The organism is Facklamia sp. P13055, assembly GCF_050409445.1.
Lineage (GTDB): Bacteria > Bacillota > Bacilli > Lactobacillales > Aerococcaceae > Facklamia.
Map to the genome: position 1 here is coordinate 57,672 of NZ_JBNUPL010000006.1, position 42,671 is coordinate 100,342.

43 protein-coding genes, 4 pseudogenes and 1 riboswitch (1 of these 48 only partly in view) are annotated in these 42,671 nt (G+C 35.5%); of the genes and pseudogenes, 43 read left to right on the forward strand and 4 right to left on the reverse strand.

The features are described 5' to 3' along the window. The 15 genes and pseudogenes from ACQV2O_RS03740 to ACQV2O_RS03810 form a co-directional block, all read left to right on the forward strand. Positions 1 to 405 carry the final stretch of a L,D-transpeptidase family protein gene (locus tag ACQV2O_RS03740; protein ID WP_428875025.1) on the forward strand. The gene continues 981 nt to the left of window position 1, outside the view, so the window shows 405 of its 1,386 coding nt (coding positions 982-1,386); its start codon lies off the left edge, out of view; the stop codon is at positions 403 to 405. A gap of 154 nt (positions 406 to 559) precedes the next feature. Further along, positions 560 to 1,752: pseudogene (locus ACQV2O_RS03745) on the forward strand (peptidoglycan bridge formation glycyltransferase FemA/FemB family protein). A gap of 133 nt (positions 1,753 to 1,885) precedes the next feature. Continuing rightward, positions 1,886 to 2,791 (forward strand): LysR family transcriptional regulator, encoded by a 906-nt coding sequence (locus ACQV2O_RS03750; protein ID WP_428873517.1) that lies wholly within the window; start codon positions 1,886 to 1,888, stop codon positions 2,789 to 2,791. A gap of 504 nt (positions 2,792 to 3,295) precedes the next feature. Continuing rightward, positions 3,296 to 4,078: an enoyl-CoA hydratase/isomerase family protein gene (locus ACQV2O_RS03755; RefSeq protein ID WP_428873518.1), complete on the forward strand. Its 783-nt coding sequence runs from the start codon at positions 3,296 to 3,298 to the stop codon at positions 4,076 to 4,078. Between the two features lie 15 nt (positions 4,079 to 4,093). Next, on the forward strand, positions 4,094 to 5,398 hold the full coding sequence (locus tag ACQV2O_RS03760) for an acetyl-CoA hydrolase/transferase family protein (protein ID WP_428873519.1): 1,305 nt from the start codon (positions 4,094 to 4,096) through the stop codon (positions 5,396 to 5,398). Between the two features lie 21 nt (positions 5,399 to 5,419). After that, positions 5,420 to 6,625, forward strand: a complete 1,206-nt coding sequence (locus tag ACQV2O_RS03765; RefSeq protein WP_428873520.1) for an acyl-CoA dehydrogenase family protein — start codon at positions 5,420 to 5,422, stop codon at positions 6,623 to 6,625. A 33-nt stretch (positions 6,626 to 6,658) separates the two neighbouring features. Then, positions 6,659 to 7,903 carry a thiolase family protein gene (locus ACQV2O_RS03770; RefSeq protein ID WP_428873553.1) on the forward strand — a complete coding sequence of 415 codons (1,245 nt, stop codon included), beginning with the start codon at positions 6,659 to 6,661 and terminating at the stop codon, positions 7,901 to 7,903. 26 nt (positions 7,904 to 7,929) lie between these two features. After that, positions 7,930 to 8,778: a 3-hydroxybutyryl-CoA dehydrogenase gene (locus ACQV2O_RS03775; RefSeq protein WP_428875026.1), complete on the forward strand. Its 849-nt coding sequence runs from the start codon at positions 7,930 to 7,932 to the stop codon at positions 8,776 to 8,778. Positions 8,779 to 8,908: 130 nt separating this feature from the next. Further along, complete coding sequence (locus ACQV2O_RS03780) at positions 8,909 to 9,841, forward strand: NAD(P)H-dependent flavin oxidoreductase (RefSeq protein ID WP_428875027.1); 933 nt, start codon at positions 8,909 to 8,911, stop codon at positions 9,839 to 9,841. Between the two features lie 399 nt (positions 9,842 to 10,240). Next, positions 10,241 to 10,372 carry a hypothetical protein gene (locus ACQV2O_RS03785; protein ID WP_428875028.1) on the forward strand — a complete coding sequence of 44 codons (132 nt, stop codon included), beginning with the start codon at positions 10,241 to 10,243 and terminating at the stop codon, positions 10,370 to 10,372. Positions 10,373 to 10,769: 397 nt separating this feature from the next. Beyond that, on the forward strand, positions 10,770 to 11,720 hold the full coding sequence (locus tag ACQV2O_RS03790) for a metal ABC transporter solute-binding protein, Zn/Mn family (protein WP_428873525.1): 951 nt from the start codon (positions 10,770 to 10,772) through the stop codon (positions 11,718 to 11,720). Further along, positions 11,721 to 14,966, forward strand: a complete 3,246-nt coding sequence (locus tag ACQV2O_RS03795; protein ID WP_428875029.1) for a pneumococcal-type histidine triad protein — start codon at positions 11,721 to 11,723, stop codon at positions 14,964 to 14,966. Positions 14,967 to 15,140: 174 nt separating this feature from the next. Then, complete coding sequence (locus tag ACQV2O_RS03800; RefSeq protein WP_428873527.1) at positions 15,141 to 15,323, forward strand: hypothetical protein; 183 nt, start codon at positions 15,141 to 15,143, stop codon at positions 15,321 to 15,323. Between the two features lie 608 nt (positions 15,324 to 15,931). After that, positions 15,932 to 17,332, forward strand: coding sequence for a 23S rRNA (uracil(1939)-C(5))-methyltransferase RlmD (gene rlmD / locus ACQV2O_RS03805; RefSeq protein WP_428875030.1), 1,401 nt, complete (start codon positions 15,932 to 15,934; stop codon positions 17,330 to 17,332). A 294-nt stretch (positions 17,333 to 17,626) separates the two neighbouring features. Further along, positions 17,627 to 18,820 (forward strand): DNA cytosine methyltransferase, encoded by a 1,194-nt coding sequence (locus ACQV2O_RS03810; RefSeq protein ID WP_428875031.1) that lies wholly within the window; start codon positions 17,627 to 17,629, stop codon positions 18,818 to 18,820. A gap of 42 nt (positions 18,821 to 18,862) precedes the next feature. Here ACQV2O_RS03810 and ACQV2O_RS03815 read toward each other — a convergent pair whose 3' ends face one another. Both ACQV2O_RS03815 and ACQV2O_RS03820 read right to left on the reverse strand, forming a co-directional pair. Next, positions 18,863 to 20,074 (reverse strand): MspI family type II restriction endonuclease, encoded by a 1,212-nt coding sequence (locus ACQV2O_RS03815; protein ID WP_428875032.1) that lies wholly within the window; start codon positions 20,072 to 20,074, stop codon positions 18,863 to 18,865. A gap of 393 nt (positions 20,075 to 20,467) precedes the next feature. Next, positions 20,468 to 20,641, reverse strand: a complete 174-nt coding sequence (locus ACQV2O_RS03820; RefSeq protein ID WP_428875033.1) for a hypothetical protein — start codon at positions 20,639 to 20,641, stop codon at positions 20,468 to 20,470. Between the two features lie 71 nt (positions 20,642 to 20,712). Continuing rightward, positions 20,713 to 20,811, reverse strand: a riboswitch (SAM riboswitch). A gap of 265 nt (positions 20,812 to 21,076) precedes the next feature. Between ACQV2O_RS03820 and ACQV2O_RS03825 the strand changes: the two genes are divergently transcribed. From ACQV2O_RS03825 to ACQV2O_RS03925, 21 genes and pseudogenes are all read left to right on the forward strand, one after another. Next, positions 21,077 to 21,832: a phospholipase D-like domain-containing protein gene (locus ACQV2O_RS03825; protein ID WP_428875034.1), complete on the forward strand. Its 756-nt coding sequence runs from the start codon at positions 21,077 to 21,079 to the stop codon at positions 21,830 to 21,832. Positions 21,833 to 22,193: 361 nt separating this feature from the next. Then, positions 22,194 to 22,331, forward strand: a complete 138-nt coding sequence (locus ACQV2O_RS03830) for a hypothetical protein (protein WP_428875035.1) — start codon at positions 22,194 to 22,196, stop codon at positions 22,329 to 22,331. Positions 22,332 to 22,381: 50 nt separating this feature from the next. After that, on the forward strand, positions 22,382 to 22,801 hold the full coding sequence (locus ACQV2O_RS03835; protein ID WP_428875052.1) for a Type 1 glutamine amidotransferase-like domain-containing protein: 420 nt from the start codon (positions 22,382 to 22,384) through the stop codon (positions 22,799 to 22,801). Positions 22,802 to 22,924: 123 nt separating this feature from the next. Then, positions 22,925 to 23,236: pseudogene (locus ACQV2O_RS03840) on the forward strand (23S rRNA (uracil(1939)-C(5))-methyltransferase RlmD); the annotation flags it as partial. Positions 23,237 to 24,145: 909 nt separating this feature from the next. Beyond that, entirely contained in the window at positions 24,146 to 24,712 is a 567-nt protein-coding gene (locus tag ACQV2O_RS03845) for a hypothetical protein (RefSeq protein ID WP_428875036.1), read from the forward strand. Between the two features lie 717 nt (positions 24,713 to 25,429). Beyond that, positions 25,430 to 25,687: a hypothetical protein gene (locus ACQV2O_RS03850; protein WP_428873530.1), complete on the forward strand. Its 258-nt coding sequence runs from the start codon at positions 25,430 to 25,432 to the stop codon at positions 25,685 to 25,687. Positions 25,688 to 25,857: 170 nt separating this feature from the next. Continuing rightward, positions 25,858 to 27,411, forward strand: a complete 1,554-nt coding sequence (locus ACQV2O_RS03855) for a DnaB-like helicase C-terminal domain-containing protein (RefSeq protein ID WP_428873531.1) — start codon at positions 25,858 to 25,860, stop codon at positions 27,409 to 27,411. 1,068 nt (positions 27,412 to 28,479) lie between these two features. Then, complete coding sequence (locus ACQV2O_RS03860; RefSeq protein ID WP_428873532.1) at positions 28,480 to 28,659, forward strand: hypothetical protein; 180 nt, start codon at positions 28,480 to 28,482, stop codon at positions 28,657 to 28,659. Positions 28,660 to 28,761: 102 nt separating this feature from the next. After that, entirely contained in the window at positions 28,762 to 28,926 is a 165-nt protein-coding gene (locus ACQV2O_RS03865) for a hypothetical protein (protein WP_428875037.1), read from the forward strand. A gap of 327 nt (positions 28,927 to 29,253) precedes the next feature. Further along, positions 29,254 to 29,532: a hypothetical protein gene (locus tag ACQV2O_RS03870; protein ID WP_428875038.1), complete on the forward strand. Its 279-nt coding sequence runs from the start codon at positions 29,254 to 29,256 to the stop codon at positions 29,530 to 29,532. Positions 29,533 to 29,640: 108 nt separating this feature from the next. Beyond that, positions 29,641 to 29,877 carry a hypothetical protein gene (locus ACQV2O_RS03875; protein ID WP_428875039.1) on the forward strand — a complete coding sequence of 79 codons (237 nt, stop codon included), beginning with the start codon at positions 29,641 to 29,643 and terminating at the stop codon, positions 29,875 to 29,877. Between the two features lie 89 nt (positions 29,878 to 29,966). Further along, positions 29,967 to 30,917: a tyrosine-type recombinase/integrase gene (locus ACQV2O_RS03880; RefSeq protein WP_428875040.1), complete on the forward strand. Its 951-nt coding sequence runs from the start codon at positions 29,967 to 29,969 to the stop codon at positions 30,915 to 30,917. Between the two features lie 58 nt (positions 30,918 to 30,975). Then, complete coding sequence (locus ACQV2O_RS03885; protein WP_428875041.1) at positions 30,976 to 31,185, forward strand: hypothetical protein; 210 nt, start codon at positions 30,976 to 30,978, stop codon at positions 31,183 to 31,185. A 166-nt stretch (positions 31,186 to 31,351) separates the two neighbouring features. Continuing rightward, positions 31,352 to 32,107, forward strand: coding sequence for a ParA family protein (locus tag ACQV2O_RS03890; protein ID WP_428875042.1), 756 nt, complete (start codon positions 31,352 to 31,354; stop codon positions 32,105 to 32,107). Between the two features lie 27 nt (positions 32,108 to 32,134). Beyond that, the gene (locus ACQV2O_RS03895; RefSeq protein ID WP_428875043.1) at positions 32,135 to 32,407 is read left to right on the forward strand and encodes a MarR family transcriptional regulator; all 273 of its coding nucleotides are present in this window, start codon (positions 32,135 to 32,137) and stop codon (positions 32,405 to 32,407) included. A 12-nt stretch (positions 32,408 to 32,419) separates the two neighbouring features. Then, the gene (locus ACQV2O_RS03900; RefSeq protein WP_428875044.1) at positions 32,420 to 32,704 is read left to right on the forward strand and encodes a hypothetical protein; all 285 of its coding nucleotides are present in this window, start codon (positions 32,420 to 32,422) and stop codon (positions 32,702 to 32,704) included. Between the two features lie 2 nt (positions 32,705 to 32,706). Further along, a complete protein-coding gene (locus ACQV2O_RS03905) occupies positions 32,707 to 32,982 on the forward strand; it encodes a hypothetical protein (protein ID WP_428875045.1) in 276 nt (91 codons plus the stop codon). A 76-nt stretch (positions 32,983 to 33,058) separates the two neighbouring features. Continuing rightward, on the forward strand, positions 33,059 to 33,265 hold the full coding sequence (locus ACQV2O_RS03910; protein ID WP_428875046.1) for a hypothetical protein: 207 nt from the start codon (positions 33,059 to 33,061) through the stop codon (positions 33,263 to 33,265). 133 nt (positions 33,266 to 33,398) lie between these two features. Next, positions 33,399 to 34,289: a hypothetical protein gene (locus ACQV2O_RS03915; RefSeq protein ID WP_428875047.1), complete on the forward strand. Its 891-nt coding sequence runs from the start codon at positions 33,399 to 33,401 to the stop codon at positions 34,287 to 34,289. Then, positions 34,244 to 34,942, forward strand: a pseudogene (locus ACQV2O_RS03920) (reverse transcriptase domain-containing protein); the annotation flags it as partial. The gene ACQV2O_RS03915 and the pseudogene ACQV2O_RS03920, both read left to right, overlap by 46 nt. 69 nt (positions 34,943 to 35,011) lie before the next feature. Beyond that, on the forward strand, positions 35,012 to 35,395 hold the full coding sequence (locus ACQV2O_RS03925) for a group II intron maturase-specific domain-containing protein (protein ID WP_428875053.1): 384 nt from the start codon (positions 35,012 to 35,014) through the stop codon (positions 35,393 to 35,395). 106 nt (positions 35,396 to 35,501) lie between these two features. On the opposite strand, the pseudogene ACQV2O_RS03930 reads toward ACQV2O_RS03925, so the two are convergent. Beyond that, positions 35,502 to 35,668 (reverse strand): annotated as a pseudogene (locus ACQV2O_RS03930) (transposase); the annotation flags it as partial. Between the two features lie 279 nt (positions 35,669 to 35,947). Here ACQV2O_RS03930 and ACQV2O_RS03935 point away from each other — a divergent pair. The 6 genes from ACQV2O_RS03935 to ACQV2O_RS03960 all read left to right on the forward strand — a co-directional run bounded on the left by ACQV2O_RS03935 (position 35,948) and on the right by ACQV2O_RS03960 (position 39,740). Continuing rightward, positions 35,948 to 36,565 carry a plasmid pRiA4b ORF-3 family protein gene (locus ACQV2O_RS03935; protein ID WP_428873544.1) on the forward strand — a complete coding sequence of 206 codons (618 nt, stop codon included), beginning with the start codon at positions 35,948 to 35,950 and terminating at the stop codon, positions 36,563 to 36,565. A gap of 199 nt (positions 36,566 to 36,764) precedes the next feature. Continuing rightward, positions 36,765 to 36,998, forward strand: a complete 234-nt coding sequence (locus tag ACQV2O_RS03940; RefSeq protein ID WP_428873545.1) for a hypothetical protein — start codon at positions 36,765 to 36,767, stop codon at positions 36,996 to 36,998. 118 nt (positions 36,999 to 37,116) lie between these two features. Next, a complete protein-coding gene (locus ACQV2O_RS03945) occupies positions 37,117 to 37,236 on the forward strand; it encodes a hypothetical protein (RefSeq protein WP_428873546.1) in 120 nt (39 codons plus the stop codon). Positions 37,237 to 37,462: 226 nt separating this feature from the next. Next, positions 37,463 to 37,798, forward strand: a complete 336-nt coding sequence (locus ACQV2O_RS03950; protein WP_428875048.1) for a hypothetical protein — start codon at positions 37,463 to 37,465, stop codon at positions 37,796 to 37,798. A gap of 165 nt (positions 37,799 to 37,963) precedes the next feature. After that, positions 37,964 to 38,230 (forward strand): ATP-binding cassette domain-containing protein, encoded by a 267-nt coding sequence (locus tag ACQV2O_RS03955; protein ID WP_428873548.1) that lies wholly within the window; start codon positions 37,964 to 37,966, stop codon positions 38,228 to 38,230. Between the two features lies 1 nt (position 38,231). Then, positions 38,232 to 39,740, forward strand: coding sequence for an ABC transporter permease (locus ACQV2O_RS03960; protein WP_428875049.1), 1,509 nt, complete (start codon positions 38,232 to 38,234; stop codon positions 39,738 to 39,740). Positions 39,741 to 39,950: 210 nt separating this feature from the next. Here the strand turns inward: ACQV2O_RS03960 and ACQV2O_RS03965 are convergent, their stop codons facing one another. Then, positions 39,951 to 40,568 carry a hypothetical protein gene (locus ACQV2O_RS03965; protein WP_428873550.1) on the reverse strand — a complete coding sequence of 206 codons (618 nt, stop codon included), beginning with the start codon at positions 40,566 to 40,568 and terminating at the stop codon, positions 39,951 to 39,953. A gap of 447 nt (positions 40,569 to 41,015) precedes the next feature. Between ACQV2O_RS03965 and ACQV2O_RS03970 the strand changes: the two genes are divergently transcribed. Next, complete coding sequence (locus tag ACQV2O_RS03970) at positions 41,016 to 42,608, forward strand: ATP-binding cassette domain-containing protein (RefSeq protein WP_428875050.1); 1,593 nt, start codon at positions 41,016 to 41,018, stop codon at positions 42,606 to 42,608. Positions 42,609 to 42,671: the final 63 nt, after the last annotated feature.

Here is a 42,671-nt window from a genome sequence, read left to right on the forward strand (position 1 = left end):
GGAAGTGGTGGCGATGATATTGGTTCAACTTATGTTGAAGTAGACTTAGCTAACCAAACAATGTTTATCTATATTAATGGTCAACTTTTCACACAAACACCGATTGTTTCAGGAAAAGATGGGGCTGAAACAGTTCCAGGCGCTTATGCAATTTGGAGCAAGGAAAGAGATCGGTATTTAGAAGGATATGACTGGGTAAACGAAAAAGACTATAAAGTACATGTGGATTATTGGATGCCGTTTGATACTGTTGGTCAAGGTATTCATGATACTGCTAGTAGACCGGCCTATGGTGGAGATATCTATCGTTCTAATGGATCAATGGGATGTATCAATACTCCACCAGCAGTTATGCAACAAGTTTATAACGCTTTAGAAGTTGGTACGCCTGTCATTGTTTTCTAATTTATGCAATTTTTTTAAATACAAGCATCAGCATATGTGAACAATCACATATGCTGATGCTTGTTTTTTTTATTTTGAAGAAACTGCGGCAGGTTAAAAACTTAAAAATAGGCGAGTATAAACACTGACATTCTTAAATGCCTTGGAGGTAGCCATGAAGATTATTGAAATTTCTTATGATGAACTTGCACATTTTTTAGCTAATAAAAGTGGCTTTCCTTTTTTACAAACAGCTCAAATGGCTAAAGTTTTAGTTGCTCGCGGTTTTCAGGAAAACCGTTTAGCTTTAGAAAATGCAGGAGTTATAAAAGCTGTGGGATTGGCTTATAGCCAAAAGGTCTTCGCCGGTAAAAGAATGGAATTAATGGCAGGGACTTTTGCAGCAGAAGAACAGTATGAATCACTTTTCTACCAGCATCTAAAGTTATATGCCAAACGCATGAAAATCACGGAGGTGATTGTTCAACCTAATCTCAAGGATCATCTCTATAATAGTGAAGCAACAACCATTAAGGATTTAGAAGCAATACCAAGCTATTTTGATGAATTAGGTTATACTAGAGAAAAGTCAAATGTCTACAATATGCAAGGAATGCCGACTTTCCAATATTTAAAAGATTTAAGTGCTTTTACATCAGAAGATGAAAAATTGCTTTTAAAATCTTTTAATAAAAATAGTCAAAGAAAGATTAAAAAGGCTAAGCAGTTTGGTCTTTCGATACGAACAATGGACTATGAAGAAATGGAAGATTTCTGCAGAATAACTAGGGAAACCGCTCAAAGACAGGACTTTGAAGATAAATCACTAGATTATTATCAAGCAATGTATAAAAACTTTAAGGATCAAGTTGAGTTTTTAGTAGCTGAGATCAATCTTCCTAAAGCCATTGAAAAACTAAAAAGACAAATCAATGAATTAAACCCCAAAAAGTTCAAGATCAAGACCGAATCAAGTCATTAGAGAAAGATTTAGAAATGGTTCAAGCCATTCAAGATGAAGAGAAAAAAGAAATTATTCCTTTAGCAAATATGTTAATGGTTTATTTAGAGCAAGAAGCAACTTATTTTCTGGGGGGATCGCTAGAATCTTATCAAAAGTTTTCAGCTCCATTTCTATTACAATATGAAGCCATGATGCGAACAATTAAAAAAGGGATTCCTTATTATAATTTTTATGGAATTGAGGGGGAATTTGATGGAAGTGATGGCGTTATGCGTTTTAAGCAAAATTTCAATGGTTTTATTCTTGAAAAAACGGGCGTTTTCTTCTATCGTCCGTTCCCGCTTTATTATAAATTGACTCACTCTTTAAAAAGAATAGTATTTGGCTTAATTCCAAAAAAATAATGCAAAATGGGATAAAAACCATCTGCAATAAACAGGAGGTTTTTGTGCAGAAAATAAAGCGTTTTCCTTTTAGAATATTGAATATCTGATATAATTGAAGAGAAATAATTAGAATCTGGAGAAAGGTAAAAGAATGGATATTAGACAACTAAAGTATTTCGTTGAAATTGTTCAGTCAGATTGCAATATGACTAGAGCAGCTAAGCACCTTTTTGTTAGCCAATCTGCACTTAGTCAAATAATTTCTTCATTTGAAGAAGCTCATAATTTAGACCTTTTTTATCGCGAAAGAGGTCGCTTGGTAGGACTGACGCCGATTGGTCATAAGTATTATAAGTATGCTTTAGAAATGATTGGTCTTCATGATCGAATGATGACGACCATTCACAATGAGTCGCGCAAGCTTAATAATGTGGTACGCATCGGTCTACCTTCTATTGTATTGAGAACTAGACTAACTAATGTCGTCTTAGATTTACGAAAAACTTATCCGGATGTAAACCTAGAAATTATTGAGGGCGGTTGTCAGTTCTTATATGAAAGGTTAGATGAAGGCGATGTGGATCTGGCTATTCTGATGGATCCCATTCGACGGACAGGGGAATTTCAAGACCAGGTTCTGATTCACGATAAATTTGTTGTCTTTATGGATCCTAACAATCCTTTAGCCAAGAAGAAAAAAGTGACCTGGGATGAAGTGAACCAAATGCCTATTGCCATTTTTAATGAATCATTTTCTACTAATCGTTTGGTAATGGATCAATTTGCTCAAAGACAGATGAAACCTGAAATTTTCGTTCACTCTTCTTCTTGGGAATACCTTATTGATCTTGTAAAAGGGAATGAAATAATTACGATTCTTCCTCTATCTACTTATCATTTAATGAATTCGGATCAAATAATTTATCGCGAATTCAAAAAAGATTTACCTTTTAATATCTATTTATCAAGAAAAAAATATGAAGCTTACCCGACCAGCCATAACTTACTTTATGACTGGATTAAAAACTATATAGACCAGCAAGTAATTAGTGGGTAAGAGTCAAATATCTTTCAAGCATATTTCTAAATTTTAGAAATATGCTTTTTTTGTGCTGTCCACTCTTTTTTTAAATAATTTTTTAAATTTAACAAAACTGCTTTGAAAAAAATTAGGCAAAACTTTATTTAAATAGTTGGCGATTACACAAAGTATTTAATAGATAAAATTTAATACGAATTCATATTAAATCAAAAGCTATCGCACTTATGACCTCTTTGTGAAAAATTTTTATAAAAAAACTGCTGAGTTTGTGAAAAATAGTGGGAGAAATCACAATTAAAATCCTACCTGATTAGTAAATGTAATGGAATCGATTTCTTTTTCTAAGTTGCAAGCCTCTAAATGATTGCCTATACTCAATTTGTAAGCGCTTATCAAATTTTGTGTTGCATAATTTATGGAGTAAGTATTTAAATTTGATCGATCAAAGTCAATTTTGAGTTTGTGAATTATTTTTATCTAACAAGTTTTACTTTGTGATTTTGATTGAAGGAGAGAATAATGACTCAGTTAAAGACTTTAAGTTATACGGTTGATAAAGGCATAGCCAAGCTTGTCCTCAATCAACCCAAGAGCCTGAATGCTATTAATTCAGCAATGTTGGATGACCTAAATACCTTTATGGATGCAATGGAGCAGGACGAGAGTATTCGAGTAATTATCTTGACGGGTGAAGGTAAAGCCTTTATGGCCGGTGGAGATATTAAAGAAATGATGAAGATGGATGACCAAGTGGCTAAGAAATTCATTGAATATGGAAATTATACAATGAATCGCTTAGCAGGCCTTAAGCAAATAATGATTGGGGCTATTAATGGTTATGCCTTAGGTGGTGGTTTGGAACTCGCTTTAACTTGTGACTTAAGAATAGGAAGTTCTGAAAATACAATCGGTTTTCCTGAAGTCGGCTTAGGAATTATGCCAGGCTATGGAGGCACTCAAAGAGCTGTCCGTTTAATCGGCTTAGGTGCAACAAAACGATTAGTTTTCACTGGAGAATTGATAGATGGTAAAGAAGCTTATCGATTAGGTTTGATTGACTATTTAGTTCCTTCAGCAGACTTATTAGAAGAAGCTGATAAATTAGCTGACAAACTAATGCAGCAAGCCCCACTTGCTTTAAAAAAAGCCAAACTGGCTATTAATCGAGGTTCCCAATCAAGCTTACAAGAAGGACTCTTATTAGAAAATGAAATTGTGATTGGATTATTTAATAGTCAAGATCGTATCGAGGGTATGAATGCCTTTGTTGAAAAGCGAAAAGCTAATTTTAAAGCCAAATAAGTTAGGAGGAATAGTATGAGTCAATATCAAGCGATCTATGATGAAAAACGTCGTTCAGTTGAAGAGTTAGTCGCAATGATTGAACCGGGTGAAGGGATCGTTCTAGCAGCGGCTGGAAGTGAGCCATTATTGATTACCCAAGCTTTAAACAATGCTAAGCAACTTAAAGGGAATCGATTGTATCGGATGTTATCAATGTCACCGGTAGTTAATCTAGCTAAAGATCAATTAAAACAGTTTACTTTTTTCTTATCAGGCTTGGATCGTAAGGCTATGAGAAATACAGATGTCGATTTAATTCCTTCTCATTTCTCAGAAATACCCGCCATTATTAAACAAAGAGAACCAGAACCTGTAATGATTAGTCAAGCTTCACCAATGGATGAAGATGGATACTTTTCATTTGGCTTAACAGCTGCTTATACACCGTGCACGGTTGAGTTTGCAAAAAAAGTGTTTCTTGAAGTAAATGAAAATATGCCGCATACACATGGAGAGGGGATGAGAATTCATATCTCAGAAGTAACTGCTTTTGTAGAATCTTCTGAAGATGTTGTAGAATTACCGGATATCGAATTATCAGATAAGGACCGCAAAATTGGTGAGTATGTTGGGGACATTATTGAGGACGGTTCAACTATTCAAATCGGCTTTGGAACAATTCCAAATGCTGTTATGAATGCTTTAAGCCATAAGAAAAACTTAGGGATTCATACCGAAATGTTGCCATCATCAATAGTAGATCTTTATAACAATAAAGTTATTACTAATGAAGAGAAACCGGTCGGTAAACACCGTTTCTCAACAACTCTAGCTTTAGGAAATCGTCGCTTGTATGATTTTATTGATAATAATGAGGATGTCGAAATTCTTCCGGTTAACTTCATAAACAATATTGTTGAACTTGCAAAAATTGAAAACCTGGTCTCAGTCAATACAACTTTAGAAATTGACTTCTTGGGTCAATGTAACTCTGAACAATTAGAAGATTTCTACTATTCTGGTACCGGTGGTCAATCAGACTTTGCTGTGGGGGCAAGAATTGCTGCCAATGGTGTGGGAATTGTTTGTCTATATTCAACAGCTAAAGATGATACCATTTCTCGAATTGTTCCACATTTACATAGTGGTTCACCTGTTTCAACCTCAAAAAATGATATTGAAATTGTTGTTACAGAATATGGGGTAGCCCACCTTAAAGGTAAGAGTATTCAAGAAAGAGTACAAGCTTTAATTGAAGTGGCGCATCCGAAGTTCCGTGATGGTTTAAGAGAAGAAGCCATCAAGCTTGGTTATTTAGAAAATAAAAAATTAAAATAAAAGAAAAGGATTGATTTTAAAATGACTACAAAGATTGAAAAATTACAGTATTTATATCCAGAAGATATCTATGGTTACTCGCATGATCTTTCAGAAAATGAAGTAAACTTTCTAATGAAGCTGCGTGAAGTACTTGAAAAAGAACTTTATCCAGTTATTGATGAGCACTGGAAGAAAGAGCTTTTCCCGATGGAAGCTTTTAAGAAAATTACTGATTTAGGTTTGATGACTCATCCAACTCTTTTCGAGGGACGGGAAAATAAACGTAAAACTTCAGAAATTTTTAATCTTTTCCGTCTTTATGAATTAAACCGTATGGATTCTTCAATTGGTGCATTCACTATCGTCCACGGAGGACTTGCTTACTCAACTGTTTTAATCGGAGGATCTGAAGAACAAGTTAATTACTATGCACCTAAATTGGCCTCTTATGAATGGCATTCATGTTTCGGTTTAACTGAACCTCTTCACGGATCAGATATTGCCGGTGGTCTATCAACAACTGCTGAGAAACAAGGTAATAAATGGGTCTTAAACGGTGAGAAGAAATGGATTGGCGGGGCAGCAACTGCCGATGTTTTACCAATTTTTGCACGCGACGTTGAAGATGGCAAGATTAAATGTTTCATGGTAGCAGGCGGAACTAAAGGCTTAACAGTCGATAAGATTGATGGAAAGATTGCCTTAAGAATGGTCCAAAATGGACATATTAAATTAAATAATGTTGAAGTGGACGCTGAAGCGCGTTTAGAAAATATTAATGGCTTTAAAGATGTCGCTAAGATCTTATACACTACTCGTGCAGATGTGGCTCACTTAGCAACAGGTTTACATGCTGGAGCTTTAGCTAATACCTTGAAATACGTTAAAGAGCGTGAGCAATTCGGTAAGAAAATTTCTGAATTCCAACTAGTTCAAGAAAAACTAGCCAGAATGCAAGCAAACTGTGTGACTTCATTAGGACTATCTCACCGTTTAGCTGTTCTACAAGAAAAAGGTAAGTATGCAGAAGTTCAATCTTCACTTGCTAAAATGAATAACGCTTACCGTCTGCGTGAAACAGTAGCCCTAGGACGTGAGCTATTAGGTGGTAACGGTATTATTGTTGAACACGATGTGGCACGCTTCTTCGTGGATGCTGAAGCAGCATATTCTTATGAAGGAACCCACGAAGTCAACTCATTAATTATCGGTCGTCACTTAACAGGTAAAGGGGCCTTTGTTTAGAAATACCAAGCTGAAGCAAGAGATAAGGAGCGAATTATGAAGAAAAATTTAGATGAAGTAGTTATTGTTGGGGCAGCCAGAACACCTGTAGGAGCCTTCTTGGGCGATTTAAAAACGGTTCGTGTTCAAGACTTGGGAACAACTGCTTTAAAAGAAGCAGCTAAAAGAGCAGGTGTCAGCCTAGAAGAAATTGAAGAAGTTATCTGTGGCCATGTGGTTGGTTCACCTACTTCAAGTAATATTGGTCGTGTAGTCGGCATTAATGCAGGTTTACCGATTGAATCTACTGGTTATACAGTCAACCGTTTGTGTGGTTCTGGTATCCAATCAGCTGTTTCAGCTGTACAGCTTTTACAAGCTTCTGAAAAGAAATATGTGGCGGCAGGGGGAGCAGAGTCCCTATCTAGAGCACCTTATTTCTTACCAGAAGAAGTGCGTTTCCAAGGATTTAAAACTGGTGATCAGCGATTAATTGATGCGAATACTATGATTCATACAGGGTCAGTCGGTGATGGGTACCCAGACTTGATTCATATGGGACAAACAGCAGAAACTTTAGCAAAGATGTATAAGATTTCGCGTGAAGAGCAAGATGAATTTGCTTTAAACAGTCAAGCCAAGGCCAAAAAAGCTATGGAATCAGGACGCCTCGCTCAAGAAATTGTGCCAGTTGAAATAACTGATCGTAAGGGAAATGTGACTGTGATTGATAAAGATAGTCACCCACGTCCGGATACTAGTATGGAAAAATTAGCTAAGCTAAGACCAGCTTTTGTTAAGGGTGGAAGCGTCACAGCCGGAAACTCTTCTGGACTAAATGATGGGGCAGCTTTCGAAATTTTTACGACTAAAGAAAATGCCGCGGCTAATAACTTAGAAATCATGGCTAAAGTAATGGATTATTCTGTTACTGGCTGTGAGCCAGATTTAATGGGCTTAGGACCAGTTAATTCGATTAAAGAAATTTTGGAGCGTAATGATTTTACTTTAGAAGATATCGATATTCTTGAGATTAACGAAGCTTTTGCAGCCCAAACTCTAGCCTGCTTGAAAGAATTGGGTAATGGCCCTGAAACAGAGCTATATGAACGCTTAAATCCAAACGGAGGGGCTGTTGCATTAGGACACCCATTAGGATGTACAGGGGCGCGAATGATTACAAGTATTTGTTATGAGTTCAAGAACCGTCCAGAAACACGCTATGCGATTGCATCAGCTTGTATCGGCGGCGGAATGGGAATATCTATCTTATTAGAAAACGGCTATTACAAGGACTAAGTCTAAAGAGATTAGGAGAAGATTAAATGAAAATTCAAAAAACAATGGTCATTGGATCAGGTATTATGGGCAATGGTATTGCCCAAGTCCTTGCCCAGGCTGGTTATGAAGTTTACTTAAATGATATTAAAGAAGAATTTATTGATCGCGGATTAGAAAAGATTCATAAAAACTTGCAAAGAAATGTTGAAAAAGAAAGAATGACGGCTGAAGAAGTCGAAAGTATTAAAGGAAGAATCCATAAGTCTCTTTCTTATGATGATGCTAAAGATGTTCAACTAGTGATTGAAGCAGCCACTGAAAATCGTCAAATTAAATTGGAGATTTTTAAAGAGTTAGATAAAGTCACACCTGAGGAAGCTATTTTAGCCACTAATACTTCTTCTCTGTCACTAACAGATATTGCTTCAGTAACTAATAAGCCGGATAAAGTAGTTGGTATGCACTTCTTTAATCCAGTACCAGTTATGAAATTGGTTGAAATTGTGACAGCTTTACAAAGCAGCGAAGAGACGGTTCAAACCGTTCAAGAAGTGATCGATGCCTTTAATAAGACCATGATTATCGCAGATGACTCACCAGGATTTGCAGTTAACCGAATCTTAGTTCCAATGCTTAATGAGGCCATCTTTGTATTGGGTGAAGGAATTGCCAGCAAAGAGTCCATTGATACAGGGATGAAATTAGGAGCAGGTCATCCTATGGGCCCACTTCAATTATGTGATTTAATTGGTTTGGATACTTTATTATCAGTGATGACCGTTCTTTATAACGGATTCAATGATCCTAAATACCGTCCGGCACCATTGCTTAAACGAATGGTTGAAGCGGGATATTATGGTCAAAAATCTGGCAAAGGCTTTTATGACTATTAGGAATTGCTATAACTAAAAAGTTTACTTCTGTTAAACTAGAGCTAACAATTTGACCCCCTCATTTTGTCGGCTCTAGTTACTTTTATCTAACTAGTCACAAGGGGAGAGCCATAATTATGGAGGTGGAAATATGGATAGAATTTGCCAATTATTGGGGATTGAATACCCCATTATTCAAGGAGCAATGGCCAATGTGTCGCGCTATCAATTAGTAGGAGCGGTCTCTGAAGCAGGAGGCTTAGGTGTGATAGCATCTGGTGGTATGTCAGCTGATGAGTTAAGAAGACAGATTCAAGAAGTTAAAAAAATGACTCGTAAGCCCTTTGCGGTTAACTTAATGTTGCAAATGAAGAATATCGAGGAATTGGTTGAAGTAATTATTGAAGAAGGAGTACCGGTGGTTACCACTGGTGCAGGAACTCCTAAGAATTTTATATCAGCTTTGCATCAAGCTAATGTGAAAGTACTGCCAGTTATACCTAATGTTAAAATCGCTAAAAAAATGGAAGCGCTAGGTGTTGATGCAATTATAGCAGAAGGACAAGAAGCAGGAGGTCATATCGGACAAGTTTCAACCCTGCCTCTAGTTCGCCAAGTGATTCGTTCAGTTGATGTACCTATTGTGGCAGCCGGTGGTATTTTTGATGGTGCGGGTATGTTAGCTGTGGAAGCCTTAGGGGCTAGTGGAGTTCAGATGGGTTCTCTCTTTCTAAGTTCCAAAGAAAGCCCTATCAAAGAAGGGTTCAGGAACTTAGTTCTACAAGCCGACGAAACAACCACGGTGGTTACTGGACGTCGTCTAGGACATCCTGTTCGTGTGTTACCGAATAAAATGACTGAAAAATATATTCGTTTAGAATATGAAGGGGCTTCAGATGAAGACCTAATGAAATTAGCAGAAGGTGCTATGCGGCGTGCAGTTTATGAAGATGATGTCGAGGAAGGATCCCTTATGTGTGGTCAATCAATTGGCTTAATTACTGAGAGCCAGAATGTTGATGCGATTATTCAAAAATTAATGGAAGAATACCGCCAAGCACGCTTAAAGCTAATCAATCAATAAACATTTATAATAAGCTACTAAAAATCTCTAGACTTCTAGTAGCTTTTTAAGAGTTTTAAAAATAACAATAGTTGAGTAGATATCTTTAATGAAAACAGATTGAAAACGATTAATATCAGCATTCTTTGACAGGACCGCTAGAGTGTTTAAGTTAAGAATTTAAGTTAATAAGAATACTAGTATCACAACAAAAGTATGGAAGGGGTTATGACTTTAGAAATTAAACAAATTAGAGAAGACGCTATGACTTAATTAGTGGATTTAGTCCATGAGGCATGGTTCGAAGGGGTTTATAAAGCAAAGAAATTTGAAAAGGCAGCATCTGCTATTTCCCTTAACAAAGCACTATAGAACAGCTCATTAGGATGCGTTGCCGTTCTTGGTGGAGAAATTGTTGGTATGACTCTTTGTTTAATGAAAGAAGCAGATTCGACTTTTAGAATGTTCCAGTTAGACTTTATTGACAAATTGATCACCTTATCCAACCAAGCGCAACCGGATGAAGTCGAACGAGTGACTCGCGTCTTCTAAAGTGAACGTCAAGCCTATAGACAATTAATTACCGAAGTCTTTGATTATTTTAAAGAACAGGACTTGGAAAATGTTTATTTAATCACCGATACGGATTGCAATTACCGTTTTTATGATTACCTCCATTTCGAGCTTATCAATGAGACACGTATTAAATTACCAACCAAAGAGGGCTTTAGATATCGGGATGAATTTATGTATGCCTATTCACTTTAAACAAAAATTTTAAGACAGCTTAATCCTTTAAGATTAGGCTTTTTTTATGCAAAAATTTAGAAAAATAAAAAAACACAAAAATTTTTGTTGACAGGAAAAAGGAAAGACGGTAATATTCATTTTGAAAATGATAATAATTACTATTTATCTTTAGGCAGATAAATTTAAAAAAGGAGATCGTATGAAGTATCAAGCAAAAACAAAAAAATGGTGGTTAGTTCTTTGTCTTATTATTGGCTCTTTAGTGAATATTTCTTCAATTCAATCTGTTAAAGCAGAAGAAGAAAGAAAAATAGTCACTTCTTTTTATCCAATGTATGCCTTAACCAAGGAAATTGTTGGCGATAAACACCCTGTTTTGATGATTAATTCAGCGAATGGTATTCATGGTTTTGAGCCTTCGGCTAATGATGTGGTGGCCATTTATGATGCTGATATCTTTGTTTATCACTCAGATATCTTAGAATCTTGGGCTCAAAAAATTAAGCACAATGTCGAAAAGCAAGAGAAATCTAATGTGATTATTATTGAAGCTTCGAATGGATTAGCTATGAAGAAAGTGCCGGGTCTAGAAAAACTAGAATTGATGGAGGGTAAAGATGAATCAACCCTTTATGATCCACATACCTGGTTAGATCCCATTGAAATAGGCGAAGAAGCAAAGTTGATTGCTCAAGCCTTAGGGGAAGTGGATAGAGATAATAAAGATTACTATTTGCAAAGAGCAGAAAGTATTGGAACGCAAGCTCAGGTTATAACGGATAAATACACCTCACTTTTTAAAAAGCTCAAGCAAAAGACTTTTGTCACTCAGCATACAGCCTTTTCTTATTTAGCCACACGCTTTGGCTTAACACAGTTGGGAATAGCAGGTGTGTCTGGACAAGAGCCCAGTGTGAAACAATTGCAAGAAGTGAAAAAGTTTGTGGAAAAATATCAAGTCAAAACCATTTTTACCGAGCCGAATATTTCAGATAAAGCTTCACAATTAATAGCCCAAGAGACTGGAGCTAAGGTAGAAGTCTTGGATCCCTTAGAAGCGGATCCCCATAATGATTTAAGTTTACTAGCTAATTTAGAAAATAATTTACAAAGACTGTTAAAAGTTTTGCAAGAAGAAGGAGAGAAATAAATGAAACCATCTAAAATACTTTTGTCATCCGCCGCTTTATTGACACTTTTAAGTTGGCATGAACCAATTAAATCAATCTACGCTCAAGATGATAAAGATTCATTCATTAATTATATTGAGGGTAGCGATGGAGAAAAGCCAAGTAATGTCTCAAGCACTGAAAACCGCACTATGGAAGAAATTTCAATGGAAGAAGGCATTGCGGGCGAGCAAATTATTGTCCAAATCAATAGGGAAGGTTATGTGACTTCTCACGGTGATCATTATCACTATTTCAATGGAGCAGTTCCTAGTGATGCTATTTTTTCAGAGGGAGTCTTAGCCCCTGAAGATTATCAATTTAATGAAGAGGATCTTGTTAGTCAAACGGATGAAGGGCAAATTATTTTAGTAGATGACCAATATTATCTTTATATAGAAAATCCAGATCAAGCTAAAAATCTTCGTTCTTTAGAAGAAGTGTTACTACAGTCATACAGTATGGATCCTGTCGATGCAAAGGCTATTTATGATTTGATGGAAGAATATGATCTTGGCGAAGAGGCTATTATTACTTATGAATTAGAACGCAGTCCTGAAGAAGTAGCAGATCAAAAAGGGATTGAAGGAGAGCATGTTGTTGTCTATTTAACCGAAGAAGAGTTTGTAACCAATCACGCTTTTGATTTACATGTTTTCTATGGTGACCTTGATCCAGAGGCTGTTTTCTCTGAAAGACTCCTAACACCTGAAGATTATCAATTGGACCAAGAAGATGTGGTCGCAGAAATTAAGAATGGATACATTGTAAAGCTAGAAGATCAGTACCAAGTTTACATAGCTCCTGAAGATCGGGCCCAAGCTGATAATATCCGAACTTTCCAAGATATTGAAGCTCAAGTAACCAGCAGTCAAAAGGTCTTTAAACAAGCAGGTGGAGTGCGTAAAGATGTAGCTAACACCATAGCAGCTGGTGAAGTGGGTGGATCAGGTAACCGCAATTCTAGTGGAGCTTACGTAACGGATGATGGATATATCTTTAACCCTTATGACGTTATAAAAGATTTAGGCAATGGCTTTATTGTTCCCCATGGTGACCACTTCCACTTTATTCCAAAGTCAGATTTAACGCCTCAAGAAATAATGATTGCAAACGCTGTTCTATCAGGTGGAAAAATTTCACAAGGCAATAGTAAAACAGCTGATAAAGGAATGGTTGATCAGATCATTCATGACAAAGCTGTTAATCATAAAGGTCCTTACACAACGGATGATGGCTATGTCTTTTCAGTGGGATCCATTACTAAGGTAACGGATACAGGTTTAATTGCTGCTCATGGTAGTCACTTCCATTTTGTTCCTTTTGCTCACTTAAACAAAGGAGAATTAGCCCAAACACAAGCTTATATTCAAAAGAAATTCGGAATTAAACGTAATTTATTGGCTGAATTTGGTTTAGCTAAAGAAGATAACAAAGTTGATCAGCCAAGTAATAAAAAACCTTCTCAAAACCTTGATAAGATAGCTGATAAGCCAACTGAAAATGATCAAGGTAATAAAAACCAAACAAATTCAGAATATCAGCGCCTATTAGCCAAACTCTATGCTTTGCCAATCAACCAACGTCATACTGAATCTGATGGTTTGGTCTTTGACCCGGAACTCGTAACAGATGAGATTGAGGGAGACTTCGTCTTACCTCATGGTGACCACTTCCATGTTATTCCACGTTCAAGGCTATCAGATTTAGAAATTAAATTAGCAGAAATGAAATTAGGCAAACGTCCATCAGTCGCTGTGAGGCCAAAAGACCCACAAGTTGATAAAGCAGATAATGAAAAACCAGCTGAATTAGACCAAGCAAGTCAATCTGAAAAGTCTAGCCAACCAGATCAACCAAAAGCAGATGGAAAAGTTGATTTCTTAGCTCAAAATTATAAGAAGTCAGCTAAGGGTAAGGACGGTAAAACATATACAACGGATGATGGCTATGTTTTCACACCAGAAAGTATTTTGAACTACTCTAAAAAGGGGCTTACAGCTGAGCATGAAGGACACACTCACTTTATTCCTTTTGGTGATTTAGACGACAGTGAATTGAAAGCAGCTGCTGACTTTATCAATCAGCGAAACATTAATGCAGCAGAAGAAAGTAAATATACAGCAGAAGAAATTGCAGCCAAGTTGGCCTATATTTCTTTGGAAAATGGTGTAGCCATTGAAGAACTGGAAGTCAACGGTAACGAAGTGATTATTCCGCACGGTAATCATTCACATACAGCGAATATGGATAAAATTCCAACAGAATTAAAGCAGTCTAACTTCACATCGGAAGAAGACTATCAAACTCAATTGATTACGCTTAAAATGAGTGAAGTATCGCGTAATAAGGATTACATTGATGTTTGGCGTAAAGATGCTACCATTTATGCTTTAACGAAGTTCTATAAAGTAGTAGAGATACCATTAGATGACATAGAATTACCAATTAAATATGATCAAGTCTCATTAAAAGATGTAAAAACAATAGAAGATCCACTTTTTGAAAAGAAAGTCTATGTCGCTCAGCGCTATAAAGTTAAGCCATCTGATATGTTTATCTTTAATGGTCGTATCAAAGTTGGTGATCTTAATTTAGTGATCGATGAGATTGACGTAACAGAAGCCTATGAAACAGATTCAAATGATTTGCCAGAAACTAAAGAAAATGTTGAAGGAGAAAAGGATGAGGTGGTTGAAGAAACTCCTTCTAATAAAGGAGTTAGCCATCAAGCGGTCATTGAATATATTAAAAACTACTATGGTAAGGCTGCTAAGTCCGTTAAGTACGGAAAAGGTTTTGGATATATAGTGACGCCAGCTTCTGGAGAAGAGAATGTATTAATTATAGAGTCTGAAGCAAGAGCAGCGATGGAAAATAAAGAGGCATTGCCAGAACTTGCTAGTCAGAAGGATGGCGTAGATTCAGAAAATGAAGTTTCTTCACTAGATGAAACTACCAAAGAAATTTCGATGGAACAATTGAAAAATTTTGTAGGTAATTACTATGGGGTAAACCCATCAAGTATTCAAATATTTTCAGGCATGGTAATCGTTCCAAATCCTAATCCAGATTATGCCAACCTTAATCTTACGATTAAACAAGTAAAGCTTGCTTATATTATGAATGGTGAATTACCTGCTATGCCACAAGTTGCTCCTTTTGCAAAAGAAGAGATTGGAGAACGAAATGATTCTAATTTAGATGATGCAGAAATAGGCAAATAATCAAAATTATAACAAAGTTATGTTAAGAGTCCTTGTTAATGATCAAAGGACTCTTAATTTTTATTTAGGGAAATTAAATATCAAAATTTATGTCATACAAATAAATTTGATAGACAAGAAAGTAGGCATATTTTATAATCAAAATAAATTTTTTGATTATAAGGAGCAAAAGCTATGGCTAAGAAATATCAGTGCTCTTATTGCGGGAAAGAGTTTTCCAAGTCTAAAATTGACTGGGAAGGTTCAGAACCTGAGTTTGAAGAATATTACTGCAAAAAATGCAGCGAATCTCTTATACAAGCGAGTATCAATGCGATGGATCCCAATAGCAACGGCTATGAGGAAGACGGATTTTAGGAAGAGGAAAGGTTAGGTTTTTAAATTTAATTATTAAAGCATTTCATTTAAATAGAAAATAAGACTTCTATCGATAGGAGTCTTATTTTAATTGTCTACTACAAGACTTAGAAGTAGCCAAGGAATGTCTATTCATTCATGATATAATATAGGAACAATCTTAAAAACTTAGCTTAAAGTAGTAAGAAAAGAGGTATTTAATGAAGCGCTTTATTGAAATCGATGAACTTAGCCAGTATCCAAAAGCTTTTTTATAAATGTAACACTGGGAAATGATCAAGCCAGTGGCGATGACTACTATTTAGGACTTGAGGAGCCACTATATGATGAGGCGAGTCACATTCCGCATGCCAAGTCATATTATTACGAATTGGTGTACGATGATAAGGGGTATATGAGGTCCCAGAAAAGTTTATAAGCTCATTTCAAAGACCTTAAAGACAAAGAGCTCATGGTGTCTTGAGGATTGGGCGTAACCGCTTGTAGCAATTTATTAGCCTTAGATGAAATAGGCATTGAAGGAAAGTTATACACTGGTTCTTATTCGCAATGGTTGAAGAAAAAGCAGAAAGCTGTTAAAGGAAATGATGAGTAGAAAGAGTGAGTGAATGAAAAAAGAAATATTTCCGACTGAAGTATTGGAAGTTGAAATTACTGAGTTAGACCATAAAGGAAATGGCTATGCCCGTTATGTCCATGCGCCAGACCGTGGGTCGAATGGAAAGGGCTTGAAATTATTTATACCCAATGCCGTTCCAGGGGATAGAGTTCGGGTGACGGTACCTAATGCCAAGGGCAGAAAGCAAGCAGTCGTACCGTTTGATGCATTATTAGCAGCCAGTCCTGATCGTAATCTTGATATTCCGCTCAAAGACGCCAATGCCGGGGGAACGCCATTAATTTCCATGACCTATCCAGCTCAGTTAGCTTATAAAACCCAAGAAGTAAAGGACCATTTAGCAAGCCAAGGATTCGATCCGGCTTGTGTTCGACCCATTATTGGGATGGATGATCCCACCCATTATCGTAATAAAATGGAGTTAAGCTTCGGAGCTGAAGGGGCTATCGGTATGCATGAACAAGGTAACTTCACCAAAATCATCGATATGAAAGATTCGGTGCTTGCTCCTAAACTATTTGTCCGGGTAAAAGAAGTAGTCGCCGACTGGCAAAAAGATTATCAATTATCCTATTATGACAAACAGACTCAAAAAGGTCTTTTGAGAAATCTCTTATTGCGTCAATCCTTTGTCACCGGGGAGTTGATGGTAGTGATTTATGCCACTGAAGCACCTAGTCAAATGCAAGAGGCAGTGGATGATTTGAGTCAGCGGCTAAGCAAACGCTTCGATCAATTAGTTAGTTTACAATGGATTCTACACAAGGAAGCGACGGAACGGATTCAAGCCGACGAAACGTTTATTCTTCATGGGCGCGATTATATTAATGACGAATTAAATGGCTTTCGCTATCGGATCTGGCCGGAGACCTTTTTCCAAGCCAATCCTGTCCAAGCGGAGAAATTGGTACAACTAGCCTTGGAATTCGCCCAGGTCAATGATCAAATGCGCGTCTTAGATCTTTTCTGCGGGGTGGGAACTTTTAGTTTGCCTCTAGCTGAAAAGGCTAAAGACTTAGCCGGTATTGAGATTGTTGACCAGTCGATTCAATCAGCTATTCGCAATGCGATTGATAACGGCTTAGACAATACCTTCTTTATGACCAGTGATGCGAGAAATGGCTTGAAGCGCTTGGAAACCGAGTGGGGACGACCTGATTTATTACTATTAGACCCTCCTCGTTCTGGGGCCGGTGGAAAAGTCATGCGTGCCATTGGAAGATTTGGTACGGATAAAATTGTTTATGTTTCTTGTTTCCCTAAAAGTTTAGCAGAGGATTTGGTTTGGTTACGTGACTTTGGTTATGAATTGGTCTCTGTTCAACCGGTGGATCAATTTCCGCATACAACGCATGTGGAGTGTGTGGTATTGATTGAAAAGAAAGTGTAAGAAAATCCTGATTCGATAAGCCTTATGTCATATGATTAATCTGATTAAAGCATTTTTTCTGTGTTTAAATAGAGTTTTAGGGATAGATTGTCAGTATTTAGTAAAATTGTGAGAGGAAACTGGTTAGGAGAATTGAACAATGATTACTAATTGAACAATTGGATGGCCAAATGTACTGAGTCTAACTTGAATTAAAACATTGATTTTTCAAAAAAAGGTTGGTACAATTTAGAAAAGATAAAAAGGGGTTTTAATATGCATGGGGGAGCCAGAGAAGGTGCAGGACGTAGTAAGTTGCCTGAATCAGAAAAACGTAAAGCTAAGAGCATTTATTTTAGTGAGTCAGATATTGACATGATAGAAGGTATAACTATTGAAGGATGCACTAGCTTTAGTCAAAAGGTTATTGAACTAATCTACTATGCTATTGAAAATTTAGAAGAATCATCTACTAAAGAAAATACGATTATTTGTGAAGATTCCTTTGAATATCAGAATATCAAAAATGAAAAGGAAAGGGCAGACAAAATGAAATTTATCGACCTTTTTGCTGGAATCGGTGGCACAAGACAAGCCTTTGAAGATGATGATTATGAGTGTGTATTTAGCTCTGAATGGGATCAATTTGCTGCTAAAACCTATGAAGCAAATTATGGAGAGACTCCTTATGGTGACATTACTCAAATTGATGAGAATGATATCCCAGATCACGATGTCTTATTAGCCGGATTTCCTTGTCAACCATTTAGCAACATCGGAAAACGTGAGGGATTTGCTCATGAGACTCAGGGGACGCTATTTTTTGATGTGCTTCGCATATTAAAAGCAAAGCAACCTAAGATGTTTTTACTTGAAAATGTAAAAGGTCTCTTGAATAATGACAAGGGACGCACCTTTAATATTATAATTAAGCAACTTACAGAACTAGGCTATTCCGTTTTTTATGATGTGCTAGACGCTCAGAACTTTGGATTAGCACAACGTCGGGAGAGAGTTATTATTGTTGGATTCCATCCAAGCTTAAACGTAAAAGAATTTGAGTTGCCTCATGGGAATGAAAACATTCGAGTTCCAGTTAAAGATATTTTAGAGAGGAATCCTAAGGGATATACAATTTCTAAACATCTCCAAGAAAATTATCTCTTCAAGAAAGACGATGGTAAGCCACAAATTATTCATTTTGAGAGTGATATACGGGTTAATACATTGGTTTCTAGCTATCATAAAATACAGCGGTTGACAGGAACTTTTGTAGAAGATGGTGAAACAGGACTTAGACTATTGAGCGAATTGGAATGTAAGCGTCTCATGGGCTTCCCTGATGATTTTTTATTTCCAATATCCAGAACTCAAATGTATCGTCAGTTAGGAAATTCAGTAGCCATCCCAATGGTTAAAGCGGTAGCGGATGAAATGAAAAAGGTGATGATAGAAGGCCAGGAATACGAGCCTATTCCAGCAGAAAAACAGTTGAGTTTAGCAATATAATAAATATCAAGTCGTTCATTCGTAATTAAATGAACGACTTTTTTAATCATTATTTGTGAATCCTTTAATTTGAAATTTTTTGCCACGTTTTTTACTTGGGTATGTCCATTTAAATGGGGTTCCAAATTGACCACTATGGCTGTATTTTTCGAGATAATAAGATATATATTCATCTTTCTTAAAAACTTCAAATTTGTGCGTGAAAATTATCATATCGGCTATCTGAACTGGGTCATTGACTAAGGGATTGTTGTCTCCAAAAATGAAAAACTTAAGTAGCTGTTCATTATACTCAGATAAGTTACTATCTAAAATATTGATAGAGTTTGGATGTGTTTCAAGAAGACGCTTCCGACTGCCTACTTTCTCGAATTTCAATAGTGCATTAGCTATGGAAGATTCATGATCTATGTCTAATGCTGATATCAGGTCAGCAATATTGCCTTCGTGAATAGTAACTTCCTTGGCGGTAGAATTTTTAATGCTAATGTTTCGCACCAACTTCTGACCATTACTCATTTCAATGCATACGGTCAAATCAGTTTTAGGTAATCCGTTATTAGAAAGTCTAGGAATGTCTGATGATGCCTCGATATTTTTGATGGTGTCCACACCCTCGGTAAGACCAATAGCTAACAAGACAGTTTTGAATAATATATAGGTTGAAGATTTTATGGTTCTTGATGCATTTGTGTAATCATTCCATAACTCTATATTTTTGGGGTCCTTAAAAAATAAAACAGCACTATTTTCTGAAATAGATCCTAAAACATTTGCTCTTTGGCCTTGTGGCATCTTTTCGGTTGTTTTTGTTACTATTTTCCTGGCTAATTGATTCACAGTGATAACATCCGTAATGAAGGAAACGTATGTCTCACTTTTGATTTTCTCGGAATAACGTTTCGCATTTTGCATTTCTTTTTCAGAAATGGAATCAGGAACAACCAGAAAAATCTTTGTGATATTATCATTAATAAGGCGAATATTTTGAGCCATGTACTCGTTTCCATAGATGCGATCGTTTCTGACAGAACTTGTGCCTTTAATAAGCCAAGTTTCATTATTGAATTCTGAAAAGACGACTTTAAAGTCCATTTTGAATTGTTTTTCTTTATTGGGGTACCCAATATTATAATTAGAACTAAATTCAACATTAAAGTTTGGATCGTCGCAAATAGGCTCAATGACATTGTATATGAGTTCTTTAACGCTTTGACCAGATTTATATTTCATTAAGTTTTCATTTACAAACATTCAATATCTGCCTTTCACTTAAATATCTCTAAATCATAAAAACATACGACATGATTGATTATTAGCTTTCAAACTCGATTGGCTAATGAGATTCAGATACTATCATTGTAACAATTACATTATGCTTAAGCAATACAAGGTCTGTAAAAATAGAGACTAGAATATAAATTGCAAATAGAACGCAGCCACCTAGAACAAGGTAATCCTCGCTCATGAGAAGTGTCGCAATAATTATTGCAATGTATCATATATAAAAGATTATTTTATTTGAATAACCTTATATTCAATGTCTGTAAAGGATAAATTGAACAGTAAATTTATTATATGATTGTAAGTTTCTTCATCATAGGCTTCGCAAAAATGACTGGAATCATTATTATCCGCATTACCCACTCAACAAGTGCAGCATCGTCCAATATGAGCCCCTCTATTTGGATTACGTGTAACCCAATCTTGCTCACTTATTTCCCCGCTCTGACTTCTTCTTAAACGAAAGTGAGGGATAATATTAAAAGATTTCAAGCCATACAAAAATTCTTTAAAGGTTAATTTTTCTACTTCAAACATTTCAACCACTCCTAGTTATTTATTCAATTAAAAAAGCGCAACGAGATTCGTCGTGCTAGATAACTAGATTAGACTCATCTTTCTCTTTCGAGTTGGATTTAGCACCTTGCCAAAAGGTAGGTTGCTGCAGCTTCATTGGGCCAATTCCCTCTGCTTGCTCTGGATAAGTTGTGGTTTTTAATTGTATACTATAAGTATTAATTAGTTATGAAAAATTGTTTGTTTTGTTTTTAATATAGAGTAGAATTACGATTTTAAAAAATATTATGTGATATTAAACTTCTGAAATATATTTTAAATAGCGCTATTATTAATAGAGATATAAAAATACAATTTGGTACAAGTTTTTAATAAATCTAAATAAGATTATTATATAATTTGTTTAAATAGTATCATTAAATATAAAAATTTAAGTATATGTGATAGGAGAAAAGTATGGATACTAATGTTTTTAGGAAGACTATATTTGAAGTTTTGAAATATGATAACAAATTTAAAGAAATGGGTTATAAAGAAAATTTGATGAAAATTATCTCAAGGTCTAAAATTAATTCTGTACCTCAATATGACTTTGCAATTCGCTCTTATCAACATTGGGAGATAATTGAATTGAGGGTTCCAGTTCCATTATTAAACGAAGCTAATGAACTTAAAGAAGAGATAAATAAAGTATTCGAATATGTTTATGAAGAAACTGATGAGTATGCATTGCAAAGAGTTGAAATAAAACCAATGATCATTGATTTACCTGAAGAATATACAGAATACGATGTTCATTTTGATGAAATAGAAGATACACTTATTCAAGGTATTAGAGGAGCAAAATTTGTTATTTGGGCTGCCGTAGCATGGTTTAGTAATGATAAAATTTTTAGAGAGTTAAAAATTAAGAAAGATCTAGGATTAAACGTTCGGTTAATTGTTTCTGATGAAAAATCGAATGAGAGCATGGTGAAAAAATTAAAAGAAAATGAATTTGATGTAAAAGTCATAAAAAAATTTGGGTATTATAATAGTAATAGAATGCATGATAAATTTTGTATTATTGATTTAGATTATATTATGCATGGATCCTACAACTGGTCACAAGCTGCTAATTATAATAATGAAACTTTAGCGACAGCACTAGATAGGAATTTGGTTTCAAGTTTTGCTGAAGAATTTATGTGTCTATATACTGAAAATAATTAAATTGCTTTCAAATACAATTTCAACATATTATTATAAACCCTTAATTAGCTGACGACACATATAGAAGCTTCGACTTCCTTACGAAAATAATTTTAAATTTCGAATAATTATAAAAATAAAAGTAATTATTGAAATTTAAAGAGTTCGCAGTTATAACATAGGTATCGGTTCGTTTAAATATTTTAGTCTCATGTTATAATTATGGCAAAAGAAAATAGTAACTATGGATACTAACTTTTAAATTTCTACCTCAAATAAAATATGTATAGAAGTTCTTTTGGTAGTGATATGAAGTATATTTTTGATTAAATAAGTGTAGTAAAAAAAGAATTAACAAAATTTTTGAAGGAGAATAATTTCTATGAAGAAAATATTTTTAACATCAAGTTTATATGGGACAAGAGAATTAATAAAAGAATTTTTATCAAATGTCGGGCATGATGAGGTGTTATTTATTCCGACTGCATCAATCGTTGAAGAATATACCCAATATGTATAGATGCCAAGGATACGTTTAGAGAACTAGGTGTAAAAGTTAATGAATTAGATATAAGTAAAATTGACAGAGAAAATATTATAGAAAAGATTGAAGCCTGTGAAATGATCTATTTTTCTGGTGGTAATAGTTTTTACTTACTACAAGAATTAAAAAGACTTAATTTGATAACAATTATTCAAGAAAACGTTCAAAAAGGAATGATTTACATTGGTGAATCAGTTGGTGCAATAATTACTACTAATAATATTGAATATTCACAAAAAATGGATGATAAAGAAAAAGCAAAAACATTAAGTGATTATGAAGGTTTATCTCTGATTGACTTCTATATAGTCCCTCATTTTAAAGAGATTCCTTTTATTGAATCAGCTGATGCTATAATCAATGATTATTCAGAAAAATTAAATATTGTTACGCTTAATAACAGTGAAGCAATCATTGTTTTAGGTGATAGAGTTGAAAAGAAATAATTTTATTTTAAGTTAGCAGACTTTAAATAAAAATTAATATTTTTGGAATTTAGAACTACTAATGAAATACAGTAAAACTCCGTATTCCATATATCAGTTTGCATACTTACCTTAACTCCGACACATGTGGAGACGGTAGCGTTATTGTCCAAACTAGATATCGACCAATGTATTAAAGTGAAATTAGATATGGACGAGTTAGATGTAACATCATCTGAAAGTAAGGCTACTTATGAAGAAATTAAAGAATATGTTATGAAGAAACACGGCATGAAAGTATCTAATCGTTATATATCGCAAGTAAAGAAGAAATGTGGACTTGAAGTTGGTAAAAATTATAATGTTTCAAAGAAGGAAAATCCTATAGCACCTAATTGTCCACCTGAAAAAGAAGAGGCAATTAAGGAGGCTTTAAAACATTTTAAGATGATTTAAATTGGAGTATCTCGTAAAGCCCCATTGAGCTAGCAGTCAAGGGGGCTTTTTCTTGTGTGCCCAGCATGGGCACAATCTAATGGGTGAAAGTCCCTAGTCTGCCCTAGTAGTGGGAAAGACATAGCCGAACACCAAGGGTGTCCATCATGAGGTGGAATCTGAAGGAAGGTGTAGGCAAAACTCCGATCTGACGAACAGAAATCACATCAGGCTGTACTTATGGATAAGGCTGCTAGACAAGTTAAAGTCCAATAACTACTCGGGAATAAATACAGTAAATGTGGCAGATATATGGAGTGAAAGAGTGTGCTCTTACCTGGGGAGGTCTTACAGGTAGGTGGAAACAGAGTAAGAAATCTATAGTAACAACGAACTGTAAGAAGTCAGCAGAAGTCATAGTAGCCGACGGCTTAAGACGAATGGGGAAGGAGTGAACTTTAGGAGATATGAAGAAAATGAGTGTAACTGATGATAGATACAAGAATAGAAAACCTTAGAAAGAAACAGAGGGCTACTTGGGGAGGGGATCTGCGGAACAGAAAGAGGAGCTAAGAGCATTCGCCTAACAGAGGATTACTGAAACAAAGCATATCGACACAAACTTTAGTGATGCTGGGCTACTTGAGAAGATACTGGATAGACAAAATCTGAATAAAGCCAATCAGCGAGTAGTATCCAATAAGGGAGCTAGCGGAATCGATGAGATGAGTGTATATGAACTTATGCCGTATCTCAAAGATAACAAAGACAGCCTGCTCGAGAAGTTAAGAACGGGCAAATACAAGCCACGACCCGTATTAAGGGTAGAAATTCCCAAAGAAACAAAAGGGGAATACCGAAAGTTAGGAATACCGACGGTAATAGATAGACTGATACAACAAGGGATCCCCCAAGTATTAAGCCCAATCTATGAAAAACAATTTTCCGAAAATAGTTATAGACGCAACAGCGGAATGGGCAGGAATATTCAAACGGCCTATACCTCGCGATTTACAAAGTTTTATTATTGATGAAAATTTGATCGTTTTAAAGCGGGTATACGCTAGATTTAACGGCGGTAAAGCAACAGATACCTATCAAATACAAAGCGAGCCCCCTCTATTAATGTATGCTAGACATTTAAACCCTAATAACGGCTTAATCAGTCTTATACCTAGCGAGTTATTAGAGAATGGCAAAGGCTTTGATGATGCTTTACTAAGGAACGCCTTAGCTACCCGCATATTAGCTATGCGCAACAACCGCAACAAAGTTAAAGGCAATAAGATAAAACTAGATACACTTTGCAAAGAAGTTGGCAAAACAAACCCTACCTATAACCAAAGACGGACTCTTAAAGATAATGCCGAAAACATATTGACCGAATGGAAAAAAATGAAATTTATTAAAGGCTACGATATTTACAAATTAGACGGTAGCAGAGCCATTGAAGGGTTTATAATTCAATATACACCTTTTAACAAAGCCTTAAATTAGCCCGCTTGATTTTAGCGGGTAATTTTTGGCCTGTTTATTATACATACAGTAATTTAGTGGTTTTGTATACATTGTAATAAAATAAGCGTATGCAATTTAACACCCCCGTCATTTAGCACAAGTACCTACGGCATTTAGCACAAGTTAAACGAGTTAAAAAACACGCCTTATCCTTAGAGCACCAACGATTTACAGTGTTTAAAAAAACCGACCATAAGTATACGTAAGTACATGTAAGTATACTTAGACGGCCTAGCCCGCCCTTGCTAGGGCAGGCGAGCAGGCCTTAATATAAAGGCAAGAAAAAAAACCCCAGCGACAGCGGGGGCAAAAAGGTAGTCGCATCAATTAATCTAGATAACCTATACACCGCCCCAGCGTTCACGAATTTAAAATAAGTGTAGCAAATTGATGCGAAAACAAAGGTAATCTAAAGGCGCAAGAGTAAAGAGTGTAAACAAAGTGTAAAAGGGGAGATATGAAAAGGTAAGTATAAAACCAGTGCCAGCGCAAAAGGAGTGATAGCTAACACACATAAACAAAAATGAAGAATTGGAGTCCCTAAAAAGGGAAAAGACCACAAAACGCACACCCTAAAAAGATAAAATAGGCAGAAATGGCACCCCTAAAAAATGGATAGTGACAAAAATGACCTACAAAAAAGTACCCAGAGTAAACAGAGGTATTAAAAAAAATATTTACAAAAGAGGCAAAACAATGCAAATTAAAATAGCAACAACCCCAAGCGTAAGAATAGCTAATAGTTATGAAAATAAATTAGTCGATTGGAACGACTTTATAAAAGATTTTAAAGATAAATATGCTACCACAGACACCGTAGAAAGCTATCACGCGAAATATGACAAAAATAGCAAAAAATACGCAGAGCAAAGAGAATACAAACTAAGTCATAAGAATAAAAGAGGCGCTTTTGTAGGGGGTGGCTATCAGTCAATGAACCAAGAGCAGGGTTAAACAGAGATAATAAAAATATACTACTAAGAACGTTATTAGCCTTTGACTTTGACAACGGAACACCAGAACATTTTAACGATATAACAGACCGTTTAAATGCTTCTGATTATGCTTTTATTTTATATACTACTCACTCGCATTTAGCAGACACCCCAGCATTTAGACTATTAATGCCTTTAGACAAAGAGGTAAGCCCTAAAGAATATGAGGCGATAGCAAGATATATAGCAGGTATTAACCCGCAGGATATGGAAGCCTTAGACAGTTCAACGTTTGAGCCAGCCAGAGCCATGTTTTACCCTACAACCCCTAAAAATGGCGAGTATATATGCGAATGGGCAGACGGTAAGCCAATAGATACACAAGCAGTATTAAGCCAATACTCTACTACCGATTATGCGCAGGAATGGAACCTACACCCTAAAGAACAAGCAAAGGTAGACGTAACAGGAACTAGACCCAGTGGAGATATAACCGACCCTCACAAGAAATACGGCTATATTGGCGCATTTAACCGCACCTATAATATCCATGATGCTATAAGCAAGTTTATACCCGAAGCATATACTTACAACACAAGGACAGAGCGCTATTCGTGGACGGGCGGAAGCAGTACAGACGGCGCAAGAGTATATCATGATTTTGGCGAAGCTAGTTATTTATACTCTGAACATGACACAGACCCCGCACATGGAAATAATAACGCCTTTGATTTAGTAAGGATACATAAGTTTGGAGAGTTAGATGCAGGCATAACAGATACAGCTATCAAAGATTTACCAAGTCAAAAAGCTATGATAGAACTTTGCAGGAATGATGCGAAAGTACAGGCAGAGTATAAAAAACATAACAATGATAAGGGGCAACTTGATTTTATGGATAGAACATCACCAGCCCAACAAGCGCCACGAAACCAGAACGAGGCTATTATAAAGGCGATCGATGCAGGCGAAATAGACCTTGAAAAGTACGATATTAACAATGTACCTACAAAAATATTAGATGCACTAACAGAGGCGGATAGAGACTTACAAATAACCGAGTTATACGCCAGAACGTCACCAGCGCATCATTTACCTAGTTTTATTGATGGAATTATCAAGGATAACAAGAAAGGCATATCAACAGGCTTTAAACACTTAGACAAATATTTAGATGGTGGCTTTTATGAGGGGCTTTATGTTATCGGTGCTATCAGTTCGTTAGGAAAAACTACCCTATCTTTACAGATTGCAGATGCAGTAGCTAAACAAGGCAAAGACGTACTTATTTTTAGTTTAGAGATGAGCAGGCACGAAATCATGGCCAAGACAATATCACGCTTAACTTATGAGCAAGTGATAGCTAAAGGCGCATCAATTAAAAATGCTAAGAGCGTTAGGGGTATAACGGTAGGTAGATTTTGGAAGAACTACACAAGCGAAGAAAAGGAAATCATTGCAGAGGGTATTAAAGAATACGAGAACTTTGCTAAGCATATCTTTATACACGAGGGGCAAGGGGATATAGGAGCAAAACAAATAAGGCAAGCAGTAGCACAGCATATTAAGTGGGAAAAAGAACCGTCATTAGTGATTATTGACTTCTTACAGATATTAGCGCCTTATTACGAACGAGCAACAGATAAAATAAACACTGATAAAACAGTGTTCAGACTGAAGACAACCCCTTTATTTGAGATTAACTCACAAAGGGTTTGTCTTCAGTCTGAAGCCCTATTTTAGGGCTTTTTATTATGCCCTAGTGTTTTTAATATAACCAAGCAATTAAAACGGCTATAAAGCGAGATATAGGACTAATAAATAACAAGCGAGGCATGAGGGTAGATTGACTCAAAGTAAAGGCAATAATATTTATAGATAATAGTAAGTACCTTGATGCACTCGTGCGGTTAAATAATTAACGTTACAGAAGCTTTAACTAAGAACATGTAAAAAACTCTATACATAAAACATTAAAACGTCACAGAACGCAAATATAAGCCAATAAATGATGTCCATATATTTTTAAAAAACCGACGTCGCACATTTTAGTTATAAAACGATAATGATTAATTAATGATGCGGTACTACCCAAGCTAATAAAGTGGACAATACCCCCCATGAAATCAAATGCCCCTACCACGGGGAACCAGACAACTGGGAGGGGGGAAGACTCCGAAAAAATATACGCGCGCGCGTGAGAGGGGGGCAAATATTTAAAACCTGATAACTCCATAAAAACAAAGGCGCATCACAGGGCAGGCGGGCAGAGTATAAGCGCATCTTTTAAAAGTTCGAAACGTTGCGAAAATTTAGTGTTTTGTTCGACATATTCCAACAATAAGAGTTTCAACATATCTCAACAAGCATAGGAGATGCGATCGATAAAAGAGCCGCCATCGAGGTACGGTTATATAAAAGACGGGGCATACCTCACCCTCCCGTCTGTCGGCCGAACTTCACGCCGTACTGTACATATTTTCTCACACCAAACTATCGTTGATATAAAGCCGTTTAAAAATTTTAAGCATAAAAAAATAAAGCCTTAAATATAGGGGTATGCAAATATACATTCCAAGATTTTACAAAGGTTACGAAACATTATTAAACCGTAATTAGCACCCGTACCCTACATATATACCAGCGTTAGGTAATTATAAGGCTGTTAACATGCAACGTTTTACTATACACATAATAATTAGATAAAACTCGCCTATTTATATAGATTTAAATAAGCATCAGTGTTATTATTATACACATAGTAATTGAATAATAACTTGTGTACTAAACTTACAAAGAAAGGAGCAACTTATGGATAAAGCCAATAAAACGATTAGGAAAAAGATAAAAGACGCTGGCTTAAAGCATTGGCAGGTAGCACAGCAAATTGGGATAACAGCAGGTACGCTTGTTTTGTGGCTAAGAACACCATTAAAACCAGAACGCAAAGCAAGGGTATTAGAAGCAATCGAAGCGCTAAAAGCGCAATAAAAAAGCCCGCAAGTAGAGGCACTACTCACAGGCTAAGGGGTACGTTAAATACCACTATTTAGATACCCCAATTATAACACATATAAGGGGAGAAACAAACCAATGGAAAAAGAACAAAAACTAACACACGAACAAGCTTCGCAATGGGCACAAAACGTATGCGACCATATGAGAGTTATCGAACTATATCAACAGCAAATAGATGCTTTATCAATGATTAAAGAGAAGGACTACCAGTATGTAGTATACATTATGAAAAGATTTTAAGATACGCAGTTTCACTACAACCAGCGCATCTTAAAAGACTTAGACGAGGTGGCGTGTATTTTGTTTGATTTATCAGACCAGATAAAAGAAGAACAACCAGAATTATCTTAATGCTTTAAAAAAGGACAGACACAGAGTGACACAGATATAAATAAAGAAAAACCACTAAGCGAATAGCCCAGAGATTAAATGACTGTTTGATAAATATTATTAAAGATGACCTAACCTTGAGATACTAGAAAGTTTTAAAGAACCATACAGCTGTATAACTAATTATAAGGTAAAAGTATATTACTCAAAACGGATAGATAAAAAGGAGAATTAAAAATGAAATTTGAAATGTTTAAATTAATTAAAAATAATAAAGGGACTTTTTTAGAAAGAGTAAACAAATATCGAAGCCGACGAATAAAGCAGTTAAAAGAAAAAAACTACTCAATCGAAGAGCTGCACTTTTTAATAGCCTGTTATGAAGCTGAACAAATTATATTAATGGAAGAAGCTCAAAACGCTAAAGACTTAGACGATTTTAGAGATTATTTCATGGCTGCTTATGATATACACGCAGATACCGAAGAAATAAGAAAACAGCTTAAATTATATTAGAGGGCATAAAATGACAGATAAAATTGATTATGACAAGCTAATAAAATTTGGGGGGATACCACACCAGCCCCTCCAGACCCTTTCGAGAGCCTTTTGAAAGAGCCTAAAATGACAACAGACGCCAAGAAGCAGGCGCTATTTATAAGGGAAGCATACAAACGCCAGTTAAAGAGGTATAACCGCAGTAATTTGCTAACCTCTAAACTTATAAAGAGCATTAACAAAGATAAACCAATAGAACAGGCTTTAGTTGATGCGATTGACCTTATAGGTGTTATTTTAAACGATACAGCCACGCATCAAACGTTAAAAAATAAAATAAAAGAAGCATATAACATTGATTAGGCGGGGTATTATGCCCCGTTTTTATAAAAAAATAAAAAAGTTATCGGAAGTTAGAGCAAATTAAGCTATACTAAACAGGGGGTAATAATATGCATGATATACAAACTATACACACAAACAACAACCCTATCACAACGGCAAATAATGTCGATTTTGGCGAGTTTTACAATATGTTTATTAATTATATAGACGCATCAGAAAACACCATCAAAACGTACACACGAGCAATCAAGCAATTCATTAAATTTATGTATGATAACGGCGTAACACAGCCGAAACGAGAAGATATTTTAAGGTATAGGCAAACCTTGCTAGAAGACGGCAAAAAGGCATCAACCATACAAAACTACATCATAGCCATACGCCAACTTTTTAATTTTACCGAAGCAAAAGGCTTATACCCTAACATAGCTAAAGGTGTTAAAGGGGCTAAAATATCTAAGAGCCACAAAAAGGACTATCTAACCAGCAAGCAAGCAGGGAGCGTATTAAGTCGCATCAATACAGACGATTTAAAAGGACTTAGAGATTATGCTATCGTAGCTTTAATGCTAACAGGCGGACTAAGAACAATAGAGGTTAGCAGGGCTAATATTGAAGATATGCGCGCGGTGGGAGATAGTACCGCCTTATATATACAAGGTAAAGGCAAGGACGATAGAACAGAGTATATAAAGGTTATTCCAGAGGTAGAGGAAGCTATACGGGCTTATTTAAGCGCCAGAGGGCAAGCAGACGCTAAAGTGCCCTTGTTCGCATCAACCAGCAACAACAACGCAGGCAAACGCATGACAACTCGAAGCATAAGCGGAATAGTTAAAACGGCCTTAGTTGACGCAGGCTTTAATAGCGATAGATTGACAGCACACAGCCTAAGACACACCGCTGGTACGTTAAACTTACTAAACGGGGGTACATTGGAAGAAACACAGCAATTATTAAGGCATCAAAACATAGGGACAACAATGATATACCTACACCATTTAGAGCGAGAAAAGAATAACAGCGAGGCGAGAATTGGAAAATCTATTTTTGGTTAAATACGCTATCCGAATAACGGACAACGAAAATTTATAAAACTTATAGGAGAAGAACAAAATGGCGATTAATCGATATAACGACGGTATTAGATTAAGAAAAATCAAAGAGAGAAAAAGACAAGCGGAAAAAAGAAAAGGGCGACGAAGTTTACAACGGTTAACAGGGTTTATGCGTGGACTGAGACCCATACGCGTGCCGTTTGAAATGGTTGACCCTATGCCGTATGACCAACAGAAAGCGAAAGGGTGGCTAGGAAAGTTTTTTTAGCGCTTGATGCAATAAGGATACTGATTAACTTATTTCTTTACCTTTTAATAGCAATTCCAGATTTGTACATAACATTAAAAATATTTTTCTTTTTTATAGTAAAAATTGTTTTTTCATAACACTAGAAAATACTATAAATAACACTATTTAGATAAAGGGGTATTTTATGGCAGAGATATACGCAGTAATCAATCAAAAAGGCGGAGTAGCTAAAAGCACTACAGCCCAGATACTAGGGAATGCAATCAGACACAAAGGCCATAGCGTTTTATTTATAGATTTAGATCCACAAGGCAATCTAACCTATGGAATGGGGATTGATACGCCTGATGCAGGTATATACGAAGTATTAACCAAGCGAAAACGGGCGCTTGATACAATCACAACCACAGAGCAGGGGGACGTTTTAGCGTCAACACCTAGCCTAACCATGATAGAACATGAACTACAAAACGAATTAGGCAAAGAGTACCGACTAAAAGAAGCATTAGACACATTAAGCGCAAGGTATGACTATATTATTATAGATACACCCCCTAGCCTATCCACACTATCAATAAACGCATTAACGAGCGCAAGCAAGGTTATCATACCGACACAAGCAGATATTTACAGCATACAGGGCTTAGCCCAGCTTAGTCAGACGATCGAAACGGTACGCAAATATACCAATGATGCGCTAGAAGTAGCGGGTATTTTGATAACTAGATACGATAAGCGAACCATACTAACCCAGCAATTAACAGAGATGCTAGAAAATACAGCACGCATGATTAATACGAAAGTTTTTGATGCGAAGATAAGAGAAGCAATAGCCGTTAAAGAAGCGCAGGCCATGAGAGATGACTTATTGTCCTATGCACCGAAAGCAAACGTTACAGCGGACTATTTAGCCTTTATTGACGAATTAGGCATAAAATAGGCGCATCAATTTAAAGGAGGCTTATACATGGAAGCAACACCAGCAAACGACTTATACGGCATCTTTGGCGCAAAAGAGATTAACAGCACACAAAAATTGGTAATGATATACATCTATCTAAAAGCAGAGGGCGCAAGCAGGGTAAGTATCACGAATACCGACTTTATAAAAGCTCTTAATTTTGATTATAGTACCCTCAACCGAGCACTAAACGCCTTAGAGGCTAACGGCTTTATAAAAAGAGAAATAAGTGAGAATGAGAACGGGCAGACAACTAGAGAAATCGAAATATTTATATAAGGAGCGGATAGAATGAAAGATTTTACAGCAAACAACCCAGCAGAGGCACTTATAAGAGGCAATCGGAACAAGCAAGCCCCAGCAAGCAAGATAGGTAGGCCTAAGAGCACCGAAGAAACAAAAAGCAAGCGCACTAACTTATTGCTTTACCCATCTATCTTTGAGGACTTACGCAAGATAGCCTATATTCAACAAACGAGCATAAACGATATTATGAACGATTTAGGCAGAGAATTTACGCTGAAACACCAAGAGGACATTATAAAATATGACAAATTTTTTAAGAAAGGAACATAAAAATGGAAAAAGATACCTTTATAAAAGGCTTTAGAGATACTCTAAAATCTATGCAAATTAATCAACACTCTATTTCTTTTGAAGAAAGAAATGACATTAAAATGATAACGATTAAAGATAATTTTAATATATTATCTTTAATGTTATTAAATATGTTTGGAAAACATGGGACAAAATTTAAAATGCTGTATTGCAGTTCCTCAAATGAAAATATAGACGAAATAATTTTTTATATAGATATTATAGAATATAAAAAATTAAAAGAATTCTATTTATAAAAAGTAACTTCTGAAAATTAGTATTAGCGGAAGTTGAGAAACAACCTATACCACCATTTAGAAATGAGGCTAACCTATGATAACTGAAGATGATATTATAAAATTTAAGGAAGTAGGAGAAATAGCTTTTGATGCAGATATACCCGCAGATACTAGAGTAAATACTTTAATCACTATCTCTAAGCAACACATGATAGAAAGTTCTTTAGTAAGAGAAGCAGAACAGCTAGTTTATCCTTATTTTTCTTTTACTAATATTTTAAAATTTATAGAAAAAAATTAGATTATACAATACTTTGCTAAAGTTTAAAGACGAGTTAACAGGCTTAGACATAGATGAGATAGAAAAGTGTTTAACAACGGTAAATTATACACCTAGCAATTTTTTAGAACATAAAAACACATATGAAATTTTAATGAATGCATATAGCGAGGTGTTGCACAAAGACTATGAAATTATACGTCAGACTTCAAAACACGCAGGGAGCCTAGACAATTTGCAAGACTCTATAAAACTATTAAGGGAAAACTTAGACGCTAATTCATGGCGTATGGCTTATAATTTCGTCAATATCCTATTAAACGAAGAACGGCAAAAAGCAAGTGAAAAACCGTTTGACGATTTTTATTTATTAAAAAATACAGGGCAAGAAGATTTAGAAGCAATCGGTCAATCTTATGAGTTTATTATAAAGTCGCTAGTTACTTTGTATGCATGGCAAGACTTACTAGAGATGATAGGTAAGGCCATAGATAGCAAAGCTATACTCAACAAATCCAAAGAAACACCTTTAGACAGCAGACCTTATACTTACTTAGCTATGCAGTCAGAGGTTTTAGCTAGATATATAACAACGAGGAACCCTAAAAAAGATTGGAGCGAAGCGAAAGAAAACGAAAAAGAAATATATATCGCTATCTCTAAATTTACTAACCTAGATAAAATTAAACGCACAGACCGAAAGAAATTTAACAGCATCTATCGAACAAGTAAAAAGAAATTACTAGACATAGACAACTTAGAGGGCTTTAATCAAACCTTTGATAAGATAAAAGAAAGCATTAAAGATAACTTTAATAAACAGACGCAAGACATGACGATTGAGGACTACCAAGAGGCAAAAAAAAGCCCTAGCAATAAAAGGAGGGCTTTAAAAATGACAAATAATAAGCACACTAACCCTTATGCTATCTCTAGCACAGGACAACTAGAGCATAACAATTCGTTTGAGCAATTAGAATTAGAGCTAGATTTATACTTATGCCGTATCTCAAAGATAACAAAGACAGCCTGCTCGAGAAGTTAAGAACGGGCAAATACAAGCCACGACCCGTATTAAGGGTAGAAATTCCCAAAGAAACAAAAGGGGAATACCGAAAGTTAGGAATACCGACGGTAATAGATAGACTGATACAACAAGGGATCCCCCAAGTATTAAGCCCAATCTATGAAAAACAATTTTCCGAAAATAGTTATGGTTTTCGACCAAGAAGGAGTACCCACGACGCCCTGAAAGCGTGTAAGAAGAATGTGGATGAAGGCTATAAGTAGGTGGTAGATATGGACTTGGAAAAGTTCTTTGATATGGTGTGCCAAAGCAAGCTAATAGAAATACTATCAAGAACTATAAAAGATGGTAGAGTAATAGCGCTAATCCATAAATACTTGAACGCAGGCGTAATAAACGAGGGAAAATATGAAGAAACGAAGGTTGGAATGCCACAAGGTGGAAATCTAAGTCCACTACTAAGTAATAGTATGCTTAATGAACTGGACAAGGAACTGGAACACAGAGGACATAGATTTGTAAGATACGCAGAGGATTGGATGATATTTTGCAAGAGTAAACGAAGTGCAGAAAGAACCTTAAGAAATATCTTGTCATTTATAGAGGGAAAGCTGAAGTTAAAAGTGAATCGAAATAAAAGCAAGGTAGCACATATAACGAAAGTTAAGTATCTAGGCTATAGCTTCTATATTACAAAAGGGGAATATAGGGTTAGAGTTCATCAGAAGTCAATAGATAAGATGAAAAGTGAACTGAAAAGGCTAACATCTAGAAGTAATGGAGGGTCAAATGCAGTAAGGAAATCCAAACTGAACAAGTTTATCGCAGGATGGATAAATTATTTCTCAAAGGCGGATATGAAATCCATGCTGGAATGTATGGATGAATGGCTTAGGAGAAGAGTAAGGCAAATATACTGGAAACAGTGGAAGAAAGTCAGAACAAGATACAAGAGGATGAAGAAATTTGGGATACCGCTTTGGAAAGTGCATGAAATGGCGAATTGCAGAAAAGCCACGTGGCGAGCTGCACTAATGCTAAACTCAGTGCTAACCAAAGAAGAAATAGCCAAGCCAGGCTACCTGTCAATGCTCGGCTATTATACTAAAGTGTGTGTAAACTAGGGAACCGCCGTATACGGAACCGTAGGTACGGGGGTGTGAGAGGTCGGCTAGTCAACTAATGGCTAGCCTCCTACTCGATTTCTTCCTGACACATATAATCTTGATATTAAAAGAATTCTTTTTTGAAATGGGAGTCGTTTTTATAGCCAAAGGCATTTCGCTTAATATCTTTGATGAGTTTGTTAGTTGCTTCTAGTTTGGCGTTGGAGTAAGGTAGTTCAATAGCATTAGCGACATAGTTTTATAGCGGATAAAGGTGTTTAAAGCCGTTTTAATAGGTCGAACATATTCAAAGGACTGAATTTGTAGTATAATTGGTTTGAAAGCAGATTAAACATCTGGATTATAAGAACCGCTTTGTTACATCCATAAAAATGAGTCTTTCTTTTTAAATTTGTGTCGATACTTCATAGATTAGCAGACTCACTAGAACGTTTTCTTTAGTAAAGGTAGTTAATCTTATAATAATGCACTATGAAATAAGTAACTATGTAATTGCAGGATTTTAACTACAGTTTAAAAAGACTTAGTAAAAGAAAGGGAGAGATGATGATGATTCAGTTAAAAGTACAGTTGGTAGGGATTAAGAATCCTGCTATTTGGAGAAATATGATTGTGCCAGATAGGACGACCTTTTTTGAGTTACATTGCTTTATTCAATGTGCTTTTGGTTTAGAAGATAGACATTTATTTAGTTTCCAAAAATATGGTACTCAATTAGAGATTGATTTAGAGATTAGCCGTGATTATGATTTTAGTGATGCAATAGCTAACCTTATAAAAAAAGACGCTGAAAAAACACTTGTTCTCCCATATTTATACGAATATAGTTCAATCAATTATACCTATGATTTTGGAGATAATTGGGAATTTAAGATTACTTTGATGAAAGAAGATGTAGCTAATGGGGGCATTTTTCCTCAGGTGGTTGCTTCTAAAGGTGAGAATATTCCCGAAGATTGTGGTGGTGTTGGAGGACTAGAGAATCTTCGTGAGTTATCAAAAACACCCGATAGCAAAGAATTTAAAAGGTTATGCGAATGGAATCCAAGTATTGGACAAGACTTTAACAAAGAGAATGTAAATCAAGAATTGCAAGATCTATATAATAAAAGAGAGGGTGCAATCTTATTGCCAGATCATGTCTATGATTTTTTAGACTTAGTTTAGTAAGTTATAGATAAAGTTTTATGAAGTGAAAGGGATGATTATCGTTTTCTTTTCGATAGGGTCAAAGAAATATATAGTTACCCTTTTTGAAATCGTTATGAGTGAATGTAATGACTATGAAAATCTTAATAACAAAAACATTAGAAAGGAAAACAGCCTAACTATTATTTAGAGAGTGCTTTAATGGGAAACTAAAGACATGATTAGTGGTATTGACGGGATCATGAACTTAGCTACTGCATCTGGCGAAGATTTAGCATTGACTTCAGATATTGTAACCGATACCATAGATGATACGGCTTTGGCGATTGGCTTGATGGCTAATGCGGGTATTAAATCCTCTCAAGCTGGTACCGCTCTAAGAAGAATAATGGTGGAATTACAAGGAGATTTAACTTTAACCAGTCTTATCAGGAAGTTAAAGACGAGTTAATCAAGGGTATCGCTCAACTAGATTTGATCATCATGGATTTGCAGGATAAGGTCGCTCATCTCAGCAAGGTTACTGAGTCTTATTCAATCTCAATAACTCATACCCTGAGAGCAGACGATTGGCAAGATATGATTATGCGAAGATGAATTTGATAGCAAGTGTTAAGCTGAAGCAGGTGCAGAAAAATATTGAAGTTACTCAGAAACGATTAAATAAATTTATTAATGAGTATGAGTAGCAAGTACGAGATTTAGAGAATCTTACTAGATTAATAAATTCCCCAGACTATAATGTCCAAAAAAACAAAGAAAATTCATTGAATTGATAATAAATTTTGTAATTTGGTTTTGTTCGGCGATAGTTTAAAAAATGTAAACGCTTGACTGAGGGAAAAATACTACGATATAGATGAGGACGGACTAAGTTTTCTTAACTATCTCATCATTTTTTAGGAGAAAATGATTATGGAGAAAAGAATTATAACTGCCCTTATGAGTGTCGCTGTTTTTTCTTGCATTATTGGAACAGCAGTTCCAGCACTTGCAGCCTCTGGTCATTGGAAATCGGTTATTCAGTGGGATGCAAATGGTGTTTCTGAAACAGGTTCTGTAAACCGTTCAAGTATAACGACCTTTACTCTAAGAGTAATGCGGGCAAATGGTGATATTATTGGTACCAAGACGGTTCGCATAGGAAAAAATAAGAGTGATGTTCACGTATGTTGGGGACAACCAGCATTGGATAGATATGGAGAAGTTATCAATTCTAGTCCAGTCCATGACCCTTGGTTTAATAGCTAAAATATTAATATGATTTATTAGCTTGTCTAAATAGAAAACTTAGTCTGTTTTATAGTTATAGTGGTCTTTAAGGGGGATGCTATGATAAAACTTAGTAATATCAATAAAAAATATGGTAAGAGAGAAATTTTTCATCAATTAGACTTTACCATAGAATAATCCGGATTGATTTATACGGTCATTGGTGCGAGTGGTTCAGGCAAGACAACGCTTTTAAATATTATTTTTGGCTTAGATTTTGATTATGAGGGCGACTATTATTTATTTGAACGAAATGTCCGAGAATTAAAGCAAAAAGACTGGCAAACCATAAGAAATAGGGATTTACAGCTGGTTTTTCAAGATTATAAACTCACGGAGGGTTCGAGCGTTCTTGATAATTTAAAAAATGCAGGCGATTTTGATGATGCGGCTATAAAAGATGTGTCGTGAGGTGGGAAAAACTGAGACGGAAATGACCCTTTTCCGCCAGCCTACTGAGATAAAAAAGAAAAAGTTGGGGCGTTATATTTTATCATCCATGCGAGCTAATAAGTTTGAATTGTTATTGCTTGCTGTTCCAATAATGCTTATTTTTTCTTTGTTTATTTTAGGTTTTTCTTTTTATTACAGTACAGTAGTTGGTACTTATAATCGCATGTTTTCAGGTGTCTCTGACACGCTCATCATGATTGATACGCAAGAACTAAAAAATGATGTAACGGTCAAAAATCGTGAGAAAAATATTTCTTCGAGTTTAGATGGTCAGCGGATATATTTTTCGCAGGCAGATTATGAACATGTGCGCCAAATTAAAGGTGTTGAAGCTGTCGCTTTAACCTCAGGTCGTCAAATGGCACTGTCGGATAAAGACGGCTATGAAATTGATTTGACTTATGAAGTGGAAGAGTTACCAGACATTTTAAAAAAGGATATTGGCTTTTTAAGTCAAGATACTAAGCTGACCTTTAAATTTTTAGGTTTGAGTAGTCCGAAAGCTTTTGCTAAAGATTACAATACCCAAAATATTACTTTACTTACAGGAGAATTTCCTCAAGATCAAAGTTTAGAAGTCATTTTACCTGATATTTTTGCGCAGATTTACTTTGGAAGTGATGATTTTGACCAATTTATAGGGCGTTCGGTCAATTTATCTACATTTAAATATGGAGAAGCTACGAATTTGGTTGAGAGAAGTTACCAAGTGTCGGGTATTTATCGGAGTAACTATCAAGATACGCTTCAACCATCTTACGCTATTTATTTGGGCTGGGATGGCCAGGGTATTTTGGATGAAGAGACAGATTTTGCGCAAATGTATGAAGAGGATAAAAGCGCCTATATTGGTTCATCAAATGAAAATGAAGTCTATCTCTCAAATATATTTGAAACGCTTGATAGCTATAAAACAGCTGTTGGGTTGGGCTACACGACCCTGCTTGTTAAAGCGCAATCGCCGAAAGATGTTGAGACGATTTCTCAAAATTTAGAACAACTCTTTCCGAAATATCGACTGACCAGTCAGTTAAGTTGGAAAACAGGTGAGTATGCTAAGATTTATCAGTATGAGAGTAGAAAAATGCTGAGCATTGCATGTATTATCTCACTCACTTTAGGCTTGGTAATAACTTTTTTGAACAAAGGTTATTTTAGAAAAAGAAATCGGGAACTTGCTGTTTTGTATAGCCTAGGGTATAGCAGAGGTCAACTTGCTTGGCTGATTTTATGTGAAAATCTTATCGTCTTTCTTACCTGTCTAGGGTTAGCTTACGGTTTAGATAGACTCATTTATAATTTTTATCTGCGGCGAATACCCTATTTTTCAGGTTTGAGTGTGATGTTTACACCTCAAGTGATACGACTTATCACTTTACTTATCCTACTGATCACTTTAATTTCAGTCAGTTGGAATATGCGGGGTGTGAAATTAGGCAATCTGAAAAAATCTTTGAATAGCGTTTGACTGTAACTGGTTCTTTGTCAGTTGTATTGGGTTGACTTATAATTAAGCACGAGAGGAGACGAATGTCGTCTTCTCTTTTGTGCTATTCAGGTTCTATAATAAATAGGATTGAAGGAAGAGTTTTTCTTCCATCAACCCTATTTGACATAGAGCCTTCTTTAATTGTCATTTATCCTTTAGAAATCACGATCATTCGAAAAATATTTACAATTATAAATAAGGCTTAAAAATAAATGTGATATAAATCATCAAAGTCAAAAAGAATAAGAAGGTTTCAATATTTACAAAAATTGTATTTGGTTTTACTTTTTCAAAGAAGCTTAATCTTATTATTAAACTGGCCTCTAGAATGATTATCAGATAATAAATGATGAGCAATCCAAATAAGAACATCCAACCTGCCATTACTACTTCTCCATTCTGCCAAAAGATTATACCCAAAAATATAGCCCAGATACATTTAAATACATTTACTAAGCCTTCATAGGGATGAGATAATGTCGCCATCATATAGTTTGTTTGACTATCGCTTATTTTTTTATCTTCATTGTACTTGGCTAAAAAGGCTATATGACCAGTTTGCAGAGCCATTCCAGCTACTAGTAGAATTAAATAAACTGAACCAAACACACTTCCTACCAATAAAATATCAGAATCGAGTAATTGATAGAGAACAAATGGTAAGGGAAGCCACATAGCATACATGATGGCTTGCATTAAATGCAATAGAGCATACTCATTATTCTCTGTCATCTTCTTAAAGTTAAAAAGAATGAGTAGAAATATCAAAATTCCTATCCAACCAAAAATTATTGTTGAAAATAACATCATAGCCTCCTTATGAAAATTTGTTCATATCGAGTTTTTAATTAATTTTTTATGAAAAATAAGATTATTGAAGAGTCTACTTTAATTATATCTACTATTTAAATTGTTTACCAACTATAAAAATAATTAAAAGAAAATTCAAATTTTAGAATAACCGAACAATAATTTAAATGTGTATCTGCTTATTGAATGATTCCGTCGCATTTAATAAGCTTTTTAGTATAATAGTTTTGAAAACGTTTAATAAATGGCCTATTGTAAAAAGCATAGACACTATCTGCACACGTAACTTTCAATAAAGAGAAAAGGAAAGGCTTTATATATGACCATTGATTGAGAGAAATTACTGTTCGAGCATTTAAAAATTTATAGTGGATAATAATAAGTTGAAGCTAATAGGGTGAAAAAAATATAACTAATATAATTGAAGTTTAGGTGGACTTGCTTATGAAAATACTGAAATATATTAAAAAGAATGTACTCATCTATTTTTTAATAGGAATGTTACTTAATAGTGGTTTAATGCTTATAAAGCCATTACTACTTGAGCGTTTACTAAACATTCGCGAAGAGCATTTGACTACAGATACGATTCTTTCCTTTATAGTGTATGGTTTAATTTTACACTTGATTTTTTATAGCACTATGCTCTTGGCTAATTTTGTTAGTAATAATCTACAACGTCATTTACAAATAAGATTAAAAAGTCAATTAATGAAACGATTATTTTTAAAAGATTCCATTATGTATGATGAGAAAGTTTCAATCCTTACACAAGACATGGAGCTATTGTACGATCGTTTTCTTCTTCCTGTAGATATTATGATCGGAAAGGCATTTATGCTATGTACCACAATCGTTTTTATTCTGTGGCACAATTTTTGGTTAGGTCTCTTTTTTGTAGCTTTCTCATTTCTTCGGCCTTTACCGCAATTCTTGATGAATCGTCATTTACAAGATAGTGGTGCTGCTTTCTCAAAAAAACAAAAGCAATTCCATCGATCTGTAGGAGATTTTTTTAAAGGAGCGAACACCTTTTATTTTTATGGTGCTAGTAAAGAAAAATTATCTCTGCTTGAAAACATTAATGAGGAATATGAAAATGCTCGCTGGAAAAATGAATGGACCAGTAATATCGTCTTTTTTCTAAACGGTCCATTAGTATTTTTTAGTCAAGTTCTGCCTTTAGCTGTAGGGCTATTCCTACAAAAACAAGGCGTTGAATTGACTACGGCTAGCTTGATAGCTATGTATATCGCGACTATGAATCTCAGTGGTCCCATTCAATCGATCATGTACAGTATTTCTGATATTCAGCGTTCAAGTGACGTGAGAAATAAACTTTATAGCTTACTTGAAGATCCTGGTTCTGAATACACATATTTTACAGCAGATTCTGTCGCTGAATTGGTCTTGGAAAATATATCGAAAAATAGTGAAGAGCGAGTACTCTTCAAAAATTTTTCCTTGAATTTATCCATGCCAAGCAAAGTCTTGATAAAGGGCGCCAGTGGTTCTGGGAAATCCACTTTACTAAGGATCATAGCAGGAGTAATAAGTGCTGATAATGGACGTGTTTTTGTGCGCAATAATCAAGGCGAAGAATTCTTTGAATATCAAGGAAATATTGCCTATATTTCACAACATCCTTTTTTCAGTCACGGATCTATTCGTGATAATTTAACTTTGGGACAGAATTTTCCAGATAATAAACTTTTATATTTTTTAGATCAAGTTGGTTTAACGAATGAAATCCCAGCTATATTGGATTATCAATTGGAAAATAATGGTGAAAATATTTCAGGCGGTCAACGCCTGCGTTTGGAACTGGTTCGTTGTTTGCTTAGAAAGAAGGACATCGTTCTAGCTGATGAGATAACCGCTGCTTTAGATTTTCAAAACGCTCGGCGTGTTCGTCAGATTCTTTCGGATTTACCGATTATCTTGATAGAAGTTGCGCATCATATCGATCCAGAAATAAGTTATGACCAAGTTATAGATATAGATGACTTTAAAGATACCTTTACAAAATATGAATAAACAAAATCGGGGCTGTATCATAAGTCTCAAACCGAAAAACCACTATAAACGTTGTTTAAACAA

Coding starts and splice junctions, on each gene's coding strand:
- ACQV2O_RS03755 (WP_428873518.1), top strand. CDS start 3,296: ATGACTCAGTTAAAGACTTTAAGTTATACGGTTGATAAAGGCATAGCC.
- ACQV2O_RS03950 (WP_428875048.1), top strand. CDS start 37,463: ATGGAGAAAAGAATTATAACTGCCCTTATGAGTGTCGCTGTTTTTTCT.
- ACQV2O_RS03870 (WP_428875038.1), top strand. CDS start 29,254: ATGAAATTTGAAATGTTTAAATTAATTAAAAATAATAAAGGGACTTTT.
- ACQV2O_RS03825 (WP_428875034.1), top strand. CDS start 21,077: ATGGATACTAATGTTTTTAGGAAGACTATATTTGAAGTTTTGAAATAT.
- ACQV2O_RS03795 (WP_428875029.1), top strand. CDS start 11,721: ATGAAACCATCTAAAATACTTTTGTCATCCGCCGCTTTATTGACACTT.
- ACQV2O_RS03925 (WP_428875053.1), top strand. CDS start 35,012: ATGAAAAGTGAACTGAAAAGGCTAACATCTAGAAGTAATGGAGGGTCA.
- ACQV2O_RS03970 (WP_428875050.1), top strand. CDS start 41,016: ATGAAAATACTGAAATATATTAAAAAGAATGTACTCATCTATTTTTTA.
- ACQV2O_RS03940 (WP_428873545.1), top strand. CDS start 36,765: ATGATTAGTGGTATTGACGGGATCATGAACTTAGCTACTGCATCTGGC.
- ACQV2O_RS03895 (WP_428875043.1), top strand. CDS start 32,135: ATGGAAGCAACACCAGCAAACGACTTATACGGCATCTTTGGCGCAAAA.
- ACQV2O_RS03935 (WP_428873544.1), top strand. CDS start 35,948: ATGATTCAGTTAAAAGTACAGTTGGTAGGGATTAAGAATCCTGCTATT.
- ACQV2O_RS03820 (WP_428875033.1), bottom strand. CDS start 20,641: ATGTTTGAAGTAGAAAAATTAACCTTTAAAGAATTTTTGTATGGCTTG.
- ACQV2O_RS03800 (WP_428873527.1), top strand. CDS start 15,141: ATGGCTAAGAAATATCAGTGCTCTTATTGCGGGAAAGAGTTTTCCAAG.
- ACQV2O_RS03765 (WP_428873520.1), top strand. CDS start 5,420: ATGACTACAAAGATTGAAAAATTACAGTATTTATATCCAGAAGATATC.
- ACQV2O_RS03780 (WP_428875027.1), top strand. CDS start 8,909: ATGGATAGAATTTGCCAATTATTGGGGATTGAATACCCCATTATTCAA.
- ACQV2O_RS03905 (WP_428875045.1), top strand. CDS start 32,707: ATGGAAAAAGATACCTTTATAAAAGGCTTTAGAGATACTCTAAAATCT.
- ACQV2O_RS03850 (WP_428873530.1), top strand. CDS start 25,430: ATGCAAATTAAAATAGCAACAACCCCAAGCGTAAGAATAGCTAATAGT.
- ACQV2O_RS03785 (WP_428875028.1), top strand. CDS start 10,241: ATGACTCTTTGTTTAATGAAAGAAGCAGATTCGACTTTTAGAATGTTC.
- ACQV2O_RS03760 (WP_428873519.1), top strand. CDS start 4,094: ATGAGTCAATATCAAGCGATCTATGATGAAAAACGTCGTTCAGTTGAA.
- ACQV2O_RS03880 (WP_428875040.1), top strand. CDS start 29,967: ATGCATGATATACAAACTATACACACAAACAACAACCCTATCACAACG.
- ACQV2O_RS03750 (WP_428873517.1), top strand. CDS start 1,886: ATGGATATTAGACAACTAAAGTATTTCGTTGAAATTGTTCAGTCAGAT.
- ACQV2O_RS03790 (WP_428873525.1), top strand. CDS start 10,770: ATGAAGTATCAAGCAAAAACAAAAAAATGGTGGTTAGTTCTTTGTCTT.
- ACQV2O_RS03890 (WP_428875042.1), top strand. CDS start 31,352: ATGGCAGAGATATACGCAGTAATCAATCAAAAAGGCGGAGTAGCTAAA.
- ACQV2O_RS03845 (WP_428875036.1), top strand. CDS start 24,146: ATGAAAAACAATTTTCCGAAAATAGTTATAGACGCAACAGCGGAATGG.
- ACQV2O_RS03855 (WP_428873531.1), top strand. CDS start 25,858: ATGCCTTTAGACAAAGAGGTAAGCCCTAAAGAATATGAGGCGATAGCA.
- ACQV2O_RS03815 (WP_428875032.1), bottom strand. CDS start 20,074: ATGTTTGTAAATGAAAACTTAATGAAATATAAATCTGGTCAAAGCGTT.
- ACQV2O_RS03865 (WP_428875037.1), top strand. CDS start 28,762: ATGGAAAAAGAACAAAAACTAACACACGAACAAGCTTCGCAATGGGCA.
- ACQV2O_RS03830 (WP_428875035.1), top strand. CDS start 22,194: ATGAAGAAAATATTTTTAACATCAAGTTTATATGGGACAAGAGAATTA.
- ACQV2O_RS03860 (WP_428873532.1), top strand. CDS start 28,480: ATGGATAAAGCCAATAAAACGATTAGGAAAAAGATAAAAGACGCTGGC.
- ACQV2O_RS03900 (WP_428875044.1), top strand. CDS start 32,420: ATGAAAGATTTTACAGCAAACAACCCAGCAGAGGCACTTATAAGAGGC.
- rlmD (WP_428875030.1), top strand. CDS start 15,932: ATGAAAAAAGAAATATTTCCGACTGAAGTATTGGAAGTTGAAATTACT.
- ACQV2O_RS03965 (WP_428873550.1), bottom strand. CDS start 40,568: ATGTTATTTTCAACAATAATTTTTGGTTGGATAGGAATTTTGATATTT.
- ACQV2O_RS03875 (WP_428875039.1), top strand. CDS start 29,641: ATGACAACAGACGCCAAGAAGCAGGCGCTATTTATAAGGGAAGCATAC.
- ACQV2O_RS03775 (WP_428875026.1), top strand. CDS start 7,930: ATGAAAATTCAAAAAACAATGGTCATTGGATCAGGTATTATGGGCAAT.
- ACQV2O_RS03915 (WP_428875047.1), top strand. CDS start 33,399: ATGAATGCATATAGCGAGGTGTTGCACAAAGACTATGAAATTATACGT.
- ACQV2O_RS03885 (WP_428875041.1), top strand. CDS start 30,976: ATGGCGATTAATCGATATAACGACGGTATTAGATTAAGAAAAATCAAA.
- ACQV2O_RS03910 (WP_428875046.1), top strand. CDS start 33,059: ATGATAACTGAAGATGATATTATAAAATTTAAGGAAGTAGGAGAAATA.